This is a genomic window from Aquicella siphonis (assembly GCF_902459485.1).
GTDB lineage: Bacteria > Pseudomonadota > Gammaproteobacteria > DSM-16500 > DSM-16500 > Aquicella > Aquicella siphonis.
The window spans coordinates 1,265,940-1,323,610 of the sequence record NZ_LR699119.1 but is presented as its reverse complement, the minus strand read 5'-3'; the positions used below and the strand labels follow the sequence as shown (position 1 = coordinate 1,323,610).

Here is a 57,671-nt window from a genome sequence, read left to right as displayed (position 1 = left end):
CCCAGAACCATGCAAGAACTTTGGCAAGACACTTATCTTTCCTCCGGAAACGAAGCTTATCTTGAGACTTTATACGAAAATTATCTTGCAGACCCGCAAAGCGTCGCGCCGGAATGGCGAAATTATTTTGAACAATTATTACAGCGCGTCCCTCGTACCTCACCGGATGTTTCTCATGCCGCTATCAGGGAGCAGTTCTTGCAGCTGGCGAGAGAGTCTGCAAAAGTAGCCGCTGTGTCTGGTATAGAAACCTATCATGACCAGCAGCAGGAACGAGTTATAGAGTTAATTGCGGCTTACCGGCGCCTGGGGCATTTGCAGGCCAACATCGATCCGCTTGGAATGTATAAAGGTATATACAGCCCCACGCTAGAACTCGCATATTACGGCTTCACTGATCAAGACCTCAAGAAAACCTTTAATGTGGGATCTTTCACCGGATTGAACAAAAGTTCGGCTACACTGGCGGAAATTTATGATGCGCTGCGCAGGGTGTACTGTAATACGATAGGCATCGAATATATGCATATCAATCGGGTCGAGGAAGTGGAGTGGATACGCGAGCGCATGGAACAGGGTTGGTCTAGTTTTAAGCCCACCAATGCTGAAAAGTTGCATATATTAAACCGCCTGGTGGTGGCTGATGGCTTGGAAAAGTATCTGGGTTTCAAATATGTGGGACAAAAGCGGTTTTCACTGGAAGGCGGCGACAGCTTGATTCCGCTTCTGGATACCGTGGTAAATCGCAGTTCCCAGAACGGTGTCAAGGAAACCATCATAGGGATGGCTCACCGCGGCAGACTGAATGTGCTTGTTAATATTGTGGGCAAGGATTCAAAAGGAATTTTTGCCGCATTTGAAGGCAAGGGCGTTCCCGAAACACATTCCGGAGATGTGAAATACCATCTGGGCTACTCGTCGAATGTCAAGACTAACTATGGGTTGATGCACATCGCTCTTGCTTTTAATCCATCTCATCTTGAAATTGTGTCTCCTGTGGTGCAAGGGTCGGTCAGGGCCAGGCAGCGCCGGCGTCGGGATACGGAACAAAAGCAGGTATTGCCGATTCAAATTCATGGGGACGCCGCTTTCGCTGGGCAGGGCGTGGTCATGGAAACGTTTAACATGTCCCAGATCCGCTGGTTTGCGGTCGGGGGATCTATCCATATCGTCATCAATAACCAGGTTGGATTCACGACTAGCAACACCAAGGATTCCCGTTCAACTACATACTGCACCGATGTGGCGAAAATGGTGGAAGCGCCAGTGCTGCATGTTAATGCAAATGATCCTGAAGCTGTGTATTTCGCAGCCTTGTTCGCAGTCGACTACCGCTATCTGTTCAAAAAAGACATCGTGATTGACCTGGTGTGTTACCGCCGGCATGGTCATAATGAGGCAGACGAACCTTCCGCAACCCAGCCTCTTATGTATAAAACAATTAAAGCCATGCAGGTTCCCTACCTTCTTTATGCCAAAAAGCTGGTCAGCGAAGGCTTGATCAAGGAAGATGAAGAGAAAAAACTCGTCGATGCTTTCCGTCAGGGTTTGGATGACGGAAAAACCATGGTAGAAGTGGCGAATGACAGTGCTTCTTATGAATTTGCCGTCAACTGGGAACCTTTCATTGGCAAGTCCTGGACTGAAAAAGCCACCACAGCTGTTCCGCTCAATCGCATCAAAGAACTGGCGAAAGCAATGGAAAAACTGCCTGATGGATATGTGCTTCAACCCCAGGTCAAAAAGACACTGGAAGCCCAAAGAAAAATGACGGATGGCGAGCTTCCAATTAACTGGGGCTATGCTGAAACCATGGCCTATGCGACTCTTCTGGATCAGGGTTATCCTATCCGGCTTTGCGGTCAGGATGCCGCGCGGGGAACCTTCGCACACCGCCATGCGGTACTTCATGATCAGAATACAGATGAAATTTACATCCCGTTAAGCCATGTTTCACCCAACCAGGCTCAAATCAATGTGGTGGATTCGTTCCTTTCTGAAGAAGCCGTGCTTGCGTTTGAATACGGCTATGCCACTGCTGAACCCAATTTTCTGGTTATCTGGGAAGCGCAGTTCGGAGATTTTGCCAACGGCGCGCAGGTTGTGATTGATCAGTTTATCAGTTCCGGAGAACAAAAGTGGGGACGGTTGTGCGGCTTGGTCATGCTGCTTCCTCATGGATACGAAGGTCAGGGACCGGAGCATTCTTCTGCGCGTCTTGAACGCTATCTGCAGCTCTGCGCGCAAGACAATATCCAGGTTTGCATACCATCAACTCCGGCACAGATCTTCCATTTGCTGCGCCGGCAAATGATAAGGCCTTATCGAAAGCCGCTTATCGTGATGTCGCCTAAAAGCGTGTTGCGTAACCCGCTTGCGGTATCTGAACTGAAAGAGTTATCTGAAGGCGAGTTCCGGTTGGTGATACCCGAAATAGACAAGATTGACGCAAAGAAAACAGAGCGTGTGATTATCACTTCCGGGAAAATTTATTATGAATTGCTTCAGCACAGACGCGACTTGAAATTGAATAACGCCGCCATTATCCGTCTTGAGCAGCTTTATCCATTTCCTGAAGAAGCTTTCCGCGGCGTGATGGCTTCTTACGCACATGTGAAAGATATTATCTGGTGTCAGGAAGAGCCGCAAAACCAGGGTGCCTGGATCACCATTTCACCTTACATCCAAAGCACGCTGGCGAAAGGACAGAAACTGCGTTATGCGGGCCGTCACTCATCGGCTTCTCCAGCGGTGGGTTATCACACGGTACATGAAAAAGAGCAAGAAGAACTGGTTGAGCAAGCCCTAACAAAATAAATAGAACTTATAGCAAGAAGGAAACCAAGATGGCGATAGAAGTTAAAGTACCACTGTTACCAGAATCCATCACTGACGCAACAGTTTCTACATGGCACAAGAAAGCTGGCGATAGAGTCTCTCGCGATGAAAATATCGTCGACTTGGAAACAGATAAGGTCATGCTTGAGGTTCCCTCCCCAACAGATGGTATTTTAAAGGAAATTATTAAGGCGACCGGAAGCACGGTTCAGGCTCAGGAAGTCATTGCTGTGATTGATGCGGCAGTGGCGGAACAGACGCCTGCGCAGCCGGTCAGCGCGCCGGTCCGCAAGGAAGAAAAAGCCGCTCCTGCCGTGACGGATGCTGGCAGCCAGGAAATCCGGCTCGCGGCACCGCAGCCTGTGCCTCCCATGGGTCCCTCTGTGCGCCGGGCCGCGGCAGAACATGATATCGATGTTTCCCAGGTGGTGGGCACTGGCAAAGGCGGGCGTATTACTAAAGAAAACGTGCTCGCGGCAAGCAAGAGCGGTGCAGGCATGCCTGCTGCATCCCTGCCCGCGGGAGCGCGGCCTGAAAAACGCGTGCCAATGACGCGTATTCGTGCTCGGATTGCGGAACGGCTGCTGGATGTCACACAGAATACCGCCATGCTGACCACATTTAATGAAATTAATATGGCGCCGGTGATGGACATTCGCAGCCGCTACCGGGACAAATTCGAGAAAAAATACAATGTGCGTCTTGGCTTCATGTCGTTTTTTGTCAAGGCTTGTGTGGAAGCTTTGAAACGCGCTCCGGTTGTGAATGCTTCCATAGACGGCAATGATATTGTCTATCACGGATTTTTTGACATAGGCGTTGCTGTTTCAACGGATCGCGGTTTGGTCGTCCCGGTGCTGCGTGATGCCGACAAGATGAGCATGGCTGAAATCGAATCGAAAATTGCCGAATCAGCCGAGAAGGCACGCACTGGCAAATTGACGCTGGAAGAAATGCAAGGCGGTACTTTTACGATTACAAATGGCGGGGTGTTCGGATCATTGATGGCGACACCTATCATCAATTCGCCGCAATGCGCCATCTTGGGAATGCATAAAATCCAGGAGCGGCCTGTGGTTGAAAATGGCCAGGTTGTCATACGGCCCATGATGTATGTGGCGCTCTCATACGATCACAGGCTCATTGACGGCAAGGAATCCGTGACTTTTCTCGTGTCAATTAAGGAATTACTTGAAGATCCGACACGCTTAATACTGGAAGTATAATAAACCGCTGGATCGCGGCCTCGCGCACGCAATGGCTTGCGAAGCGAAGATATGCGCAATTGTGATTTATAAATATAAAACAGGTGACAGTAATGAATCTTCATGAGTATCAAGCAAAACAGTTATTATCGGAATTCGGTTTGCCGGTTTCAAAAGGTGAAGTCGCATCCAGTGTGGAGGATGCGCTTTATATCGCTGATAAAATGAAAACCTCGCGCTGGGTTGTAAAAGCGCAAGTTCACGCGGGCGGCAGAGGCAAGGCTGGCGGTGTTAAAGTTGTTTCCACGAAAGACGAAGTCACCGAAGTCACGCGTTCCCTGCTGGGAAAACGCCTTGTCACTTATCAGACTACAGCGGAAGGGCAGCCGGTAAATCAGGTATTGATTGAAGAGCCTTGCGATATAGAAAAAGAATTGTATCTGGGCGCGGTGATTGATCGTTCCACGCGGCGTATTGTATTCATGGCATCAACGGAAGGCGGTGTTGAAATTGAGAAAGTGGCTGAAAAAACGCCCGAAAAAATTCTAACGGTGACATTGGATCCGCTGGTGGGCATGATGCCGTACCAGGGAAGGAAACTGGCTTTCGCCCTGGGTTTAAAAGGAGAGCAAATCAAGCAGTTTGTTCATCTGCTCTCAGGACTCGGCAAAATGTTTACTGAATGCGATCTGAGCCTGCTGGAAATCAATCCGCTTGTGATCACCAAGCAAGGCAATCTGTTGTGTCTGGATGCGAAGATCAATATTGACGACAATGCGCTGTACCGGCAGCCGAAATTGCGCGCCATGCGCGATGCTTCACAGGAAGACGAACGCGAGAATCACGCGCGCGACTGGGAACTGAATTACATCGCGCTTGACGGCGATATCGGTTGCATGGTTAACGGCGCGGGTCTTGCCATGGCTACTATGGATATGATCAAGCTGCAAGGCGGCAACCCGGCCAACTTTCTGGATGTGGGCGGCGGTGCGACCAAGGAACGCGTTTCGGAAGCTTTCAAAATTATCCTGTCGGACAAAAAGGTTAAAGCCATTCTCATCAATATTTTTGGCGGTATCGTGCGCGGAGATTTGATCGCGGAAGGCATTATCGGTGCTGTGGCGGAAATCGGGACATCTCTGCCGGTTGTTGTCCGGCTTGAGGGAAACAATGCGGATCTGGGCGCAAAAATGCTGGCTGAAAGCGGCCTGAATATTATTGCTTCCACCAGTTTCACAGACGCGGCCAAAAAAGTCGTACAAGCCGCAGCCAACGTATAAGGTGTCATATCATGAGTATTCTTGTAAATAAAAGCACAAAAGTCATTTGCCAGGGATTCACTGGCAAGCAGGGAACCCTGCATTCCGAACAGGCGATCGCCTATGGAACAAAAATGGTGGGCGGCGTCACGCCCGAAAAGGGAGGTCAGACCCATCTGGGACTGCCGGTTTTTAACACGGTCAGTGAAGCGTACCTGGAAACGCAGGCTGATGCGTCAGTCATATATGTCCCGGCGCCTTATTGCAAAGATTCGATACTGGAAGCCGTGGACGCGGGAATCAGATTGATAGTCTGCATTACCGAAGGCATTCCCGTTCTGGACATGCTGGAAGTCAAAGCTTGTATCGATCAGCATCCTGAAGTGCGGCTGATCGGTCCGAATTGCCCGGGTATCATCACTCCGGGTGAATGCAAGATCGGCATTATGCCCGGATACATACACAAACCCGGCAAAGTCGGCATCGTGTCACGTTCAGGTACGTTGACTTATGAAGCCGTCAAACAAACTTCTGATCTGGGTCTGGGCCAAAGTACTTGCGTAGGCATAGGCGGCGATCCCATTCCTGGCACCAATTTTATTGATGTACTGGGCATGTTTGAAAAAGACCCGCAGACAGAAATCATTGTGATGGTGGGAGAAATTGGCGGAAGTGCTGAAGAGGAAGCGGCCGCGTTCATTAAACAACATGTGTCAAAGCCTGTGGTTGCCTATATTGCAGGTGTGACAGCACCGGCTGGAAAGCGCATGGGTCATGCCGGCGCCATCATTGCCGGCGGAAAGGGAACAGCTGCGGAAAAATTCAAGGCGCTGGAAGCGGCGGGCGTTCATACTGTTCATTCACCTGCTGAAATGGGCCAGAAAGCAGCAGAAGTACTTGCGAAAGTGACGACCTAGATATGCTGGATCCCAAACTATTAAGAAGTTCCATGGACACTATAGCCGCGCGAATCAGCAAGCGCGGCTTTGTGATTGATACGGCCAGGTTTAATGATCTGGAAGAGCGCCGCAAACTTTTGCAAGTCCGGATGCAGGAATTGCAAAATGAGCGCAACGTGCGCTCGAAAGAAGTCGGCCATGCCAAGGCATCGGGTAAAAATGTTGATGATGTCTTGAAAAGCCTCAAGGATTTGAGCGATGAGCTTAAATCTGTAGAGGAACAGTTTGCATCTACCCAGATTGAGCTGGAAGATTTTCTTGCGCGCATCCCTAATGTACCGCATGAGTCCGTACCGGATGGAAAGAGCGAGGAGGATAACCAGGTAGTGCGTGTCTGGGGCGAGCCCAAAAAATTCACTTTTACACCCAAGGATCATGCGGAATTGGGTGCGGGTCAGGGATGGATAGATTTTGAAACCGCTGCTAAGCTTGCTGGTGCGCGCTTTGTGGTATTGCGCGGTCCGCTGGCAAGATTGCAGCGCGCACTGATTCAATTCATGCTGGATTTGCACACCAGGGAACATGGCTATCAGGAAATTTCCATTCCCTATATCGTCAATGCGGATTGTCTGTTCGGTACGGGGCAATTACCCAAATTCAGGGAAGATTTGTTTTCCGTGTCGGGTGACAGCGAGCGCTATTTGATTTCCACTGCGGAAGTTCCTGTGACTAACACGGTTCGCGAGCAAATCCTTGAGACGGTTCAATTACCGGTGAAATATGTCTGTTACAGCTCTTGTTTTCGCAGTGAGGCGGGTTCCTATGGCAAAGACATCAAGGGCATGCTGCGTCAGCATCAATTTGAAAAAGTGGAGCTGGTGCAGATTGTAAAGCCTAGCGAGTCTTATCATGCGCTCGAAGAATTGACACGACATGCTGAAGCTGTATTGCAGCGTTTGGAGCTTCCTTACCGTGTGGTTGCCTTATGCACGGCGGATATCGGATTTGCTGCTGCAAAAACCTATGATCTGGAAGTTTGGCTGCCAGGCCAGCAGCGATACCGTGAAATTTCATCCTGCAGCAATACGGAAGCCTTTCAGGCGCGACGCATGAAAGCGCGCTGGCGTGATGAAGCCGGAAAAATCGAATTGGTCCATACGTTGAATGGATCGGGATTGGCGGTCGGGCGCACCTTGATTGCCGTTGTTGAGAATTACCAGGATAAATTGGGGCGTATTCATATACCCCGGGCATTGCAACCGTACATGGATGGAATCGAGGTCATAGAATGACAATATGATTGCAGGCGGTTTTTGCACTGCGGCCTGTTCTCAAATACGTGCACCCAGGTTTCAGACGGAAGTGTTCGCCCGGTAGAATTTTAGGAGATAAGAGTGCGTATTTTGAGTTACTTCTTCTTGTTGGTCATTGTATTGTTCGGCACAACATTTGCTGCGCTGAATTACGAGTCGGTCACCATTAATTATTATCTTGGCCAATCCACATTACCTTTGTCATTACTATTGGTGATTGTGTTTGCCCTGGGCTGTCTGATCGGAATGATCGTCGGCTTCTGGATGCTAATCAAATCGAAAATCAGCAATTATCGTTTGCGCCAGCGGTTACAAATGGCCGAGAAGGAAATTGATAATCTGCGCGCGATTCCACTTCAGGATAAAGTCTGATGAAGCTGATAGGATTCTTCCTGGTTCTTGTTTGTATAGCGATCGCCTGGTTTCTGGGCTATCGCGCTCGTCCCAGGGCGGAATCGGCGCGCAAAATCAACGTTCCCCGCGATTATCTGATTGGCTTGAATTTCCTGCTGAACGAAGAAACAGACAAAGCGGTTGATGTCTTCATCAAAATGCTGGAAGTGGATAGCGATACTGTCGAAACCCATCTGGCTGTCGGAAAACTTTTCAGGCGCCGTGGTGAGGTGGATCGCGCTATCCGCATTCATCAAAATCTGATTGCGCGTCCGCAACTGGAAAAAATCTATCGCGAACAATCCCTGTATGAGCTGGGCCAGGATTACCTCAGCGCCGGCGTGCTGGATAGGGCGGAAAGAATATTTCTTGAGCTTGCCAACGCCAAGCCCCACTCGGCGCAAGCCCTAAAAACCTTGATTGACATCTATCAGCAGGAAAAGGATTGGGACAAGGCGGTACATGCTGCGATCAAGTATGAATCTGTGGCGAAGGTAAATATGCAGCCGGTGATAGCACATTATTATTGTGAGCTGGGCGAAACCGCGCTAAACAGAAAACAGTATGACATGGCGTTCGACTATTTTGAAAAAGCTTTACACGCCGACAAGTCTTGTGTACGTGCCAGCCTGCTGCAGGCAAAAGTCCTCATGGAGCAGGATGAACATAAAAAGGCCTTGCCATACCTGAAAAAAATCAAAGATCAAAATCCGCGATATCTTTCGGAATCGATAGAATTACTGGCTTCCTGTTATGAAAAACTAGGCGAGGAAGATAAACTGGTTTATTACCTCAAGCAGCTGCTGGAGGAACATCCACGTGTACCCGTTGTGCTGATTCTGGCCGAGCGTATTCGTAAACGGAAGGGTGACAAGGTCGCAGCCAATTTCGTGGCAGATTACGTGCGACGTTACCCCTCTCTGCGCGGGCTTTATATCTTTGTCAATATCTACATTTCCAATGCTGAAGGGCGAGCCAGGGAAGATTTGCATATCCTGCAAAATCTGATGAAAAACCTGCTGGCAACCAAGCCGGATTATCAATGTTCCTCTTGCGGATTTTCAGGCAAGACGCTGCATTGGCAATGTCCCGGCTGTAAACAATGGAGCACCATGATGCCCGTCCATGGCCTGCAGGAAGAGACAGCCTGAGAATGAATGTGAATACTGCCTGCCAGTTGCCGCGTGTGTTTATTCGCAGGATGATCTGTGTTGAGTCACTGTCATGAATTGTAAGTGTTACGGCTTACATTCATTCCATTATGCGCAAAATCTCTGGGCGCGGAATAGGTAACGTTTCTGCTGGCATATTCCTCTCTCGGGTCATCATAAGTATCTTTCATGAGCAGGCCTTTCTTTTTTCTCTCACTGGCGCTGGCGCCCAGTCTGGCGTGCATGGTGGTATTGTTAAACCCCTCCTGGTCAGGGTCTTCAGTAGGGACAGCCTGATAGGCAATCTCATCACTTGCTCCCGCGTTTCTGCAACAGGAATCCACAATGGCGCCTATGCCTGCACCTACGCCTGCGCCTACCGCCGCGCCTCCCACTACTGCGCCAATGGCAGCAAATAATGGCACACTGGCTCCAAATGTGACCGGCGCGAGGAAAAAGCCAATCAAGGCACCTATTCCGCCGCCAATCAGTGCCCCCATTCCGGCGCCTGCGAATTTGCCCAGATGACGTTTGAAAAATCCGGGGCGTTTGACCGCGTAGCCTGCATCTTCATTGTCGTGATGCTGCGGGGGTCTGGGAGGTTTGGGCTGCTTACCCTGAGATAATAAATCCGGGTCACTGACCTGAGCTTGCAAAAGAGGTGCAGCTTGCGGGACTGGCTGACATTTTCCATAAGATACCTTGCAGAAATATCTGGTAAAGTCAGACAGTTCCACTTCAAATTCAGCTAATTCCGGCTGTTCTGTCACAAAGTTTTCGCTGCGCGCATCAGCGTAACTTCTGTTCTCCCAGTCATAATGCCTGCCAACGCGCCCCCAGGGGTTGCGCAGCTTGACAAATCTTAACTCCCGTCCCTGGACGGTTTTCTTTTCTACCCCTATGATTCCGTAGGCATGCTGGCTGCGCAGGCCGGGGACTTCACCCTCGGGGAAAGAAGCATGAGTCGATGCCGCCAGAGAATACGATGTGCCGGCACCGTGTAATTTATGTTTGATAGTTTTGTATATTCCCAGGGACTTTTCAGTGTAAAAACCGGTTCCAAGCGCGCCGTTCCAGCGAATTTTCCTCGCGTCCGCATCTCTTCCCATATAAGAAGAAAAACATTCCAGCACCTTGGCTGGCAAGGGTGGTTGATAACGCATTAATTTGTTTAATGAAATGGCGACATCTTCCAGCGTTGAAGTGGCGGTATTCAGATTGATACCATGTTCAAAATCATCCCATCGGTCATGCAGGATCAATTCTTTGATATATTTACCCAGTTCTGCAATGACACTGATATCTTTGACCGCCTTATTGATCGCGAGCGGTGATTCAATGATTAATTTGATGTATTCAGCCAGATAATGTGAAAACGCATGCAGTTGTTCAAGCTTTGCTTCGTCATCGATTTCTGAATCAAGCATGCGTGACAACATAGCCAGTAAAACGGATTGTTCATCATATTGAATCTGTTCCTTGAGCAGGGCACCGACGGTACTTCTGATGGTCTGAATGTCGTGATTGGTAATATCAGCGGTCAGGGTTTGAATCTGTTTTACAAACGGCAATAATCCAGATGATTGAGAACATGTGCGCAAGATTGTATCCAGCAGAGGAATCTGGTCCTGATTCATGGATTCAACATAGGCGGCAACACGATTGTACACGGCCATGCTGTATAACAAGCTGTCCTGGTTCCATGGATAATCTGATGGCTCGGGCATCTGTAATTCCTGGGCATCCTGCCCCGTCAGTATGATCAGCGCTGTTTCAGGGCGGCCTCCGTCGCCAAAAATTTCTCTGAAGGAAGGGTAGGTATACACATACGCATGCGCGTCTTTTTCATTTGGGTTTCGTTTCAGCGCATGTGCGGTATAGGCTTTTTCCAGAATGTGCACCCAAGGGGCGAGGTGTTTTACCGTATTGCTTCCGTTCTGATAATAATATGAGTTTTTAATATGATAATAGACAGGCTCACGGGTATTGGGATCAAACAGTCTGACGATAGTATGCTTTCCATCGGCTGATTGTCTCATCATATTTTTAATGAAATCAGATCCACCCGGTGTTTTCAGAATACCTATGATACTGGATAATAAAAAGCAGTCGCCGAAAATGCTTTGTTTGACATCACCGATTAAGTCATCATGGGGAAAGAGGACGTCTGTGACAGGTTCGAAATGTTCCTCAATATCCTCATTGCGCAACAAGTCTTTTTTGAAAGCGTATCCCTTGCTGATAATTTCAATGCTGTCGCCGCTTTCCGGCATGTCGTCACGTCTTTTACCCTTGTGTTTGAATGTCACGACTTCCAGAATACCGTCGTGTCCGGGCATGTTTCTGGCAATTACAACTTGATCAGGAGCGAGTTCCTGATGCACGCCTATCATCGCTTCATCTGAAGGATCCGTGAGTATGGCGGGATAAGGGTCTTTTCCTATGGGTAATCGTTTGTATCGATTTCGGCTGAATCCGCGCAGTGTGCTTCGTAAACGTTTATGCGGCGGTTTTGCAAACAGATAAACGGGCTGCGAGGATTGCTTGACCTTGTAAATTCGGCCGAATTCGTTATCTTCAATCTGCTGGATTTCATCCGCACGGGGCGGCATCAGGGTCCCACGCATCATATCGCAATACTCTCTCGTTTATATGCTTGATAAAAATTCTTTTTATTATTTTAATCTTTTGGATCGCCGGCCAATCACTTGAACCAATCATCCAGCCAATCATATACAACACTGGAGGACAAGGCCAGATTCCCAAGCTGGCAATGGGTATCCGCGCCTTCCTGTATTGTGAATATTTTTTTACTGACAGGTCCTGATACTTTTTTTTCATAGACATATGCCTGTCTCAGGGCTTCATCACCTTCACCTTCGCCAGCCAAGACCAGGCTGGGGCAGATGATATTTTTAAGTGCGTCTCCGATACGGAAGGATTCCAGTTTGCTGATGAATTCGAGGAAAGTGGATGTTCCGAATTTATAACAGCCGGATCGTATTCCCTGTTTGATCATCTTGGGAATGGCGCTGTCCGGAATAGCATCAAGCTCATCCAGCCTGACGTCTTCATTCAGGTCATTCTTGTTAATGCCTATAAAACTCAACATGTAAGCGTGTAAATCAACAATGGGTGAATTGGGAATAACGGCTTTGATTCTGCGGTCATGAGCCGCGCCGCGCGCGACAAAATATCCGCCAAAGCTGATACCGTATACAGCGAGCCGGGTGGCGTCCACATCGTCGCGGCTTAAGACATAATCCAGTGCATAGCTTATAGGGATCTCATAATCGGGGCGAAATTTCAATTCCGGATGCAGTCTCAGCATTCCGGTCTGACCCGGACCCTCAAAAATCAGGACATTGTAGTGACGTTCCAGGGCGCCGGCAGCACATTGAAAATACATTTCTTCTCCGCTGCCGTCAAAGCCGGTGACAATGACCACGGTTTTACGTTTTTGACGGTCATTTGCCGGGCGGATGAAATATCCCGGCATCCAGCGGGTTTCATAAGGTATTTCCAGCACTTCAACCGGCGTGGTAAAAAATTTGGCGGCCTCTATAAAACAGCTGCGGGACAGTAATCCCAGCTCGCGCTGTTCAGGCTTGGCGGGATCACAAAAATATTCTGCCGAGCGGTAATAATTACAGGCTCTCAATAAACTTTCTTTGGCCGTGACCGTGTGTCCTTTAGCAAGTGCTGAATAAGCCTTATCTTTTAACCGTTGCGCCAATGCGGCATATTCTCTTGTCCAGTCATCGGTGTCGCCGTTTTTAATACGGGTTGTTAATGACAGGCACTCCCCAATTGATGCGCCGCCATAAGATGTCATTCCCAGCATGCGTAGCAGTTGAAAGTCCATTTCAGCATTATCAAAGCCTTTCACTCGGGTGGCAGAGCGTTCTATACGTGTCATGGCGGACTCCTGAGCCGGCGTATGATATGAAATTCATTGAATATTAACATTTTTATGCTGGTATTTTCCATTCATCCTGCTCTCGTCATCACTGACGTGATTTGATATAATCCCCGCAAACACAATATTAATTAGTCATTAATCAGTCAGCTGGCAACCCTCGCTGAACTGACATGAGCATTAATCATTAAATCAGAAAAAACATGGCTAACCCGAATACATCTCGCCTGGTATCAGTCGCTCCCATGATGGATTACACCGACCGTCATGACCGCTATTTTTTACGCCTGATTTCACCTGATGTGTTGCTGTACACGGAAATGATTACAGCACTGGCCCTGGAGCATGGCAATGTTGATTATCTGCTCGCGTATGATGCATCAGAACACCCTGTCGCCTTGCAATTAGGAGGAAGCGACCCAAACTTGCTTGCCAAAGGCGCTAAATTAGGAGAGTCATACGGCTATGATGAAATCAATCTGAATGTCGGCTGCCCCAGCCCGCGTGTCAGTGCCGGTCGTTTCGGTGCATGTCTTATGCTGGAGCCTGAATGGGTCGCGGATTGTGTATCAACCATGCAGGCGCAGGTTTCCATTCCTGTCACGGTCAAATGCAGAACCGGGGTGGACGAGCAAGATAGTTATGAACAACTACATCATTTTATCAGTACCCTGGCAAGCGCAGGCTGCAAAACATTTATCATCCATGCCCGCAAGGCTTGGCTGTCAGGTTTGAGCCCCAGACAAAACCGTGAAATCCCGCCGCTGCAGTATGAAACAGTGTATCAAATCAAAAAAGATTTTCCCGGTCTGACGGTGATCATTAATGGGGGCATTCAATCCGTATCCGATATTGACCGCCATCTTCCCCATGTTGATGGGGTCATGATAGGGCGGGCTGCTTACTCCAATCCTTATCTGCTCGCGGAAATTCAATCCAAGTATTTCAAATTTAAGGAAATATCAGATCGCCATGCGGTAATAAAAAAATTCCTTCCCTATATTCACGAACAGGTAAGGAATGGTATAAAATTAAGCGCGATTACGCGCCATATTTTAGGCTTGTTTCAAGGCCAGCGCGGGGCGGCAGCCTGGCGTCGTCACTTGAGCCAGCACGCCCACCAACCTGATGCCGATATTCACGTAATAGAAACAGCACTATCGCTGCTGCAGATCAGCATTTAATCAGATCAGGCCGGCAGCACAACAGACATTACAAATTTGATAACGCGGAGTGTGAGAAAAATGATTTATGATTTACTGGCCAAATCATCGGATGCTGTAGGTATCGCCGGCGTCATCTTGTTGCTCATAGCGTATTTTCAGCTAAGCACCAACAGAATTTCAGCCCAGACCATGAACTATCAGCTATACAATTTCACGGGTGCATTGTTTATTTTGTTTTCCCTGCTATTTCATTTCAATCTTTCATCGTTCCTGATTGAGTTTGCATGGATTATTATCAGCCTGATAGGAATCTACAGAATACAGGCAGCGCGCCGTCAGAATGCCGGCCAGGCAGGTAATCTTTACAAATTGAGTGATGCAAAAAAGAAGCTGTAATGCGAACAGCATTAAACCTATTCATCATGAAGCGTCAATACAAATGAGATATCCATGAACACACGACCAGACCAGGCAGTTATTTGTGATTTTATCCGTCATACCGAGCATGATAGCTCACGCAAGGCGAATACTTTTTTTGCAGTGCTAGAGAATTATCTGAACAGGCCTTTCGATAAGAAAAATGTCGTTTTGGCGCGCATGAGCAGTGAAAGCCGTGCACGGTTTAACATGATCTGGGAAAATCAGGTCGAACAATTGAAAGAGCTGGAAAGTCTGCTGGGCCTGAGGTTTCCTCTGGAGAAGGATTTGTTGATCATGGCCTTAAAGGCGCTGGATGAAAAATTGAAAGAACTGGTCCAGCCCATGATGGCTGATTTAAGGCGCGAGCTGGAACAGGAAAATCATCAGCTTTCTGATAGCCAGCGGTTGCAAATTCCGAACATGTTAAATGAGATTGCGCGCGCCTATTGTTTTCATTTATTGACCGATGTCATTCGAGTGAGGCCGGAGATGACTGCGGCCGAAATATTGCAGTTTAAATCTCATCAGGAATTTCACAGGCTGGTGCGTAACGCCTTGTTCAAGGAAAATGTACTTGAATCATTTATGGGTTATGTTTTTGAAAAATTCCGGGATAAAAATTCCTTAAATGAGACTGATCTCAATAAGTATGAACTGATGCTGGGATCTGTTGCTGTTCACGCATTTCTTGATGGCGTGGAATTCAACCTGACCAAACTTGAACGGCTTGAAATTCCCCTGGTTATTCAGTTATTGAAAAATGTAAAGGCTGACAGACGTGAAATTGAAATATCCGGATTGCTGGGTGCCCTCAGAGACAGGGCTGTTGCTTTATGGCTGGAGTTTTTTACACAACATCATGACAATCAGAGAAAACTCTTTGAACTTTTAAATGTCCAGGATGATGAAAATATTCTTGGGGAAGTCAAGCGTTCTGTGCTGATCCATCTTGCTGAAATCTCGGTGCATGAATCAGCGCGTGATCAAAAGGCGCAGCGCGAGCTCGTGAGCAAAATTCTGGAATATGCCCATGCGTTGGATCAAGGGCTGGGTGCGCATATGAAAGTTGTTTTGCAGCATAACTTACGCAATACTCAGGATCCACAATTGTGCAAGGCATTGGGTCTGGCCGTGCCTGGTGCGGCAGTCAAGGATAAAAAGCCCCGATTCAGGTTGTTAGCGCGAAAGAAAACGAATGTGCATCAAACAGACATCACGCCTGAGCCAGGCCTTGAGACAGCTGCTCCTGAGCTGGCCGGCGCATGTCCGTTGCCGGCATCTGTTACATGGAAACGCGCGGATAAAACTTTCAAGCCATCGACAACGTTACTGTTGCGGCAGTTTGTTCCGGCGCAGTCTGAAACGGCTGCTTCAAGTGTTATTGAACCAGAAAGACAGGAGGCACGGGAGGGGCAGGAGCAAAGACTGGCATCTACTACTCCTGCAGTTTCTCAATCTGTGTGGAAGAAGAGCGCAAGCCGGTCACTGCAGCATTCCTCTTTATCAATAAATACAAACATGACGTTGTTGCAATCTTACCGGTCAAGCAAGCCGTCTGACAGTGGTCAAGTATCCGCCGCTGATCATTTGCCTGCGCCTGATTTCAGGCCCTGATTTGCAGACAGCGATGTTAATAAGGAAATTAAAATGCTAACAGACAGAAAACAAGTCAGAATCATCAATCTGGGTGATGTGATTACACCTGATTTCATGAAGGCTATTCAGGCATTTACTACCCTGATTGCAGGTAAAAAACAGGCAACAATGACTGATGAGACTGGCAAAGCGGTTGCCATGGTGCTTCATCAGAATTTAAACATAATAAATGATTTCAAGCATGGAAAAATGAATGAAGCGGATTTTACGAACCATATGCTTGGCAAGCTGGAACAAGCCACGGGTATCAGGCTAAGCACGGAAGAATTTGATGCATCCTGGAACGCTATGAATCCGAAGTATCAGGATTTTAAGGGTTTATTAAGTCAAGTCAGTGCCTATAACCGCCAGCCGGGCCAGCGCGCCATTTTTATAAGTTTCACCAATCCAAAAGATATCAAACACCTCATTCATGAATTGCATGTCAATCAGGTCGGCCATCGGGTAGTGGATGGTTGTCTGCTCGAAATAGAGGGTATTGAATTACATACCACTTATGCTGTGCGGCAAACCAAGGCCGAGTTAATTGAATCAGTCATCAAAAGTCTGCATTCAAAGCCGTCTGCGCAGAGTTCGCTGGCATCCAGTATGGGTTCTATGCTTGCTGGTACCGGCCAGACAAATACATCAGATCCATTGGACATCAAATATCTGCGTGGCGTGAACAATCTTAAAGATCCAGTTTTGCAGGCAGATCTTGATCTGACAAATCAGGCCGTGGAAGAGAAAGCGGATGGCTTTCGTGTGGACACCATACTTTGGATGAAACAGGAACAATCCTTGTCTGACATAATGCGGCAACATGAATCACCTTCCAGACAGATAAGAGCCATTAACTTGTAAACAGTGTTTATCAGGCTGTGCCATTCATTATGCCAGGGCATGGCTGGGGTAGGCGAAACTTCGTATGATTTTCCACTTTCCGGAAGGGGTTTTTGCCATGATATCCATGCCTTCTTCTTGTATCAGGATTTCATTTTTATTCTTATTGTCTGCTTTTAAAATCCAGGTAATTCTCACGGCAGCCCAATCATTGGTCTGATAGATATTATGAATCTTGTATTCATAGTGATAATTGATGTCTGGGGAGGCAAACAGTTTTTTGAAATTTTGACAGACTTCATCATAATTCTTGGCGGGTTGTCCTTGATATTCCAGGATGAGATTCTGCGCAAACAAATCGCAGGTTGCATTCAGGTCTTTGCGGTTAAATGAAGCTGTCCAGGATGAAAATGCATTATGGATGCTGGCAGTCGCAGATTCTGATTGTGCATACACTGCATGATTTAAAATCAAGCCCGTCAGTAATGTATAAATCGGCAGAGTGAGCTTCCTGGTCATGGTTCAGTCCTGTCAATAGTCGCGGTGGCGTTTTTCCAATTGCGGCTGTTTGTTATCCAACTCCTGCTGTTATGGCGGGAGTTGGTTTCCACGTTATTCATCCCAGCTAAGTGCGCCGCCAGTTTGATATTCAATGACGCGTGTTTCAAAGAAGTTTTTTTCTTTCTTGAGATCCATGATTTCACTCATCCATGGAAACGGGTTGGCTGCGCCTGGAAACTGTTGTGCCAAGCCGATTTGCGCGCAGCGGCGGTTTGCGATAAATTGCAGATATTCCCTGAACATTTCCGCGTTAAGACCTAAAATACCGCGTGGCATGGTGTCAACCGCGTAGGTATATTCCAGTTCCACGCCTTCGCGTATCATGTCAATGGCTTCTTGTTTGAACTCATCAGTCCAAAGATGCGGATTTTCAATTTTGATCTGGTTGATGACATCAATACCAAAATTAAGATGCATGGACTCGTCACGCAATATGTATTGAAACTGTTCCGCGGTCCCCGTCATTTTATTGCGGCGTCCCATGGATAAAACCTGCGTAAAGCCTACATAAAAGAATATGCCTTCGAATATCACATAGAAAGCAATCAAGTCGCGCAGTAATCGCCTGTCGTTTTCAGGCGTACCCGTGTGAAAGTTGGGATCGCCCAGGCTTTGCGTATATTTGAGCGACCACGCGGCTTTGCGGGCAACCGAGGGAACTTCCCGATACATATTAAATACTTCAGCTTCATCCATGCCCAGACTTTCGATGACATATTGATAAGCATGGGTGTGCAACGCCTCCTCGAACGCCTGACGCAGAAGATATTGACGGCATTCAGGATTGGTAATGTGACGGTAAACTGCCAGCACAAGATTGTTAGCAACCAGAGAATCTGCTGTGGAAAAAAAGCCCAGATTACGTTTGATAATCAGGCGTTCATCTTCCGTTAAACCATTCATGTCTTTCCAGAGCGCCACATCGGCCGCCATATTGATCTCATTAGGCATCCAGTGATTAGCGCATGCATCCAGGTATTTTTGCCATGCCCATTTATACTTGAACGGAACTAGCTGATTTAGGTCTGCGCGGCAGTTAATGATTTTTTTGTCGTCCACTTGAACGCGCGCCGCGCCCATTTCCAGTGATTCCAGGCCAGTAATGCCACCCAGGTTTGATGCTGCTGTCATAAATATCTCCCTACAGTTACGTTTGACTTCTGCTCCCGATGCAAACATCTGGCAGAGCAGCTTCAGCGGGAAAAGCGGGAAGTGATCTTGCTGCCCGCTGGATCTTTTTCCGCTGGTCTTCCCTTTGGCCGCAAACATGGCTGCAGGGAAGACAGTGTGTTGGATACGATGAATTATTGACATGCCTCACAAGTCGGGTCGGTGATCAGGCAGGCTTTGGGCGCTGCTGACACGGGATCCACTTGCACGGCGTTCAATGCGCGGTCATCAATGGTTGCCTTTTCAGTATTAGTTGCACCCATGCTGCGCAGATAATAAGTTGTTTTCAGTCCGCGTGTCCAGGCGTGGCGGTAAAGCTGGTCCAGTTTCTTGCCTGATGGCTGTGCCATATACAGGTTAAGGGACTGGGCCTGGTCAATCCATTTTTGGCGGCGTGATCCTGCTTCAACCAGCCACATGGGGTCCACTTCAAATGCTGTCGCATAAATCTGTTTTAATTTTTCCGGTATGCGATTAATTTTCGCGACACTGCCATTATAGTACTTCAAGTCGTTGACCATGACTTCATCCCATAATCCTTCCTGCTTGAGATCAGCAACCAGGTAAGGATTAATCACGGTAAACTCACCGGATAGATTGGACTTCACGAACAGGTTTTGGTAAGTCGGTTCTATTGATTGTGAAACGCCGCAGATATTGGAAATAGTGGCGGTGGGAGCGATAGCCAGCACATTGGAGTTGCGCATGCCCACGGCTTTTACGCGTTCACGCAGTGTTTTCCAGTCCAGGGTCTGTGATTTGTCGATTTCCAGATAGGCGCCGCGGTTTTGCTCAAGAATGGCGAGTGAGTCAATGGGCAGTATGCCTTTGCTCCAGAGTGATCCTTCATAGGAAGAGTATTTGCCGCGTTCTTCCGCAAGATAAGTGGAGGCTTCTATCGCATAATAACTGATTTGCTCCATGGATCGGTCGGCGAATTCTACCGCTTCGCGGGACGCATAAGGAATGCGAAGTTTATAGAGTGCGTCCTGAAAACCCATGAGACCCATGCCGACGGGCCGGTGCTTCATGTTGGAATTCCTGGCTTGCGGAACCGAGTAATAATTGATGTCTATAACGTTATCCAGCATGCGCAGCGCGGTATGGACGGTGCGGCGCAGCTTGGCCTGGTCCAGTCCTTTGTCGGTCATGTGCGCGATCAGGTTGATGCTGCCAAGATTGCAGACCGCGATTTCTTCACGTGATGTATTCAATGTGATTTCCGTGCACAGGTTGGAGCTGTGTACCACGCCTGTGTGTTGCTGCGGCGAGCGCAGGTTGCAAACGTCTTTGAATGTGACCCAGGGATGGCCCGTTTCAAATAACATGGTCAACATCTTGCGCCAGAGTGAAACAGCCGGAATTTTCTTGATGTTTTTAATTTCTCCTCGCGCCGCTTTGGCTTCGTAGGCGGTATAAGCTTCTGCAAATGCCTTGCCGTACAAATCATGCAAATCTGGCACATCATTGGGAGAAAACAGTGTCCAATCCTGGTTTTCCGCCACGCGCTGCATGAATAAATCCGGAATCCAGTTGGCGGTATTCATGTCATGTGTGCGGCGGCGTTCGTCGCCTGTATTTTTACGCAGTTCGAGAAATTCCTCTATGTCTTTATGCCAGGTTTCAAGATAGGCACAGACAGCGCCTTTGCGTTTGCCGCCCTGGTTGACGGCGACAGCGGTGGCATTGGCTACATTCAGGAAAGGTACGACGCCCAGTGATTTGCCATTTGTGCCTTTGATATGCGCGCCCATGGCTCTGACGTTGGTCCAGTCGTTTCCAAGGCCGCCTGCGTATTTGGACAGCAGTGCATTGTCTTTGATCGCGCTGTAGATTCCATCCAGATCATCGGGTACGGTGGTGAGATAACAGCTGGATAATTGCGGACGCAAGGTGCCTGAATTAAACAGCGTAGGGGTTGAGCTCATGAAATCAAAGGTGGAGAGCAGGTTATAGAATTCAATGGCGCGTTTTTCCTTTTCCTTTTCTTCCATGGCGAGGCCCATGGCGACGCGCATAAAGAAAACCTGGGGCAGCTCAAATCGGCGGCCTTCCCAGTGGATAAAATAACGGTCATACAAGGTTTGCAGCCCCAGGTAGGTAAATAACAAATCGCGCTCGGGTCTGATGGCTGCGCCAATCTGGGTCAGATCAAAGGATTTGAGTTTGGGACTCAGCAATTCATGTTTGATGCCCGTGTCAAGATAAGCCTCAAGATAAGCTGGATAAAATGTCTGTTGTTCAATCGCGCTTGCATTATTCTGTATCTTTAGAAAATCCAGCGCTTCGCTGCGCAAATCCACCAGCAGTAGTCTGGCTGCAACGTAAGTATAATTGGGCTCTTTTTCTATCAGTGTGCGTGCGGACATTACCAAGGCTTTGCTGACTTCGTGCGCCGGTACCTTGTCAAACAGGTTACGCTTTGCATCTTCAATAATGTGATCAGGCGACACATCGGTCAAACCCACGCAGGCATTCCGGACCTGCTTTTGCAGGGCGTCCATGTCCAGCGGTTGGATAGTGCCATCCGGGAGGGTGACATGCAAAATGTATGCAGATTTTTTATTGTCGGCCTCTTTTTGCTCTTGTTCGCGGGCGCGGCGACGTTCTTCGCGGTAAAGCACATAAGACTTGGCGACTTTGTATTCACCCGTGCGCATTAGTTCCAGTTCAACCTGGTCTTGTATTTCTTCAATATGAATCGTGCCGCCGCTTTGCAGTCGACGGTCAAACGTATCGGCAATTTTTTTGGTCAATAAGGATACTTTTTCATGAATGCGGCTGGAACCGGCTGCCGTGTCTCCTTCCACAGCCAGAAAGGCCTTGGTCATGGCGACAGCGATTTTGTTCGCGTCAAAAGGTGTGACAGTGCCGTTACGGCGAATGACTTTGATCTGACCGGGAGCGGTTTGCACGACATCGAAATGAGGGGCGTGAGCAACGTGAGAGGATGCTGATTGGATATCCATGTTCTCTTTCTCCACAATAGCTAAATGTTTAATACTTGGAGCAGGCTTGGGGTCGCGCTCGCGCGAAACCACTATATGTAGTTGTTTTGCTGCTTTAGAATAACAAGATAATGTATCCGGCCCGAGATATCAAGCGAATAAGAACGCCCTGGGTAAAATCGCTATCCAGGGCGGGTTTTAAACTGACAGGGTTTAAATAAAGACGCTGTTGGTATGGTCCAGCTCAGCCCGTACGGCATCGCGATCGGGCTCATGGTTCACCTTGTTCATGAACACTTTGAACTTGTCAGCGACACGGTGGCTGACCAGGGTATCACTGACCTTGCCTAAGTGTTTCGCCAAGTCTTTTTCGGACACGTGGACTGCATCAGGATTGGTAGACAGGAATGCCTTGGTCAGGGACGCGTTGGCATTGACCGCTCCGCCTCCGGAAATCGCGTTAAGAATAACAAAAGTTGATCCCAGGGCCGTGTCTTTGGTTAATCCGATGATGTTATCAGGATTGGCGAGCACTCCTGCGGCCACATTCTGCGGCCCGCTGGCGGCAAATCCGTTGGCTCCCAGTACAGCCAGCGCCGCCGGGATTTGTTTGGGATTTTCATACAAGTGACAGGCAAGCTGAGTAAGAGTGGTGCGTATTTTGGTGCCGGAATCCGCGTATAACATGGCAGATGCCAGGCCTGGTATGACGCCTATTAGTCGTTTGAGCCAGATGTTGATGCCGCTCAAATCATTACCGGCAAATTTCGCCAGCGTATTCACACCATCAAAACCTTTTTGCATGAAAGTCAGGTAGGAAGGAACACCCACTAATGTGAGCGCGAAAGTGATATCGAATAACATGCCGGTGTACTTGGTGATATACTCCAGCGTGGTTTTGTCTTTGATCAGGTCGGGGTGCGCATCCGCCAGCCGGGTCAAAACGTCTGTCAGTTCGTCAGCGATCTGTTCATAGTCCGCGTTGGTCAGCGGCGTGTCCGCATCGCGGTGCGCGAACAATCGTTCAATGATTTTGTCAAATTCACTCTGGATTTCTTCAAGATAGTCTTCTTTGATATGTTCCAGCGCTTCTGCGAAATCAGCTTGAGCCTTGGCATCATCATTGAACAGGTGATGGATGCGTTTGAACACATTTTTTACACCTATGTAGCGTGAAGCCAGTGTGACCACGAAGCTGATGACGGCCGGAACCGAGGCGGAAATCGCACCTGCAGGCAGCCAGAGAAATGCGCTATAGGCGATAGCGGCTGCCGCGAGTGCGCCGCCCACACCGAACAAGATGGAGAAGACGTTGTCAAAAAACTCCCTGGGGCTGTCAAACGTATGCGTGATACTGTTTTTGAATTTGTCCCAGGCCGTTGGTAAAAAGAAAGCGTTCATGATTGCATTGATGCCCAGGGAAGACGCAGAGTTGACGATGGAATGCGTCTTGACCAGGGTGGACATGGCAGCCCACCATTCCGGTCCGATTTTCTCAGGGCTTTCACCGCTAGGCATGGCGAGGGAGTTAAGAGCGGGCGGGGCTGCGGTCAGGACGGACAAGCCGACACTGATCGGATGGGTGACAACATAATATGCTCCGCCGCCCAGGGTTTTAGTGAATGAGGCAGCACCGCTGCATGCCCATGCGCACCAGCCTTGTTGCTCTTCTGTGGGTTCATCATCGGTGAGGGGTTCACTATTGATGATTTCATCACTCACGCGTAACAGCGAATCCCTTTCAGTCGGCAAGGCGCTTTCTATATCTCGTTGTGCCGCCGCGCGCTTTCTCTGTTTGGCAAGCCGCTTGCGCTCACGCTTTCTTCGATTTCTCAAGGTCGAGGCGCTTACAGAAGAATCAGCGGGGTGAGGCATGCCAATCTCGTCGGAAACGTTGAGAGACACTTCGTGTCCCTGAGAACCGTCAGATGGCACGAGCCGCAGTTCCGGCTGTAACGGAAGAATGGAAGTGCTGGGAACGGGAATGCTGGATCCCAGAAAGGATGACGTCCCCTTGTTTTCTGGGGTAGTTCCTAATCTGAAGCTGATGTTTCCTGAACGGACCGCAACTTGAACGTGTTCGTCAGCAGGAAGGCTGCCAAAATCAACTTCTGCGCGCTGGCCGGGGGACAGGGAAGCCACATAAGTGGTTTGATCATGGTCGGTGGTGACAGTGATTTCCAGGTCATTGTCCCGGTGGTCACTGCTGCCGGGTATATCCAGGGGGGAACTGTTGGCGCGTGGGCTGGACATGTATCGGTATCTCCTCGCAATTTTTAATAAGTTATTGATACTTTAATGAACAGCATTCTAGGTGTGAATGCTTAAGGAAATATTAAGGCTGGCGGATAAGCGAGCATTGCGGGGCTAAGGCGACATTCTCCTGCCAACGCCATCGATCGAATGAGAATGGAAAATCCTGTCTGTTGCTGCGGCCTATCACCTGCGGGGCGTCCATAGATCACGCAAGTCCCTGAGAATAAATATGATGTGTCATGATTGACACCAGCAGAGTGCGCTCATAAAATGCGCCCATGTCTGAAAAAATCATACCTGAACACATTGATCCGTTTCGCTATGCCGAGCAGAGCCTGGGACTGGATGGCACACTCAAGATTGCTGACATGCAAAGATTAAGCGCAAACGTGCTGAGAAATGATGATACGGTCAAGGTCCATCTCCAGTTTGGCGTGGATGAGCAGCGTATTACCTATTTGACCGGGCACCTTGAGACAACGCTGACATTGCAATGCCAACGTTGTATGGAACCATTCATTTATGAAATAATGTCAGACTTTGTCCTGGGTATCGTCAATACCCTGGATGAAGCCAATGCGTTGCCGGAACGTTATGAACCTGCATTGGCGAGCGAGGGTAATCTGGCACTCCGGGAGTTGATCGAAGATGAGATCATCTTGAATTTGCCGATTATTCCGAGGCATGAGCCTGAAGACTGCAAGGTCAAGCTGCCGCTGGCGGATTCAGGCTGGGAGCAGGGTAAAGGGGAAAATCCTTTCCATGTACTAAAGTCGTTAAAGCACAAACGTGGATGATGACACAGCAAGCATTTTCTGTGTCGTTATCAGTTTATCAGAGTGGAGAGTTAAAGAATGGCCGTTCAAAAAAGTCGAGTTACACGTTCAAGACGCGGCATGCGTCGTTCACACGATGGGTTAACCAAACCCACCTTATCTATTGATGCCGCAACTGGTGAAACCCATCGCCGCCATCATGTCAGCCCGGACGGATACTACAAGGGACGCCAGGTTATCAATAAATCCGCCGCGGTCGAAGACGATAACAACGAAGAGTAATCCGTTGAGCGAGACAACAATAGCGATTGACGCAATGGGAGGCGATCATGGGCCTTCCGTTACAGTTCCTGCCGCACTCGAGATACTGGCGAAATTTCCTAAAATCCGCCTCATCTTGGTGGGTGACTCTGTTGCTTTGGAGCGGCAGCTGTCATCCCGTCAATATGATTCGGCACGCCTAGTATTGTTGCATGCGTCTCAGCAGGTGGAAATGGATGAGCTTCCTTCACAAGCCTTACGCACTAAAAAGGATTCTTCCATGCGTGTCGCTATTAATCAGTTGAAAGAAGGCAAGGCGCAGGCGTGCGTCAGTGCCGGTAACACCGGTGCTTTAATGGCTACGGCGCGTTTTGTGCTCAAGACATTGCCGGGTGTGGACCGGCCTGCGATTATTTCCACTTTTCCCACCATGTCCCCTGACAAGAATGTACGTATGCTTGATTTGGGCGCAAACGTGGATTCAAACGCAGAAAATCTGGTTCAATTTGCGGTCATGGGATCTGTGCTTGCATCGGCGGTAGACAATATCGAAAATCCCAAAGTCTATTTGTTAAACATAGGCGAAGAGGAAATCAAGGGCAATGATCTGGTCAAGCAGACAGCTTATTTATTAACGAATACCAAATGCCTCAACTTTGCCGGCTATATTGAAGGTGACGCGATACATACGGGTGAAGCCGATGTGGTAGTGTGCGATGGTTTTGTCGGCAATGTCGCGCTCAAGACAACGGAAGGTGTGGCTCGGTTTATCGGCCTGCTGATGAAAGAAGCTTTTATGCGCAATATTTTCACCAGACTGATAGGCATTATGGTCAAACCGGTCTTGAAATCATTTATCAGGCGTATCGATCCTGGCCGGTATAATGGCGCTACCTTCATAGGTCTGAACGGAACTGTGGTGAAAAGCCACGGGGGAGCCAATATACAGGCATTTGCCCGGGCAATAGAAGAAGCTGTTATAGGCGTTCAAAAAAATGTGCCCGAACGTATACGGAATCAGGTCGAACAAACATTGAAATCGTCATTATCTTCAGAAGGCCATTGATCAACCCATGACATACTCAAAAATTCTAGGAACAGGAAGTTATCTGCCGAAAAAAATACTCACGAATTTCGACCTCGAAAAAATGGTTGAAACCACCAATGCGTGGATCGTGGAGCGTACTGGCATACATGAACGCCATGTTGCCGCAGATAATGAAAATGCCGTGACGATGGCTGAGCAGGCCGGACGCATTGCGTTAGAGGCGGCTGGCATCAAGCCTGCCGATGTTGGCATGATTATTGTCTCATCCACCACGCCGCATATGGTTTTCCCCAGCACGGCCTGTCTGTTACAGGAAAAATATAAAATTGCGGGTTGTCCCGCATTTGACTTGAATGCTTCCGCCTGCGCAGGCTTTATGTATGCGTTTAGCATCGCAGATCAGTATATCCGAACCGGCGCAATCAAAAACGCCCTGGTCATTGGCAGTGAAGTCATGTCGCGCGTGATTGACTGGGAAGACCGCAGCACCTGCGTATTATTTGGCGATGGCGCGGGCGCGGTCGTATTGGGCGCAAGCGATACACCAGGCATTTTGTCTACACACCTTCACGCTGACGGCACGCATAAAGACGTCTTATACCTTCCCCTGGGTTCGGGCAAATCTCCTAATCTGGAGACGGTAAAAATGATGGGTAATCAGTTGTTCAAACTTGCTGTCAATACACTAGGTGATCTTTTTGATGAAACGCTGGCAGTGAACGGTATGCAAAAGTCTGATATCGACTGGCTGGTACCGCATCAGGCCAATATGCGTATTATTGATGCCATGGCCAAGAAATTAAATCTTCCCATGGAGCGTGTGGCCATTACCTTGGACAAACAGGGCAACACTTCCAGCGCATCCATTCCGCTCGCGCTTGATCAAGCCGTGCGCGATGGCCGTATCCAGCGCGGACAGATATTGATGATGGAAGGATTTGGAGGTGGTCTCGCCTGGGGATCTGCTCTGGTAAAATATTAATCTTCCCGTGCCGCATGTAGCCATGCCAGGGAGAGAATGACTTGAATATCAGGTACATCGGAATAAGAAGAATTTTCATATGGTTTACTCGACAATGGCGTTTGTATTTCCAGGGCAAGGTTCCCAAACAGTCGGTATGCTGGCTGATCTGGCAGGGGAATTTAATGAAGTTCTGGACACTTTTAACGAAGCTTCTTCTGCAGTGGGATATGATTTGTGGCAACTGGTTCAAAACGGTCCGGCTGAAGAACTGGACAAGACCATCCATACCCAGCCTGCTTTGCTCGCCGCCTCCTACGCTGTGTGGCGGATCTTGCAATCTGAAAGTCTTGTCATCCCATCCATGCTGGCGGGACATAGTCTGGGGGAATATACAGCCCTGGTGTGTGCAAATTCACTGGCGTTTTTTGATGCCGTGCAGCTGGTCGCCGCGCGCGGTAAATATATGCAAGAAGCGGTGGCGCCAGGAGTCGGCGCCATGGCCGCGCTGATAGGACTGGATGAGTCCGCTGTAACGGAGATTTGCAAACAGGCTGCTCCATCTCGGGATGAAGTATTGTCACCAGCGAATTTCAACAGTATCGGGCAGATTGTGATTGCAGGGCATAAATCAGCGGTAGAACGAGCGGTCATGCTCGCGAAAGACCAGGGAGCCAAGCTGGCTGTGATGATCCCTGTCAGCGTACCCTCGCATTGCTCCCTGATGCATCCCGCCGCGTTGCGTCTCGCAGAGCTGCTCTCTACTCTTTCTTTGCAGGTTCCCCGCATTCCTGTCATCAATAATGTGGATGTTAAACAATATGAAAGCGTGGATGCCATTCGCGACGGCTTGGTGAGGCAATTGTACAGCCCGGTGAGATGGGTGGAGACGATACAATATTTCCTGCAATCAGGAATAACACAAATCGTCGAGTGCGGCCCTGGCAAGGTGTTGACGGGATTATGTAAACGTATTAATAAAAATCTGACGCTGATTACTGGCGCTGATTCTGCCAATATTCATGCGTTACTCAAACCTGAGAATGAAAGGAGCGCCTGATGAATCGCGAGGGTTCACTCAACGGTAAAATTGCGCTGATCACGGGCGCAAGCCGCGGCATAGGCAGTGGAATCGCCTTGGCGTTGGGGCGGGAAGGCGCTACTGTCATTGGTACGGCCACGACTGCGGAAGGTGCGGACAGAATAACAGGAATGCTGGAAGAACACCGGATAGCAGGTGAAGGAATGACTTTGAATGTGACTGATCCGGCATCGGTCAATACCTTGATGGAATCGGTCAAAAGCCGTTTTGGTGTCGTGTCCATCCTGGTCAATAACGCAGCAATCACCCAGGATAATTTGTTTTTGCGTATGAAAGAGGATGAATGGCTAAATGTTCTGGAAACCGACTTGACTTCGATTTATCGGCTCAGTAAAGCCTGTATACGTGATATGCTCAAGGCCCGCTGGGGCAGAATCATCAATATAGGTTCTGTAGTTGGAGCAACGGGCAATCCGGGACAGACAAATTATTGCGCGGCCAAGGCGGGTGTTATGGGCTTTAGCAAGGCGCTTGCCCTGGAAGTGGGCTCGCGGGATATTACTGTGAATACGGTTGCGCCAGGTTTTGTCGCTACTGATATGACAAATGCCCTGACAGAAGAACAGCGTGATACGATTTTCCAAAAGATTCCCATGCAAAAGCTGGGAACGGTGGAAGACATTGCCGCCGCGGTTGTTTTCCTTGCCTCAGCAGGCGCCGGGTATATCACTGGTCAGACTTTGCATGTGAATGGCGGATTGTACATGAATTGATTCACGGCGGCTGCACGGCGGGCCAGCCGTCATAAATTCGACCTTGCAACTTGGCATTTTTCGAATAAACTAGCACAAACTATTGTATTTACTTATGAGGATAGATCTAACATGACCATGAAAACGAACGAAATTGAATCCCGGGTTAAAAAAATTGTGGTAGAACAATTGGGTGTCAAGGAAGACGAAGTCACCACCGATGCTTCATTTGTTGATGACCTGGGCGCTGACTCACTGGATACGGTTGAATTGGTAATGGCGCTTGAAGAAGAATTCGAAACTGAAATTCCGGATGAAGATGCTGAAAAAATCGTAACCATCAAAGATGCAGTTAACTACATTGTTAACCGTATGGAAAAAGAAACCAAAGCTAGCTGATTTCAGCTCAATCTATCTTGTGACACAGGGTGAATGTCAGAATAACATGGCAGCCTTACAGAGAGGCTTTGTGTTGTTTCCCGGTTCACCTTGTAATCATTCAGTAAAGAGGATTTCTGCTTGAATAAACGGCGTGTGGTAGTCACTGGCCTGGGGATGGTAACTTCCCTGGGACATTCGGTAGAGAGTACTTGGGAAGCGATTCTAGCGGGGCGTAGCGGTGTTTCTGGCATTGATCATTTTGATGCGTCGGATTTGAGCTGTCAGATTTGCAGCCGCGTCAAGAATTTCGATGCGACGGTTTACATGCCGGAAAAAGAAGCCCGCAAAAGAGATTATTTCATCCAGTATGGCATGGCCGCTGCGACGCAGGCGATCCAGGATTCCGGCTTGCAGGTCACAGAAAGCAATGCTCACCGTATCGGCCTCGCCATTGGGTCAGGCATAGGCGGATTGCCTAGCATAGAAAAACATCATGCGGTATTACTGGAATCAGGTCCGCGTCGAATCTCGCCATTCTTTATTCCAGGCGCATTGATCAATATGGTGGCTGGAAATGTCTCTATTCAATACGGCATGAAGGGTCCAAATATCGCCCTGGTGTCCGCTTGTACAACCGGAACGCATAATATAGGCCTTGCCGCGCGTTCTATTATGTATGGCGATGCTGATGTCATGGTGGCAGGCGCTTCTGAAATGGCGACTACCAAATTGGGAATCGCAGGGTTCGCTTCCATGCGCGCGTTGTCAACCCGCAACAATGAACCTGAAAAAGCCAGCCGTCCCTGGGATAAAGACCGTGATGGGTTTGTGCTGGGGGATGGAGCAGGAATGCTGGTTCTGGAAGAGTATGAAATGGCCAGGGCTCGCGGTGCCAAAATCTATGCCGAGCTGATAGGTTTTGGCATGAGTGCTGATGCGCATCACATGACATCACCTGATCCGGAAGGTAAAGGCGGTGCGGCTTCCATGAACGCAGCCTTGAACGATGCCGGTATCCAGCCGGAAGAAGTGGCTTATATCAATGCGCACGGCACATCTACACCTGCCGGTGATGAACTGGAAGTCATGGGTATCAAACGCAGTTTTGGCAGTCATGCCTACCGTCTTGCTGTGAGTTCAACCAAGTCCATGACCGGCCATCTGCTAGGCGCGGCTGGTGCGGTTGAAGCCATTTTTTCAATATTGGCTATTCGCGACCAGATTGCTCCACCCACTATCAATCTGGATAATCCCAGTGAAGGGTGTGACCTCAATTTTGTTCCACATCAAGCGCAAAAAATGCCTATTCAAGTTACCCTGTCCAATTCTTTTGGTTTTGGCGGCACTAATGGGACGTTGATATTCAGGAAAATATAATTCTTCTTAAATGGGTCACTTCCTGCTCCCGGGTTTAAAGAGGCTGTGACCCTTTATTTCATCACCTCAATGTCTGTCTATGCCAGCACGCGAAGATTATTTTGTTTGCATAATATCTTGTAATGAATAAAATACCGTCAAAACACGATGTCTAGCTACATTACAGATAACAATATAAATAACAAGCCTGCGACGATCTAAAAATGACCATAACTATAAACGTGATGAATATCAAGCGGCAAGTCAATGTATTATATGTAATATTGCTTGTTCCTCTTTTTATTTTCCTGACCGCTTGCGCAGCCCGGCAACCTGTTATCGATATTCCACAAACGCCGCCCCCGGTAAAAAAAATCAACCGTCCGCCACGCGTTGCGCTTGTACTGGGCTCGGGCGGTGTGCGTGGATACGCACACCTGGGTGTGCTGCAGGCATTGGAAGAAGCTCATATTCCTGTCGATGTTATAGTGGGTTGCAGCGCTGGCAGTATCGTGGCGTCTCTTTATGCGGATAACCAGAGTTTTCGTAAAACCTATGACATCATGATGCCCGCAGGCTTCTGGGATTATGCGGATATTTCCAACCTGACATCGGGGGGCGGCATCGTTGCCGGTTATCAGCTGGAGACTTTTTTACTGCAGCATATGAAAGCACGCAGTTTTGGTGAGTTAAATACAAAAGTCATTATCGCGACAACGGATGTGCACAGCGGCAAGCTTTATCCTATCGAAAGCGGCCCCATTGCTCCGGCGGTGCTTGCTTCATCAGCAATCCCGGGGGCGATCAAGCCTGTACAAATTTATGGGCGTGCGCTGATTGACGGCGGAGTCATCAGCCCGGTTCCTGTGGAACTGGCCAGTAAATTACATCCCCGGCTGATTATTGCGGTTAATCTGTCTACAAAATCGTCTCAGCCCGCCCTGAATTCAGCGTTGGATGTGCTGGATTCTGCCATGTATATCATGGGCAAGCGGATCACGGATGACAGTCTGAAGGCAGCGGATGTCGTCATCAGCCCTAAAGTAGGTGATGTCAATATCTTTGATATTCGCAGAAAAAAGGAATTGTATCTTGCTGGATTGTCTGCCGCGCGCAAACAAATTCCCGCGATACGCCGCCTGCTGGCACAGACAGACAAAGCCAGGCATTAAACGACCGCGGGAGCGCATGCGCACGGAGTTATTTGCTTTACACTTGCCCCTGCGGATACAATCGGCTTTTGAGCATTTTCAGTTAATTCCATGAAAAAAACACACTTATACACCGTTGCCGTTCTCGCTGTTGCCTTATGCTGTCTTATCAGTCTGTGGCTTTATGTGTTATTTTCCCCCGTTGTCACTTCAGCTGGCGGAAGCATTTATTATTTGCGGCCCGGGATATCGAAGCGGTCTGTCATATCAGAACTGTCTCAGCAGGGCATTATAAAGCATCCCTTCATGTTTTCTCTCTATGCTTATCCGCACAAAAGCGCCTCCCTGAAAGTTGGTGAATATTTTTTCCCTGAGGGCGCAACGCCTTATTCCATCTGGAAGCAATTAACCACAGGCACTGGATTATATTACCGTCATTTTACTATCATACCGGGATGGACGTTCAGGCAATTGCGCGCCGGCTTATCCAAAGCCCAGGGATTGAAACACCTTATTTCCACCCTGAATGACCAGCAAATCATGCAACGCTTGGGCCGCCCTGAACTTTCTCCTGAGGGTGAATTCTTTCCGGATACGTATAATTACACTCGCGGTGATATTGACCTGGCCATACTCAAGCGCGCGTTTGACCTGATGCAGAATAAGCTGAATGAAGACTGGCAGCGCCGCGCTGCGGGCCTGCCTTATCGCAACCCGTATGACGCGCTTATTGCTGCTTCCATGATTGAAAAAGAAGGTTATTTGGATGCGGAAAGGCCTCTTATTTCCAGTGTCTTGATCAACCGGCTGAAAAAAGACATGCTGTTGCAGATTGATGCAACGGTCATTTACGGCTTGGCTGACCGCTATGATGGAAAAATCCATAAGACTGATTTGCTTGAAGACACACCTTACAATACTTACATTCACAAAGGCTTGCCGCCCACACCTATTGCCATGCCGGGATCCGCTTCCATTGAAGCGGCGCTGCATCCCCAGCCCAGTGATTATTATTATTACGTCGCGAAGGGGGATGGCGGTCATCAGTTTTCCACCAGTTTGCAGGCGCATAATGCGGCTGTGCAGGCTACCATGAGCAAGCCGGGAGACAATTTTAATGAATCAGTGGTGCGCCGGCATATGGCGCCCATGCTGGGGCTGCCTGTTTTACCCGGCCTGAATAACTAGATGCCAGGGAGAGAAGAAAAATGATGCAAGGTAAATTTATCAGTATCGAAGGAACGGAAGGCGCGGGCAAGAGCACAGCTTTGCAGTTTATCAAGCAATATCTGACAAAGAACAATATTGATGTGGTCTGGACACGGGAACCGGGCGGCACCGAGCTGGCGGAAGAAATACGCCGTCTGGTGCTGCATCCCATGAGTTTTGAAGAAATTGAACCTGAAACGGAACTATTGCTGATGTTCGCTGCGCGCGCGCAGCACATGAAAAAATATATTTTGCCCGCGCTTAACTCGGGTAAATGGGTTGCGACAGACCGGTTTATCGACGCCAGTTATGCCTACCAGGGCGGCGGCCGTGGCATAGCCATGGATTACATTACTATGCTGGACAAATGGATCGTGGGTTCAACTTATCCCCAATTGACCCTGCTGCTGGATATCGCCCCGCACCAGGGATTTGAACGCGCTGAAAAGCGCGGCACGGACAAGGACCGCATTGAACAGGAAAAAATGGATTTTTTTGTGCGTGTGCGCGATGTATATCTTGAAAGAGCCAAACAGGATCCTGAGCGCATTAAAGTTATCGATGCCAGCGTTCCGTTATTCGCCGTGGAAAATCAGATACGGGATGTGCTGGATGAATTCATAAAGAGACGATAAATGCATTACCCCTGGCAATCCAGACAATGGCAGCAAATTATGCGTGCCCAACAGGAAAACCGCTTGCCGCATGCTTTGCTGCTGACCGGCCTCGCAGGCACAGGCAAGGCGCATTTTGCAGACTGTCTGGTCCGCGCGCAGTTGTGCCAGCACAAACACAATTACGACGGCCTGCCGAAGCAAGGCGGGGATGGTGCGTGTGAATGTCATGCCTGCCGCTTGATTACCGGCCGGACTCATCCCAGCCTGTTATGGGTTGAGCCCGAAAAGGCGGGGGGTGCAATCAAGGTGGAGCAAGTCCGCGAGGTCAGCGAATTTATCAGTCAGACTTCATTGCAAGGGGAATCCCGTTTCGTCGTGATCAATCCAGCCAGTGCCATGAACGTAAATGCCGCGAACGCTTTGCTCAAAACACTGGAAGAACCTTCGCCCGGCGCTCTTCTGATTCTTGTCAGCCACCAGTTATCACGCCTGCCCGCGACCGTTCTCAGCCGCTGCCAGCATATTGTTTTTCCGCGGCCTGCCACTGAAGCAGCATTAGCCTGGCTTGCGCCGCAACTGGCGCAGCTCACGGTGAGCCCTGAACTGGTATTGCGGCTGGCTAACGGCGCTCCCCTCGCGGCTCTGCGGATGGCACAGGGTGAGATATTGGCTGCGCGCCGGAACCTGCTGCAAATAATGAGTCAGCTGAAAAATAAACAGGCAGACCCTCTGCAGTCAGCGGCAGCTTTACAAGAACTGGATGGCATGTTGTTTCTCGATTTCATTCTCTCCTGGATATTCGATTTGATGCGGATGCAATTGGGATGCGAAGCTGGCGCTGTCCTGAACCAGGATTTTGCCGCGGAACTGACCGGTTTGCTGCACACGGTCCGCCTTGGCCAGGCAGAGCGTTTTCTAGATTATTTACAGCAAATGCGTGCGCAAATCGGTGCAGGCATAAATCTGAACAAACAACTCATGATGGAAAATATCTTTATTCGCTGGATGGAGTGTGCCTGATGTTTCTTGTGGATTCGCATTGTCATCTTGATTTGCTGGATCTTGCGCCCGACCAGGGTGATTTAAACCAGGTGATCGCTCGCGCCCGGAATTTTGGCGTGCATTACTTCCTGAATGTCTGTGTGAAGCTGGCTGATTTTCCCGTTGTTCTGAAAACCGCGGAACAATTCCCCTTTGTCAGCGCATCAGTCGGGCTGCATCCCAATGAAACCGGCGAAGACATTGATCCGGACAAGCTGGTTAGTCTCGCTCAGCATGAAAAAGTGGTCGCTGTGGGTGAAACCGGGCTGGATTATTTTCGTTCCGAGGGCGACCTTGAATGGCAGCGTGAGCGTTTTCGCACACACATCCGTGCCGCGAATACCGTGCTAAAGCCGCTAATTGTGCATACTCGGGATGCAAAACAGGATACAATCCGCATCATGGGGGAAGAAGGAGCTGACCGCGCCGGGGGAGTCATGCATTGCTTTACTGAGGACTGGCAAGTCGCGAAACAAGCCCTGGATATGAATTTTTATATTTCATTCTCAGGAATCATCACGTTTAAAAACGCGACAGTGATTCAGGAAGTTGCGAAGCAGGTTCCGCTGGATAGAATTCTGCTGGAAACGGATTCTCCCTATCTGGCGCCCGTTCCCAAGCGCGGAACGCCCAATGAGCCTGCTTATGTGCGTTACACCGCTGAATACCTGGCGGAACTGCGGAAGATGTCAGTGGACGATCTGGCCGAGCGGACGACGCAGAACTTTTTTAAATTGTTCAGAGGAGCTGTAAGACCCCATGTTTAGACCAGCGGCTCTATTTATTGGCTTACGGTACACGCGCGCCAAACGCCGTAATCATTTCATTTCGTTTATCTCGCTTGTCTCGATGATAGGCATTGCGTTGGGCATCACGGTATTGATCACGGTGTTGTCGGTGATGAACGGGTTTGACAGGGAAATCAAGACACGTGTTTTCAGTATGGTGCCGCCTGTCACCCTGACCAGTAATACCGGCTCTGTCGCTGATTGGCAAGGATTGCAGAAGCTGTTGCTGCAATATCCATATGTCACTAGCAGCGCACCGTTTGTCACTGGTGAGGTTTTGCTGAATTTTGCCGGATCCACACAGCCCGCGATTTTGTCAGGCATCTTGCCGGCGGAAGAAAAAAAAGTATCTAAAGTCGCGGACAAAATGGTTGCAGGAGCGTTATCGGATTTACAACCGGGTGAATTTGGCATTGTGCTGGGAGAAAACCTTGCTGGTGCGTTGAACGCCAACCTGGGTGACAAGATTACCGTTGTGACACCGCAGGTTTCTCTGTCTCCTGCGGGTGTCATACCGCGTTTCAAGCGTTTTATCGTGGTTGGCGTGTTTCGTGCCGGCAGCGGATTTGGCTTTGACCGAAGCCTGGGGTTTGTTCAGCTCAGTGATGCACAAAAATTATTTGGGTTTGGTGATAATGTGACTGGCCTTCATCTCAGCATAAAAGATGTGTTTGCCGCGCCGCGTATTGCCGCTGATTTGCGCAAGCAATTAACTTCCAGCGCCAGCATCACCACTTGGGCAGATCAGTTTGGCGAATTTTTTCACGCGGTACAGCTTGAAAAAACCATGATGTTTTTTATCCTGCTGTTGATTATCGCGGTGGCTGCGTTCAATCTTGTTTCTACTCTGATGATGGTGGTAAATGAAAAGGAAGCTGATATTGCGATTTTACGCACTTTTGGCGCCACACCCAGAGTGATCATGGCTATATTTATTGTGCAAGGCGGGATTATCGGCATATTTGGCACGCTATTGGGAGTTGCGGGCGGGTTGGCTCTGGCAGCGAATGTGACAGCGATCGTCAACTGGATTCAAGATGTGTTTCACATTCAGTTTTTATCTTCAAATGTGTATTTTGTGAATTATCTGCCGTCCGAAATTGAATTATCTGATGTTGTCCAGATATGCTGCGCATCGCTGGTTTTGAGCTTGCTTGCTACTATCTATCCAGCCTGGCGCGCCTCAAAAATGGATCCTGTGGAGTCGTTACGTTATGAATAATCCTGTTCTGGCTTGTTATAGTCTGGCGAAATCTTATCTGGATGGCGTTTCTAAAATCGAAGTACTAAAGCAGGTGGACCTGGAGGTGAATGCCGCCGAAATGGTGGCGATAGTGGGAGCTTCGGGATCAGGTAAAAGCACACTGCTGCATTTACTGGGCGGTCTGGATAAGCCCAGCGAAGGACGTGTGCTGTTGAACGGCAAAAACCTTCAACAGGTTTCCGAAAGAGAAAAATGCCGGCTGCGTAATCATCATCTGGGATTCGTCTATCAATTCCATCACTTGTTGCCTGAGTTCTCGGCTTTGGAAAACGTCGGTATGCCCTTATTGATAAAAGGTGATAGTCCCCGTTGCATTCGCGACAAGGCTGCGCATTTACTCGAACAAGTGGGGCTTGAAAACAGAATGAAACATCGTTTGGGGCAATTGTCAGGGGGCGAACGCCAGCGTGTGGCGATTGCCCGTGCTTTGATAGCTGATCCATTATGCGTGCTGGCAGATGAACCTACCGGAAATCTGGATCCTGCCAATGCCGAGCGCGTACTCAAATTATTTTTTGATTTGCAGAAAGCCCGCAGCACCAGTGTCGTTATGGTGACGCATGACCCCGCTATCGCCAGAAACGCGCAGCGTATCATGCGGATAGAAGAAGGAAAGCTTGTTGAAATACAATAGCTTATTATTGAATGCTCCTGCGCCGCCTGTTTCCTGCCAGGAGGTCTGCGTTCTTCAGATAAAGATGGATTGAATTGCATCAGCTTATTGTTAATATTGGATTATTTCCGCATGCTCCGATCCGGCGGCTTTATGCTTGTACTATAATGGTATTGAGCTGTAAAAATGAGCCCATCAAAAGGAGTCTGTCATGAAAACCATAAAAATGATTCTATTGCTATCAGCTCTCACATCATTTTCAATGGCGGGATTCGCGGAAGCGGCGGAAAAAACAGGAGCCAGCGGGACAGGCGCGCAAGTTCCGGACATTACCGGTACATATCAGTGCAAGGGTTATGATCCAGGCAGCAAATCCAACTATACTAATCCCATAACCGTGACCAAGAACGGGGATACTTATGCCTTTCAGTGGCTAAACTCCAAAGGATATCCATTCAATCTGGGAACGGGAATCATACACAGCGGGTTGAAAAATGTGGTTTCAGTGGTTTTCTGGGACCCCAAAAAGAGTGATTTCTTTGGTACCATGGTATATGAAGTCAAATCTGACGGCTCGTTGACAGGCGAGTGGGTAGTGCAGGCAACGAAAGACATAGGCACAGAAAATTGCACTAAAAGCAAATAATTATTACCCTGCAAACACATGCAAGATCATGGGTAATAAAGCCGGAGCGTGAGGTTTATGTGACGGCGGGTGACTGCCTGCAGCCTGTTCATGAATCAAGGAGCGTCAATCCTCTCCTCATTTTAGTCTATTTGTTATAAAATCGCGCCACAAAGATACCAGATGCGCCGTTATGAATGGTTGCCCTGGTCATGCTCATTCTTCTTTTCGCTTTGCGCCGGAAAGTATAAATGAATAAAAAAGCGGTTTTGTTAATTAACCTGGGTACACCCGATCATGTGGACACCCGTTCTGTCAGGCGTTATTTGCGTGACTTTTTGAACGACCCGCGTGTTATCGATTTGCCGGCATTTGTACGCTGGCCGTTGGTCAATTTATTGATCGTGCCGTTTCGTTATAAAAAAACCACTGCCGCCTACCAGCAAATCTGGGATGGCCAGGGTTCACCACTGTTGACGATCAGCCGCCGGCTGCAATCCGGATTATCCAAAGCCTTAGGGTCCGGCTACCAGGTTGAACTGGGCATGCGTTACGGCAGTCCCTCCATTCAACTGGCAATGAACCAATTGAAAACCTGTGACTCATTGACGGTGATACCCTTGTTTCCGCAATATTCATCCGCTGCGACAGGATCGGCCATAGAGAGTTTGTTTAATTCGGCAGCCGGGCAGTGGAACATTCCGGAAATTAAAATCATAAGCGATTTTTTTTCTCAGCCTGATTTTATTTCAGCTGTCGCTGACGGCATAAGCCGCACATTGAACGGCAAAACAATCGATAGGATTCTCTTCAGTTATCATGGCCTGCCTGAGCGGCATGTCATCAAAAGTGGATGCGCATCCAGCTGCGACAGGCTCAATGCCTGTCCGCCGGTTGATTCTGATAACCGCTATTGCTATCGAGCCCAGTGTTATGCCACCACAGAAGCGGTCGCGCACCAGCTGCGGCTTCCACGGCAGCAGTATTCAGTAGCTTTTCAGTCGCGTTTGGGAAAAACGCCATGGATCAAACCTTATACTGATAAAGTGTTTCCAGAGTTGATAGAGAAAGGCATCAGAAATCTGGCTGTTGTTAGTCCTTCATTTGTGGCTGATTGTCTCGAGACACTGGAAGAAATCAATATCCGCGGCAGGGCGCAGTGGCTCGCGCTGGGAGGAAAGGAATTTACTTTTATCCCGTGCATCAATGATTCTCAGATATGGATAAATGCCTTGAAAAAGATGATCTTGTCCGCATAATGTATTAAACAAAGATTTCTCTGGCTGGAACGCCCATTGAACTCTGTTAGTCGTTGCCCCTGACCGGGCATAATGAATAAATCTCTCTATTCCGCTGTCATCCATTCTTGCCATTTGTTTCCATTTTCTCTCCGTCTGGCGCCAGGTGTGCCTGTCTCTTGACTTCGCAACCATTTCATCAACCAGGATCCAGCATGATTATTTTTACTCTGATGTTTCTTCTGGGCGTGCTCTACCTGCAAACACTTTCCCGGCTTCCGGACGCTAATATAATGTATGTATTGCTCGCGTCGGGATTATGCTTCTGGATGGTTTCCCGAAAATGGCTTCCGTTCGCAGGGATACTGTTTGCATTTGCTGCCGGATTCACATGGGCTGCGTGGTATGCCTGCGGGATTTTGTCCTGGTCACTGTCCCGCGAATGGGAAGGAAAGCCATTGCAGGCGACGGGATATATTCAATCTCTCCCAGTGCCGACACCGTTTGGCGAGCGGTTCGAGTTTTATCTGGAAGAACTGAAAGACGCGCGTCGCGTTGTACATCCGCACACATCAATACGACTGATCCAGCCTGTTACCGGCCGTGACCAAACCGCCAGGCTGAAGCCGGGGGACAAGTGGCGTTTGCTGGTGCGGCTCAAGCGCATACATGGGACAGAAAACCTGGGCGCGTTTGATTTTGAAGCCTGGGCATTGCAAAAAGGCCTGAGGGCAATCGGAACAGTCATACGCAGCGATGCGAATCGGCTGGCTGATCATCGATGGCATCATTATCCTGTCCAGCAGATTCGCCATCATTTGCAGGAAAAAATGCTTTATTACCTGCCGCCCGACCCGGCTTCGCAATGGTTAATGGCGCTGGTGACGGGCGAACGCCAAAACATGGCACAAAATGACTGGCAAGTGCTGCGGAATACCGGTACCAATCATTTGATGGCTATTGGCGGGCTGCATATAGGCATCATGTCGGGTTTTTCTTATTTTGTGATCATGTGGCTATGGAGAAGATGTCCCTGGCTGGTGTTGCGGGTTCCGGCAAAACATGCGGGATTGGCAGGCGCGTTTTTAATCGCTTCCATCTATGGAGCGCTATCGGGCTTTTTAATACCGGCGCAGCGCGCTTGCGTGATGTTTGCGGCGAGTATATTTGCGATGCTGTTCAACAAGACTCTTTCTGCCTGGCGTGCCTGGTCAATCGCGTTATTATGTGTCCTGCTGATCAATCCTCTTAGTGTATTGACCGAAAGTTTCTGGCTCTCGTTTGGAACGATTGCATTGATCATTTATGGCATGAGCTGCCGTGTTTCCCCATCGGGATGGTGGTGGAAATGGGGCAGGGTGCAATGGGTGATTGGAGTTGGCTTGATGCCCATGACGCTGATGTTGTTTCAACAGTGTTCGCTGGTATCATTCATCGCGAATTCCATCGCTATCCCTTGGCTGGCGTTTTGCATTCTGCCTATATGTTTTCTGGGTGTGATCTTTTTGTATGTCTCGCCATTAATCGGGGTTGTTTTGCTGACACTCGCAGCTAAAAGCCTGTCGTTATTATGGCTGACATTGAGCTGGATAAGTCGGCTGCCGGTCGCTGTCTGGCATCTCAACATTCCCAATCATTTCATTTTCATACTGACAACCCTAGGATTCATGATTCTATTATTGCCAGCCGGATGGCCAGGAAGATGGCTGGGTGTATTTTGGATGCTTCCGGTATTGTTTTGGCATGCACCCAAACCGGATAAGGGCCACTTCTGGATGACACTGCTGGATGTGGGGCAAGGCTTGGCTGTTGTTATTCAAACCCGGCATCATGTGCTTGTTTATGACGCCGGCCCGAATATTGCCAATCAGTCAGACGCGGGAGAAAGAATAGTGGTTCCTTACCTGCGTACACTGGCGATCAGAAAACTCGATAAACTGGTCATCAGTCATGGCGATAATGATCATCTTGGCGGCGCCCAGGCTGTCATCAATGCCGTTACCGTACAAGCGATTGAAACCAGTGTTCCGGAAAAAATCAAAACGGCTTACACACGCTATTGCCAGAGAGGACGGACGTGGCAATGGGATGGCGTGAATTTTAGTTACCTGTATCCGGGGGATGGGGATTTTCACTTGGGAAATGACAGTTCATGTGTCTTGCGTATTGACAACGGCATGCATCAAATCCTGCTGCCGGGAGACATAGAAAAGTTCGCCGAAAAACAGCTGATAGCGCATTACCCAGGCGAGCTGAAGTCGGATATTCTGATTGCACCGCACCACGGCAGCAAGACATCCGGGCTGGTTGCATTTATACAGTCGGTACATCCTCGTTATGTGATATATTCCACCGGTTATCGAAACCGTTATCATTTTCCGCACACGCATGTTGCCGCAGCATATCAGCGGCTGCAGGCTGTCGCGTATAATACAGCTGATACTGGCATGCTTCAGTTCAAAATTACCAAAAACAAGCAGATAGAGGACCCGTATTCATACCGCCAAGCTCGAGCGAGATACTGGCAGGATCGTGAAGAGTGATTTTTGGCAGGGATTTAATGATTGATTCGTTCCTTTTTTCCATGCAGTAGCAAGTCTATCGCCATCAGCAATGCCGTATTATCGATAGGTTTTTCAAAGGAAACAGATGCTCCCAGTGTTTCCGATAAATCAAGGTAACCCGTTGGATCCATGCGGCCGCCGCCGGAAATGGCGATGATTTCCAGATTGGGGTGACGGTTTTTGACTTCGGATATCAGGGTGATGCCGCTTTTTTTTGGCATGATAATGTCTGTCACCATGATGTCGGGCTCATCTTTTTGCAAATATTCGGTTGCTTCTTCTCCGTTGGCGGCGCAAGTGACTTGATGGGAAGCGCGCTGCAACACTTGTGTCAACATGTCTCTGACCAGATCATCATCTTCAACGAGTAGAATTTTTGCCATGACTGCTCCTTCATGCCGTGTGTTCCGGCAGTAAAATCATAAACGTTGTGCCATGCCCCAGTTGGCTGGTCACGGTGATTTCGCCCTGGTGCTCCTTGATGATGGAATGAACGATTGACAAGCCAAGACCCGAACCCTTGCCCACTTCCTTGGTTGTGAAAAACGGCTCAAATATGCGTTCCATGGTTGGCTGGTCCATTCCATGTCCAGTGTCCGATATTTCTATTTTACAATAGTTTTGCGGGCGAGTATCAGGAAATTGTCTCAAAAAGGGATGGCCTGACTGAATGCGGCTCATATGTATATTAATCGTTCCTTCCCCTTCCATTGCATCCACCGCGTTATTGATGATATTGACGAGTACCTGGTGGATTTGTGTCTGATTTCCCAGGATCACCATATCAGCCGGCTGGAAATGGATAATGACGCTGGCAGGAATGGTGGGTTTGAGCAGAGAGAGGGCTGCCTCAACGGTGCTGCGCAAATTGATGGGGTCGAAGTGATGATGTTGCCTGCGGCTGAAGGCGAGAATGCGCGCGACCAAGTCTTGTCCGCGGTGGGCTGCGTCGATTACCTTGCCCAGATTTTTATATACCAGGCTGTCTTTTTGCACGTCTTCCCTGGCCATTTCAGTGTATCCGATAATGGCGTAGAGGATGTTATTGAAATCATGGGCGATTCCTCCGGCCAACGTACCCATGGCCTGCAGTTTTTGCCCTTGCAGCAAGGCAACTTCCAGTTTCTGCTTGGTTTCTTCCGCACTCATGCGGTCGCTGATTTCATTTTTCAGGTCCTCATTGATTTGACGGAGAATGAATGAGCGGGCACTGGCCAGTTGCGCCATGCGTATCAACGCGGAGATAAGAAAAGTAATGCTTAAACCAAACATCAAGGCCATCCAGGGCAGATATCTTTGTACAGCCTTGAGTAAATCGAGATAGGCTTGTAAATTATTCTTGAAAACCACCCATAATATGACCGAGCACAACAAGCCGATCACGGCAACGATGTAGGGGAGCCAGATCCTTTGGGACAGATGGGAAGCCATAAAATCCATGTAAAATCTTCTACGTCCATTTAGCTTAATCCATTTATAGTGTGGAATCTATGGCGCAGGAACTGGCATAATATGGGTCATTCTTTTAGGGACGTGAAACATGCAACTTTCAAAGATTAAAATGTCGGGCTTCAAGTCATTTGTCGACCCTACCACCATCAATCTGCCCAGCCATCTGATGGCCGTGGTGGGTCCGAATGGCTGCGGCAAATCGAATATTATTGACGCGGTGACCTGGGTAATGGGGGAGAGTTCTCCCAAGTATTTGCGTGGTGAGGCACTGACAGACGTCATTTTTAACGGTTCTTCGGCGCGTAAACCGGTGGGTCAGGCGTCTGTAGAACTGATCTTTGATAATTCGGACGGCACCATAGGCGGGGAATACGCAAAATTTTCCGAAATTTCCGTTAAACGCTCTATCAACAGGGAATCGGATTCAACTTACTACCTGAATGGGGTGCGCTGCCGCAAGCGTGACGTGGTTGATATTTTTTTGGGCACCGGATTGGGTCCTCGCAGTTACTCGATAATTGGACAAAATATGATCAGTCGTGTTATCGAAGCCAAGCCGGATGATTTACGTACCTACCTGGAAGAAGCTGCAGGCATTTCAAAGTACAAGGAACGCCGCCACGAAACCGAGCTGCGTATCGGTCATGCCAAGGAAAATCTGGCCAGGGTCAACGATCTGCGGGCAGAGCTCGAAAAACAGCTCAGCCATCTCAAACAGCAGGCGAATACGGCCGAAAAGTATAAATCACTCAAACAGCAGGAGCGCATTCTCAGGGCTGAATTATTTGCTATCCAGTGGCGCCAGCTGGACAGCCGCATGGTTGATCATACGCTTAAAATCCAGCATGAAGAAACCGCCCTGGAAGCCCGTAACAGTGAATTAAGCAAAATTGCCCGTGATATTGAGCAGATGCGCCAGGACCAGCGGCTTGCGCATGATTCCTTTCAGGAAGTCCAGCGCCGCTATTATGCAGTCGGCAATGAGATTACCCGGATAGAGCAGGATATTCTGCATCATCAAGAACGCAAGCAGCAATGGGATAACGATCTCAGGCAGACTGAAAACGACTGTCAGACGATCGTGAATCAGATAACTGAAGCTGAAGACAATCTCGAGGAACTGGAACAAGACATCCAGACTCTTGAGCCGCAAGTCGCTTCCGTTTCTCAGGAAGCGCAGGCTTTGGCGCTCGAGCTCGAGGAAGCGGAGGAAGCCACACAGGCATGGCAGTCACGATGGGATGATTTCAATCAATCTTCTTCAAAAACGGCTCAAACCGCGCAAGTTGAAAAAACGCATATCCAGCACCTGGAACAACGGATCGCATCACTGCAAAAAACGCGAAGCCAGTTACAGCAAGACCAAAACCAGCTTAATTTTTCTGAATTGACAAAAGAAATTGAAGGTTATTCCCGGCAATCTTGCGAGGCTGCCGATAAACTGGAATTCCAGAGCCAGCAGCTGGCGGAAACACGAGATGAAATCATGCAGGTACAATCCAGACTGCAGGCGTCCGCCACACAGCTGGATCACGTACGCAGTGAATTGCAGCGTCTGCGCGGGCAGCAGGCATCACTGGAAGCCTTGCAGCAAACAGCATTGGGACAGCGCGACAATCCTGCTGCGCCGTGGCTGAATCAGCATCATTTCGATACCAGGCCCAGGCTGGCACAGCATATTGAAGTGGAAGCCGGCTGGGAGCTGGCTGTTGAAAAAGCGCTGGGTTTCAGCCTGCAGGCGATATGCGTGGACCAGGTTAGTGAAGTGGTTCCGCACTTAAAGGATTTCACATCCGGAAACCTGTGTGTGTTTACTTCCGCGCAAGACGCCAAACCCGCCAGTCAAACCGGGAGGGGCGTGTGTTTGAGCGATAAAGTCAAATCACCCTGGCCGCTTGATTCCCTTATTTCCGGAATTTACGTTGCGGGCACGCTGGATGATGCGTTGTCCATGGTTGATACGCTGGATGTTCATGAATCTGTCATGACCAGAGACGGTACCTGGCTAAGCCGTTCCTGGCTGAAAATCTTGCGTGAAGATGATCCGGCCGCGGGTGTTTTTCAGCGCGAGCAGGAATTGAAAGCATTGGCTGCGCGTGTAGAAGCGCTCCAGGACCAACAGCAAAATCTGGAAGTGGAAATTGCCGCATGCAGGGAAGAGCAGCTGCAACTGGAACAGCAACGCGATCAATTGCAGCAATCCTTTAACCAGCAGCAGGCGCAATCGGCTCAACTCAATGCCCAGCACAAAATGAAAGTGGAGCGCCTGGCTGAATTAAACATGCAGTCAAATCGTCTCAAGACCGATCTGGCTGACTGTTCTGCGCAGATGGAGCAGGCGCTGGCGGAGTTGCAGCATGCGCGGTCATTATGGGAAGGCGCGTTAGACGAGCTTGAAAAACAAACAAAAATCCGTCATGACCTGATTAGTGAGCGTGACAAGGCCCGGCAATATCTGCAGATGACGCGAGAATCCGCGAATAACAGGCGCAGCCAGTTGCATGAGTTGGAACTGCGCTTGCAAACTTCATACTCGCAAAAATCCTCTCTGCAGCAAGCCGTCACGAGACTGCAGTCGCAATTTTCTGCTTTGAATGAGCGTAAGATTACTCTCCAGGGTGAAATCAGCGCCATGCAGCCTGTGGATGTCATCAAACAGTCGCTGTCCCAGGCGCTGGACAGGCATGTCAGCGTTGAAACGGAATTGAATGCGGCACGCGCTACTATGGAAGCCATGGATCAGGAGTTTTATCAACTCGAAGAAAAGCGTCAATTTATTGAACGTGACATAAACAAGCTGCGGGGCGTGCTGGAAGCCTTGCGTGTAGACTGGCAAGGATGGAAAGTCAAGGCGGACACCCTTTGTGAACAGATAAAGGAAACGGAATACAGCCTGGAAGATGTGTTAAAGGACTTGCCGCAAGGAATTTCCGCGGAAGAATGGCAGGCTAAACTTGATCAGACGGTTACTCGTATTAACCGGCTCGGCCCTATCAATCTGGTCGCCATAGAAGAATACACGACTTGTCTGGAACGCAAACAATATCTGGATTCCCAGCTTGAAGACTTGCAGTCAGGCTTGAATACGCTGGAAGACGCGATCAATAAAATCGATCGCGAAACCCGCGCGCGATTCAAGGAAACGTTTGACAAGGTTAACGGGCGTTTCCAGGAACTGTTTCCCACCATTTTTGGCGGAGGCAAGGCTTACCTGGAGTTGACCAGTGACGACTTGCTTGAAGCCGGTGTCACCATGATGGCGTGCCCTCCGGGCAAACGTAACAGTTCGATTTACCTGTTGTCTGGCGGTGAAAAATCATTGACTGCCATCGCTCTCATTTTTTCCATTTTTTACCTGAATCCGGCGCCATTCTGTTTGTTGGATGAAGTCGACGCCGCGCTGGACGATGCAAACGTATTGCGGTTTACAAGACTGGTCAAGGTCATGGCAGAAAAAACCCAGTTTATCTTTATCAGTCATAATAAAATTACTATCGAAATGGGAGAACACCTGATTGGTGTCACCATGAATGAACCAGGCGTGTCACGTCTGGTCAGTGTTGATATTGAAAAAGCAATCAGCATGGCGGAGTCTTGATTTCAGGATGAATAAACATTCAGCTTTGACACGTAACAGAAGTGCGGCAGAAGAACAAATCAAAAAGTTGCGTGAACAAATTAACGAGCATAATTACCGTTATTATGTGCTTGATGATCCGCTTGTTTCTGATGCTGAATACGATAATCTGTTTCAGAAGTTGAAGTCGCTGGAGTCGGAATTTCCGAACCTGGTGACGCCAGATTCTCCCACTCAGCGCGTGGGTGCGGCGCCGTTAAAAACGTTTGCTGAAGTAAAACATGCCATCCCCATGCTGTCCCTGGATAATGCGTTTGCAGACCAGGACATACTGGATTTTAACAAGCGCATACAAGATAAGCTGGGGACAGACAAGCCTATTGAATTTTGCTGTGAACCCAAACTGGACGGGCTTGCCATCAGTCTGCGTTATGAGCACGGCCTCCTGGCGCAGGCGTCAACGCGTGGCGATGGTACAACCGGTGAAGATGTCACGGCGAACATTAAAACCATTCCCATGATTCCATTACGTTTGCGCGGCCAGAAAATTCCGCGGATCATAGAAGTGCGCGGTGAAGTTTTCATGTCGAAAAAGGGATTTGCCAGATTGAATGAGCAAGCTCTCGCGGCGGGTGAAAAGACATTTGCGAATCCGCGCAACGCAGCGGCTGGCAGCGTAAGACAATTGGATTCACAGATCACAGCATCACGCCCGCTAGAAATATATGTATACGGGGTGGGGTTGGTCGAAGGTTGCCGTTTACCTGATTCTCACAGTGAGATTCTTGATTATTTGACCGGCCTGGGCTTTCGTGTGAGCTCACTGGTAAAGGTAGTCAGCGGCGCTGAGGGGTGTCTTGCATATTATAAAAAAATGCTGCAGAAACGTGAAGAATTGTTATTTGAGATTGATGGAGTCGTGTACAAGGTCAACAGTACCAGAGAACAGGAAAAACTGGGTTTTGTGTCCCGCGCGCCGCGTTGGGCTATCGCGCATAAGTTTCCTGCAGAGGAAGTGAATACTATCATTGAGGCTGTTGAATTTCAGGTCGGACGTACCGGTGCGCTGACACCGGTTGCGAGATTGAAACCAGTGCATGTGCACGGCGTGACGGTCAGTAACGCCACTTTGCATAATATGGATGAAATCAGGCGTAAAGATATTCATATCGGAGACACAGTCATCGTGCGCCGCGCTGGTGATGTCATTCCCGAAGTGGTAGGCGTGATCAAGCAGCGGCGGCCGCGTGACGCCAAACCCATTTCTCTTCCCAGGCATTGTCCCGTGTGCCATTCCAGTATTGAACACATTGAGGGTGAGGCGGTCGCACGCTGTACGGGAGGATTATTTTGCTCGGCCCAGCGCAAGGAAACCATCAAACATTTCGCTTCCCGCCGGGCGATGGATATCGAAGGCCTGGGTGATAAACTCGTCGAGCAATTGGTGGATACCGGACTTATCGCTTCAGCGGCTGATGTGTATGATCTGACTCAGGCACAGTTGGAAGGCCTGGAAAGAATGGGTAAAAAATCAGCGCAAAATTTGCTGGAGCAGGTCGAGAAGAGCAAGTCTGTCACCTTTGCGCGGTTTCTATATGCGCTGGGCATACGCGAGGTGGGGGAGGCAACAGCAAAATCCCTGGCTATGCATTTCAAGTCACTTCAGGCATTAAAGGCTGCGGGTGAGGAAGAGCTGCAGGCTATTCCTGACATAGGACCAGTGGTCGCGGCCCATATCGCACATTTTTTTCATGAACCGCACAACCGCGACATCATCAGCAAGTTGATCAAGGCAGGGATACACTGGGAAGAAACCAGGGAAAGCCGTCATCAGCCGCTTGCAGGCAAAACATTTGTCATTACGGGAACCCTCTCAACCATGACCAGGGATGAAGCAAAAGATGCATTGGAACAGCGCGGCGCCAGAGTGTCTAGCAGTGTGTCCGCGAAAACATCGTATGTAGTGGTGGGTGCGGACCCGGGGTCCAAATACGACAAGGCAAAGGAACTGGGTGTCACTATCCTGGATGATGAAGCGTTCCGGAAATTTTTACAAAAGCTATAGCTGGATCCAGACGGGGTCTGGTCAGGCTTATACCAGTACTTCTTCCTGAAGTTTCTTGAACAGATTAATTATCTTCTGAGCGGTCACGGGATGACTGAGAAAATATCCCTGAACGATATCACAATTTTCATTCAGTAAAAACTGGATTTGCTCGGCTGTTTCAACGCCCTCAGCCACCACTTCCAATCCAAGATTGTGCGCTAACGCGATCACCGCACTGGTGATGGCTATATCATTGGGTTTGTTTGGTATGCCTTTTATGAAACTTTTGTCCAATTTGATGGAATTAATCGGGAACTGTTTCAGATAGCTGATGGAAGTGTAACCTGTTCCAAAATGATCTATGGATAATTGCACGCCGGTGGCTTTGATCTTGTCTAGAATACTGGCGGCAAGCTCGACATTTTCCATCACTGTCTGTTCAGTAATTTCGAATTCAATATATTGCGGGTCGATACCGACGCTGCCGATGATTTTCTTGATCATTTTGACGAGGTCGGGGTGCCTGAATTGCTTGGGAGAAAGCTTCAGGGCGATTGAGATATGTTCATATCCGTCTCTTTGCCAGTATTTGATTCTTTCACAGGCTTCGCGCAACGCCCATTCACCGATTTGCATGCTGAGTCCTGATTCCTCCGCGAGTTGTATGAACTTGACAGGGCTGATTATGCCCATGGCGGGATGCTCCCAGCGCAGCAAGGCTTCCACGCCGGATATGTTTCCGGTTTTGATACGATATTTTGGCTGATAGTATAGCGCCAGTTCATTGTTATGAATGGCTTTTCGGAGCGCGGATTCAAGTTGGATATATTCCAGTGCTTCCACATGCATTTCTTCGGTGTTAAATTGATAGACGTTGCCGCCCGCCTGTTTGGCCTTGAACAAGGCCCTGTCAGCGTTTTCAATCAATTCTTCAAGTGACTCGCCATCGTAGGGAAACACACTGATACCTATACTGGCGGTCAGGGTGAATTCATGCGAGCCGACTTTCAATAATTGCGTACAGATGTTTAACAGTTTTTCAGCGACCATGCTGGCGAATTTGGGTTTGTTCACATCATTTAATAAGACAATGAATTCATCGCCGTCAAGCTTGGCCAGCAGGTCTTCCTTGCGAAGCACATTAGAAAACCGTTTGCCAATTTCTTTTAAAACCAGGTCGCTGTTATCACTGCCTAATGTTTCGATAACCAGATTGAACATATCAATATCAATCAGCAAGACAGCGAGAATCTGATTCCGGCGTCGCGAATGATTGATGGCCTTGTTGAGTACTTCGTTAAAAAAAATGCCGTTGGGAAGCGAGGTGAGAGTGTCGCTGTGCCCAAGCTGCATCAGATATTCTCTGTCAATCATTATTTTTTCAGTGCGTGATTTGGCGGATAATTCCTGTTGCAGGTGCAGCTTCTGGTCTTTCAATTCCTTCGTGATTTTTTCCATGCGCTGCTCGTATGACTGATGCTTGACTTTAGCATTTTCGAGTACGGCGTTGATTTTTTTTGCAATAAGTTCAATTTCATCGCTGTTTTCCGCTTCCAGCCGCAGGGTTAATCCATTTTTTTCCAGAACGCGCGACATATCAACATTCAACTTTTCAATGCGTTTGATCATCAGCATGCGTATGCCAAAATAGACAGCAATGAGGGCTATAACGGAAAGTCCAATGATATAAATTGAATTATGATTAACAAGAAAGAGAGAGGCTGTCAAAAATACAAGGGTTGTCAGTCCCATTAAAGCCAGCGCTTTATTTGTCAGCTTCATTTCGTCTCCTGGTTCAAAAGAGACCACAGCAGCGGATTGCGTGTTATTAATTTTATTCTGAGACCTGTGGCTTGCAAAAGCAAGGAATTCAACATAAGTCTTTATTTGTTCAGATGTTTTATTTTATATGGCTTTTACAACGCGAGGTATTCAAGTAACATAATATATGTATATGTAATATTATATGTAATTTTTTAAGCGGTGGAACCATAACTCACTCTACATGATGGGCTGACATCTATGTGGAAAAAAAGTTTTCCATTTCGCCACGCAAGCAACGAAGAATATCGAATCGACGATTATAAGGCTTTATTACGCTACGTAAATCAACTTGCCGCGCATAAGCTGGGATATCCGGTTTCGCTTCTTACCTATCTGGGCATTGTCAATAATCAGATACTGGGTATTAAACCCGGCACGCTGGCAAATGTGTTATTGAATAATGTCGGAGATCCTTTCAAAGATTCGGAAACATCACTGCTGGAAGTCAAAAAACACGAGAGAGAAATCATTTCCATATTTGAAAGGTTTTACGGGCTTCCTCTCAACGAGGCAAGAGGATATGTCACGACAGGCGGGACCGAAGGCAATTTCGCGAGTCTTTGGTGGTCTAAGCGCTACCTTATCAACAATACACTGGATATGCTGATCGAAAAGGATAATCTGATCAAATTGCAGCACAAGCAGGAACAAGAGCTGGAGGCGGCGCTTGCCAAAATTCCCATTAATGATTATCGGTCTCGAGTGGAGCATTTACAAAAAATTATTGATATCAAGGATGCCATCGCTTCCACCAAAAATATCGTGCAGCAACTTCTCACGCCCACCGTGTTTTATTGCAAGGGGCATACGCATTACTCCATTCCGAAAGTATCGGAAATCCTGCGTCTTAATATTCGTCCCATACAACCCAATGATGACGGTTCCATCAGTCTCACCGACTTGAAAAAGGAATTGCTCCTGCATGCCGGTGCCAATCCGCACAGCGGCGTTATCGTGATCGCTAACATAGGCACTACCATAACGGGAGCCATTGATGATGTGCCAAATATCAAAAAATTGCTGCTAGAAACACTCCCCATCCAGAATTATACCATTCACATGGATGGCGCATTGACGGGATTTGTGCTTCCTATCATCAAGCCCTTCGGCAATGTTGAAAATTATTTCACTGCGATCGGCGTCAATACACTCGCGGTCTCAGCGCACAAATATCCCGGATTGTCCCAGCCTTGCGGCATTATCCTTGCGCAAAAGGATTTTTTTAATAAAGCGTTTGAAAAGAGCGAGCGCAGTATCGAGTATGTAGGCAACATCGTTGATGTTACGATTACCGGGTCACGCTCAGGTCTGAATGTGCTCATGTTCCATAATGCCCTCAGATCGCTGGGACTTGATAAAGGGACTGAAAAACTGACACTCATGGTCAGGGAAAATCTTGATAACGCAAAATATCTCTACCAAGAACTGGTCAAAATGTATGGACAGGATAAGGTTTATTATCCGCATCAGTTCAATGTGATCTTTCCGCGGCCTTCCCAGGAATTGGCGAAAAAATATCAATTAATGTTGACAGGAGATAACGCCACGATTTGTGTGTTAACGAATGCGACCAGAAAATTGATCAATGAGTTTCTTAAAGACTTGAATCATGAAAAGGAGAGCGCGATGAACAAGACTATCACTAAAACCGAATATACGATTCATACTCTGCAGGAAGAACATGTCAAATCCACCGTCGAACTTTTCACCAAATCATTTTGTGATAGCGAGCCTATCACGAGACACTTGAATGTCCGGTATCAAGATTATGAACCTTTCGCCAGGGAGGTTGTGCAGAAAGCGATCAAGGAAGGACTGAGCAAAGTCGCCATTAACAGGCAAAATCGTGTCATCGCGTGCACGATTGCAGAAGACATGGCGGATCCGTTTATTCCTCACGCGGCGCATTACCCCAAGCTGAAACCGGTTTTTGCACTTCTGGATGAGCTATCCAAACCGTTTACGGCGGGTAAAAAATTTGTCCCCGGCAAAATTGTGCATGTCTGGATCGCGGCAGTGGATCAGGCTTACCGGGGTTTGGGTTTGTCTACTGAAATTGACATAGCCTGCGTAGAAGGTGCCGCGCGCAAAGGATATGATTTCGCCTATGCGGAATTTACCAATCCCCTCAGTGAAAAAGTAACCTCTCAATTTAAAATATTACAATTATACAATAAAATTCAGTATGATGACTTTGTGTGGGAAAACAGCTCCATGCCGTTCAAGGGGCTGGAAGGTGCGGCGGCGAGTTATGTGGCAACGATACGACCAGGTGTGAAACTGGACTCACTGCCCAATTGCTATGCTTCCAGGGAACATGTCAAAACTGACTGAGAATACGGTAAATATGGACATTATTGCCGATCAGAAGCAGATCACTGATGAAGAAAAGCTGCTTATTAACCAGCAGGTCAAGGCGGAGCTGGTGGAGCATCTGTATCAGGGCTGTTTGCCTGGCACCATTAGCGGCATAGTGGCGAGCGCCGCGATTTATCTGGATTACCTGGGCTATACTCCGCATCAATTGCTCAATCTCTGGGTGATTACTTTCAATCTGATGATGGTGGCACTTTCCGCGCTGTTTTTCTTCTATAAAAAATACAAGGACAAACTGGCTCTATCCACCTGGGAGAGGTCTTACTCACTGATGATGACGGGCTGTGCCTTGTCATGGGTGCCCATCATTTACCTTCTTCCCACTGATATTACGCGGCAATATCTCGCGCTTGTTGCGCTGTTTCTGGCGACCACCGGTTATGCTACCGGGACAATAGGGCAGTTTTTATTATGCGTTGTCACCTTGAATATCATGCTTCTTCCGTTGATAGCGTGGTGTTTGTACCAGGGAGGCATTTTTTACAATATTATCGCGGCGTATTCGATCATTTACATGAGTTTCATGTTCGGGATCAATCATCGAAGTACCCGCTGGTTCAAGGATTCTCTCAAATTGAAACTCGAAAATAATCTAGTCAGTTATCAGGCTAATCATGATTTGCTGACAGATTTGCCCAATCAGCGTTTGCTGCCCCAATATATTCAGTCTGCTATTCATGCTGTGGCAGGTACCCCCCGGACATTCGCTCTGGTATGTTTTTCACTCAACCGCATGGAAATGATCAACGACAGCCTCGGACATGGTGCGGGAGACGCCATCATACAATCTGTTGCAAACCGTCTGAATGCGTTGGCCATGCATGCCGCGAAAGTGAAAAATGAAACGCAGTATATTATTACCATTTCACGCAAGGACACGTTTAATATTTTAATGATCCCGCTTGCCATAGATGGAGCGGAAAACAAGCTTACTCATTTATTCTCCATACTGGACGAACCATTTTATCTGGAAGAACGGGGGGTAAAACTGACCGCCAGCCTGGGCGTGAGTTTTTATCCCAAGGACGGTGAAACATCGGAAAGTCTGCGCGCGAACGCTGACGCGGCAATGTTAAAGGCAAAACAATTTGGCGGTAACCGTTTTGAATTTTACAAGGCTGAAATTAATGCTCAATTGCCCAAACAAATCGCTCTGGAAAAAGATCTGCATGACGCAATCGATCAAAACCAGCTGCAAGTCTACTATCAGCCGCTGATCGACTTGAAAACCGGGCGCATAGCTGGCTCAGAAGCCTTGATACGCTGGCCGCATCCGGTGCATGGTTTTATTTCTCCAATGAATTTTATTCCGCTTGCGGAGGAAATCGGATTAATCGTTCCGATCGGATCATGGATACTCAAGGAAGCTTGCAGACAAACACGCGTGTGGCAGCAAATGGGTTTCACCGGCCTCAAGGTGGCGGTCAATGTGTCCGGAAAGCAGTTAACGCATGGGAATTTTATCGAAACTATCAAGGGCGCCCTGGCGGTGACAGAATTTGATCCGCGCTATCTGGAGCTTGAAATTACCGAAACGGCTATCCTGGATGAAAATATTACTTCTATCATTAAGGAATTTACCAAAATGGGGCTAGGCCTGGCCGTTGATGACTTTGGAACGGGTTATTCCGGTTTGAGTTATCTGAAGCGCTTTTCGATAGACAAGCTCAAGATTGACCAGTCCTTCGTGCGCGACATTCCTGCAAGCAATGACAGTATTACCATTGTTTCGGCCATCCTCGCCATGGCGAGAGAATTAAATGTCAAAAGCCTGGCTGAGGGCGTGGAAACCGAAGAGCAACTCAGGTTTTTGCAGTCAAAAGGCTGTGACTATATCCAGGGTTATTATTTCAGCAAACCTCTGGAGGCTAGTTATTTTACTCAACTCTTGTTAAATTATCGTAATATGCAGGTTTTTTCGAATGTAGAAGTTGCACAACCCTAACCAAGGAAGGTTATATGAACACGTTTCGAATTGCACGGTTAAGCGCCCTGGGGTTACTGGCTGTATTTGCCTCCCAGGCTTTCGCCTCAGGTTATAAAATGGAATTCCAGAGTGCTTCGGTACTGGCTGATGCTGGCGAAGCTGCGGTAGTGGAAGACGCGGGCACAAACTGGTACAACTCGGCTGGCCTGGTTTACCTTCCCCTGCAGATTGTCATGTCGGCGATCGATGTGTACGCGCCGACCACTTTCCATGGTACGGTGAATGCCCCTTCAACCCTGAATCAGCTAGGGGCGCCTTTTGATATGTTCGCGAGCAACTATTCCGCGAGCGGAACAGCGAGTTCCCACCCCAATTCCGCCTTGCCGGCTTTCCATCTGTCAGCGCCCATGAGCGATACGGTCGCGCTGGGGTTAAGCGTGGTGCCGGCTTGGGGCTTCACGGAAGATTACGGCGAAAGTTCCATGCTGCGTTATAACCTGACCCGGGTCTACACCAAAACACTGGATATCGCCCCAAGCATCGCCTGGAAGCTGAATTCCCAATGGTCTTTGGGAATCGGACCGGATATTCATTATTTTTCCGTGCAGAGTAAAACACATGTGAGAACAGAAAGTATCAATCCTGCCGTGGTTCCTACGCTGGGGGACTCGATTTCACGCTTTAGCGCGAATGACTGGAACTACGGGGGTCATATTGGATTACTGTTCAAGTACAGTGATACGACGCGCATAGGTCTCAATTATCGGTCCAAACTCGTGATGCATCTGAATGGATATAGTGCTTTTGGCCTGGACCAGGGCGGTTTTAATGAAACCAACTTGTTCCAGCTCCCGCTGCCGCTCCCAGCCACGACGTCGCTTAGCATTTATCATGATTTCACGCCATGCTGGGCGTTGATGGGAACAGTTGCATATGACCAATGGAGTTCCATTCAGAATTACCATGCGAAGAACTATATCCAGCCGCCTACGCCGGATAATCCATCCGGCATTTTGCCAGATGTGACGCAACCACAAAAAATGCACAATACTTTCGATCTCAGTATAGGTACGCATTATAAACTGACAGAGAATTTCATGCTGCGCGGATCATTCAAATATGAGCCCACACCTACCAGTGATTCTTATCGATATGTGAACTTTCCTGATGGAGTCAAATACGGTTTTCAGATCGGATCACGCTATCAAGCCAGCAAGAAAATCGCGATTGATCTGATATACGGGCATGTGTTTGTGAAATCTGCGCATATCAATGATGTGAATCCTGTTACCGGCGCAGTCGCTTCCGGTCATTCAAATACCTCTATTAACTTGCTGGGCGGACAATTGGTCTGGAACCTGTAACAGCCTATGAGCCTATTCTGCGCAGTCGTTCTGACTGTGCAGAATGGGGTTGGGCGGGAGCAAAAACAGACTACCGGCTTTCCTTCATTTTTTGTAAATCCCCCAATAATTCCCGCATCTTGGCTTTTATCATGTCTATGGCAATGCGGTTACCGCCGCCGCGTGGAACAATCAGATCGGCGTATCGCTTGGAAGGATCGATAAATTGAAGATACATGGGGCGAACGGTTTCTTCGTATTGTTTTAATACGGAATCCAGGGATCTGCCGCGCTCCTTGATATCCCGTTTCAGACGGCGGATCAGACAGATATCCAGGGAAGTTTCCATATAGATGCGGATATCCATTATTTCGCGTAATTTCTGTTCGACAAACAACAAGATGCCTTCCAGGACGATAATGGCATGCTGTCCAACCGGACGCGTTTCCTTGTCGCGTATATGCTGTGAATGGTTGTAAATGGGGATTTCTATGCTTTGGCCATTCTGAAGCTGCATCAGGTGCGTATACAATAATTCATGGTCAAAGGCATCCGGATGGTCGTAATTGATCTTTGCCCGCTCTTCGAAAGGGATATCGCTATGGTCTTTGTAATAGGAATCTTCCGAGATGATGACTACCTGATCCGATCCCAGTTCGTTTACAATGGTATTGGCCAGGAGGCTTTTACCAGACGCCGACGCCCCTGAAATCCCAATTATGATGATATTCTTTTTATTCAAATCAGGTCTCCTCTGTGCTGCGTTTCAAAAGAACATAGATGGCTCCGCGGCTGCCGTGTGAGGGGGCGGCGGAGCAAAAAGCCAAAACAATATTGATTTCTCTAAGCCAGTGATTGAGTTTGTTTTTTAATACCGGCATTTCGCCATGGCGTCCTTTACCATGAATGATAAGCACAACACGTATCCCTTCATGCAAACACTGCTTCAAAAAGCCTTCGACGGCCTCTATGGCTTCCTCAATAGACATGCCATGCAAATCCAGAATGGCGTCGACATTATATTGGCCTTTGCGTAATTTGCGAAGGATTTTATTCGAAACACCGGTCTGTTTGTAAGCAATGAATTCTTCCCCCTGTACCGGATCCAGCGCGAGTGTCTCGCTCAATTGAATAGAGTCTGCATCGTAATAATCAAGCCGGCGTTTGATTTGTCGCTTTTTGCTGGCGGAGGGAGCCAGGCGTACCTTGTCAGATTTTAAGGGTTGGGTTCCTTTTACGGCTTCCCGAAATGCGTTTAAATCCTTTTCGCTGATTTTTCCTTTCTTTGGCATAGGCTTGACTGAGCCTGTCTGGGTTGAGTCCAGTCATTTTACAACAAGTGAGCAGCCGGGTCATGTATCGCCTTGCACTGCTTGCGCATGGCGGATGTATAGGTTAAATAGGAGGTTTGGCAGTGGCATTGAAAAGATCAAATATTGCGCATAATCGCGTTATTGTTATA

Annotated in this window: 45 protein-coding genes (1 of these 45 only partly in view); 34 read left to right on the top strand and 11 right to left on the bottom strand. The window is 48.5% G+C overall.

What is annotated here, in order from left to right; translation table 11 throughout:
- From AQULUS_RS06145 to lapB, 7 genes are all read left to right on the top strand, one after another.
- Positions 1-2,817: the 3' portion of a 2-oxoglutarate dehydrogenase E1 component gene (locus tag AQULUS_RS06145; protein ID WP_148339206.1), read on the top strand. 12 nt of this gene lie to the left of the window's left edge; 2,817 of the gene's 2,829 nt are visible here — the last part of the coding sequence; its start codon lies beyond the left edge, outside the window; the stop codon is at positions 2,815-2,817.
- 29 nt (positions 2,818-2,846) lie between these two features.
- Complete coding sequence (gene odhB / locus AQULUS_RS06140; RefSeq protein ID WP_148339205.1) at positions 2,847-4,064, top strand: 2-oxoglutarate dehydrogenase complex dihydrolipoyllysine-residue succinyltransferase; 1,218 nt, start codon at positions 2,847-2,849, stop codon at positions 4,062-4,064.
- A 92-nt stretch (positions 4,065-4,156) separates the two neighbouring features.
- Positions 4,157-5,323 carry an ADP-forming succinate--CoA ligase subunit beta gene (gene sucC / locus AQULUS_RS06135; protein ID WP_148339204.1) on the top strand — a complete coding sequence of 389 codons (1,167 nt, stop codon included), beginning with the start codon at positions 4,157-4,159 and terminating at the stop codon, positions 5,321-5,323.
- Between the two features lie 11 nt (positions 5,324-5,334).
- A complete protein-coding gene (gene sucD / locus AQULUS_RS06130; protein ID WP_148339203.1) occupies positions 5,335-6,219 on the top strand; it encodes a succinate--CoA ligase subunit alpha in 885 nt (294 codons plus the stop codon).
- A gap of 2 nt (positions 6,220-6,221) precedes the next feature.
- Positions 6,222-7,493, top strand: a complete 1,272-nt coding sequence (gene serS, locus AQULUS_RS06125) for a serine--tRNA ligase (RefSeq protein ID WP_148339202.1) — start codon at positions 6,222-6,224, stop codon at positions 7,491-7,493.
- A 102-nt stretch (positions 7,494-7,595) separates the two neighbouring features.
- Positions 7,596-7,886, top strand: coding sequence for a LapA family protein (locus AQULUS_RS06120; RefSeq protein ID WP_172622758.1), 291 nt, complete (start codon positions 7,596-7,598; stop codon positions 7,884-7,886).
- Entirely contained in the window at positions 7,886-9,058 is a 1,173-nt protein-coding gene (lapB, locus tag AQULUS_RS06115) for a lipopolysaccharide assembly protein LapB (protein ID WP_148339200.1), read from the top strand. The genes AQULUS_RS06120 and lapB overlap by 1 nt, the downstream gene beginning before the upstream one ends.
- Before the next feature lie 71 nt (positions 9,059-9,129).
- Here lapB and AQULUS_RS06110 read toward each other — a convergent pair whose 3' ends face one another.
- Both AQULUS_RS06110 and AQULUS_RS06105 read right to left on the bottom strand, forming a co-directional pair.
- A complete protein-coding gene (locus tag AQULUS_RS06110) occupies positions 9,130-11,688 on the bottom strand; it encodes a C2 family cysteine protease (protein WP_148339199.1) in 2,559 nt (852 codons plus the stop codon).
- Between the two features lie 74 nt (positions 11,689-11,762).
- Entirely contained in the window at positions 11,763-12,977 is a 1,215-nt protein-coding gene (locus AQULUS_RS06105) for an alpha/beta hydrolase family protein (protein ID WP_148339198.1), read from the bottom strand.
- 203 nt (positions 12,978-13,180) lie between these two features.
- Here AQULUS_RS06105 and dusA point away from each other — a divergent pair, with 203 nt between their 5' ends.
- From dusA to AQULUS_RS06085, 4 genes are read left to right on the top strand one after another with little or no spacing between them, the layout of a single operon-like run.
- Positions 13,181-14,161 carry a tRNA dihydrouridine(20/20a) synthase DusA gene (gene dusA, locus AQULUS_RS06100; protein ID WP_148339197.1) on the top strand — a complete coding sequence of 327 codons (981 nt, stop codon included), beginning with the start codon at positions 13,181-13,183 and terminating at the stop codon, positions 14,159-14,161.
- Positions 14,162-14,221: 60 nt separating this feature from the next.
- The gene (locus AQULUS_RS06095; protein ID WP_148339196.1) at positions 14,222-14,539 is read left to right on the top strand and encodes a CBU_0592 family membrane protein; all 318 of its coding nucleotides are present in this window, start codon (positions 14,222-14,224) and stop codon (positions 14,537-14,539) included.
- Between the two features lie 54 nt (positions 14,540-14,593).
- Positions 14,594-16,177 (top strand): flagellar protein FliT, encoded by a 1,584-nt coding sequence (locus AQULUS_RS06090; RefSeq protein WP_148339195.1) that lies wholly within the window; start codon positions 14,594-14,596, stop codon positions 16,175-16,177.
- A 33-nt stretch (positions 16,178-16,210) separates the two neighbouring features.
- A complete protein-coding gene (locus AQULUS_RS06085) occupies positions 16,211-17,062 on the top strand; it encodes a hypothetical protein (RefSeq protein ID WP_148339194.1) in 852 nt (283 codons plus the stop codon).
- Positions 17,063-17,089: 27 nt separating this feature from the next.
- Here the strand turns inward: AQULUS_RS06085 and AQULUS_RS06080 are convergent, their stop codons facing one another.
- The 4 genes from AQULUS_RS06080 to AQULUS_RS06065 all read right to left on the bottom strand — a co-directional run bounded on the left by AQULUS_RS06080 (position 17,090) and on the right by AQULUS_RS06065 (position 23,973).
- Positions 17,090-17,560 (bottom strand): YybH family protein, encoded by a 471-nt coding sequence (locus tag AQULUS_RS06080; RefSeq protein ID WP_148339193.1) that lies wholly within the window; start codon positions 17,558-17,560, stop codon positions 17,090-17,092.
- A gap of 93 nt (positions 17,561-17,653) precedes the next feature.
- Positions 17,654-18,733 carry a ribonucleotide-diphosphate reductase subunit beta gene (locus AQULUS_RS06075; RefSeq protein ID WP_172622757.1) on the bottom strand — a complete coding sequence of 360 codons (1,080 nt, stop codon included), beginning with the start codon at positions 18,731-18,733 and terminating at the stop codon, positions 17,654-17,656.
- Positions 18,734-18,906: 173 nt separating this feature from the next.
- Positions 18,907-21,741: a ribonucleoside-diphosphate reductase subunit alpha gene (locus AQULUS_RS06070; RefSeq protein ID WP_148339192.1), complete on the bottom strand. Its 2,835-nt coding sequence runs from the start codon at positions 21,739-21,741 to the stop codon at positions 18,907-18,909.
- Positions 21,742-21,933: 192 nt separating this feature from the next.
- Complete coding sequence (locus AQULUS_RS06065; protein ID WP_148339191.1) at positions 21,934-23,973, bottom strand: hypothetical protein; 2,040 nt, start codon at positions 23,971-23,973, stop codon at positions 21,934-21,936.
- Between the two features lie 281 nt (positions 23,974-24,254).
- Here AQULUS_RS06065 and AQULUS_RS06060 point away from each other — a divergent pair, with 281 nt between their 5' ends.
- From AQULUS_RS06060 to AQULUS_RS05975, 18 genes are all read left to right on the top strand, one after another.
- Entirely contained in the window at positions 24,255-24,773 is a 519-nt protein-coding gene (locus AQULUS_RS06060) for a YceD family protein (protein WP_148339190.1), read from the top strand.
- Between the two features lie 57 nt (positions 24,774-24,830).
- Positions 24,831-25,034 (top strand): 50S ribosomal protein L32, encoded by a 204-nt coding sequence (gene rpmF / locus AQULUS_RS06055; RefSeq protein ID WP_148339189.1) that lies wholly within the window; start codon positions 24,831-24,833, stop codon positions 25,032-25,034.
- Between the two features lie 4 nt (positions 25,035-25,038).
- Positions 25,039-26,079, top strand: a complete 1,041-nt coding sequence (plsX, locus tag AQULUS_RS06050; protein WP_269472868.1) for a phosphate acyltransferase PlsX — start codon at positions 25,039-25,041, stop codon at positions 26,077-26,079.
- Between the two features lie 7 nt (positions 26,080-26,086).
- On the top strand, positions 26,087-27,043 hold the full coding sequence (locus tag AQULUS_RS06045; protein WP_148339187.1) for a beta-ketoacyl-ACP synthase III: 957 nt from the start codon (positions 26,087-26,089) through the stop codon (positions 27,041-27,043).
- 79 nt (positions 27,044-27,122) lie between these two features.
- On the top strand, positions 27,123-28,082 hold the full coding sequence (gene fabD, locus AQULUS_RS06040; protein ID WP_148339186.1) for an ACP S-malonyltransferase: 960 nt from the start codon (positions 27,123-27,125) through the stop codon (positions 28,080-28,082).
- A complete protein-coding gene (fabG, locus tag AQULUS_RS06035) occupies positions 28,082-28,837 on the top strand; it encodes a 3-oxoacyl-ACP reductase FabG (RefSeq protein ID WP_148339185.1) in 756 nt (251 codons plus the stop codon). Before fabD ends, fabG begins: the two co-directional genes overlap by 1 nt.
- A gap of 117 nt (positions 28,838-28,954) precedes the next feature.
- Positions 28,955-29,215, top strand: a complete 261-nt coding sequence (gene acpP / locus AQULUS_RS06030) for an acyl carrier protein (RefSeq protein ID WP_148340293.1) — start codon at positions 28,955-28,957, stop codon at positions 29,213-29,215.
- Positions 29,216-29,335: 120 nt separating this feature from the next.
- A complete protein-coding gene (gene fabF, locus AQULUS_RS06025; RefSeq protein ID WP_148339184.1) occupies positions 29,336-30,574 on the top strand; it encodes a beta-ketoacyl-ACP synthase II in 1,239 nt (412 codons plus the stop codon).
- 203 nt (positions 30,575-30,777) lie between these two features.
- On the top strand, positions 30,778-31,725 hold the full coding sequence (locus tag AQULUS_RS06020; protein ID WP_148339183.1) for a patatin-like phospholipase family protein: 948 nt from the start codon (positions 30,778-30,780) through the stop codon (positions 31,723-31,725).
- Between the two features lie 90 nt (positions 31,726-31,815).
- Complete coding sequence (gene mltG, locus AQULUS_RS06015) at positions 31,816-32,892, top strand: endolytic transglycosylase MltG (RefSeq protein WP_148339182.1); 1,077 nt, start codon at positions 31,816-31,818, stop codon at positions 32,890-32,892.
- A 20-nt stretch (positions 32,893-32,912) separates the two neighbouring features.
- On the top strand, positions 32,913-33,548 hold the full coding sequence (gene tmk / locus AQULUS_RS06010) for a dTMP kinase (RefSeq protein WP_148339181.1): 636 nt from the start codon (positions 32,913-32,915) through the stop codon (positions 33,546-33,548).
- A complete protein-coding gene (locus tag AQULUS_RS06005; protein ID WP_148339180.1) occupies positions 33,549-34,550 on the top strand; it encodes a DNA polymerase III subunit delta' in 1,002 nt (333 codons plus the stop codon). It abuts the gene before it with no gap.
- Positions 34,550-35,338: a TatD family hydrolase gene (locus tag AQULUS_RS06000; RefSeq protein ID WP_148339179.1), complete on the top strand. Its 789-nt coding sequence runs from the start codon at positions 34,550-34,552 to the stop codon at positions 35,336-35,338. The genes AQULUS_RS06005 and AQULUS_RS06000 overlap by 1 nt, the downstream gene beginning before the upstream one ends.
- Positions 35,331-36,581 (top strand): lipoprotein-releasing ABC transporter permease subunit, encoded by a 1,251-nt coding sequence (locus tag AQULUS_RS05995; protein ID WP_148339178.1) that lies wholly within the window; start codon positions 35,331-35,333, stop codon positions 36,579-36,581. The genes AQULUS_RS06000 and AQULUS_RS05995 overlap by 8 nt, the downstream gene beginning before the upstream one ends.
- A complete protein-coding gene (lolD, locus tag AQULUS_RS05990) occupies positions 36,574-37,257 on the top strand; it encodes a lipoprotein-releasing ABC transporter ATP-binding protein LolD (protein ID WP_148339177.1) in 684 nt (227 codons plus the stop codon). Before AQULUS_RS05995 ends, lolD begins: the two co-directional genes overlap by 8 nt.
- Positions 37,258-37,447: 190 nt before the next feature.
- Positions 37,448-37,882: a DUF4148 domain-containing protein gene (locus tag AQULUS_RS05985; RefSeq protein ID WP_148339176.1), complete on the top strand. Its 435-nt coding sequence runs from the start codon at positions 37,448-37,450 to the stop codon at positions 37,880-37,882.
- Positions 37,883-38,112: 230 nt separating this feature from the next.
- Positions 38,113-39,120: a ferrochelatase gene (gene hemH / locus AQULUS_RS05980; protein WP_148339175.1), complete on the top strand. Its 1,008-nt coding sequence runs from the start codon at positions 38,113-38,115 to the stop codon at positions 39,118-39,120.
- 194 nt (positions 39,121-39,314) lie between these two features.
- Positions 39,315-41,642, top strand: coding sequence for a DNA internalization-related competence protein ComEC/Rec2 (locus tag AQULUS_RS05975; RefSeq protein WP_148339174.1), 2,328 nt, complete (start codon positions 39,315-39,317; stop codon positions 41,640-41,642).
- A gap of 14 nt (positions 41,643-41,656) precedes the next feature.
- On the opposite strand, the gene AQULUS_RS05970 is transcribed toward AQULUS_RS05975, so the two are convergent.
- Positions 41,657-42,046 carry a response regulator gene (locus AQULUS_RS05970; RefSeq protein ID WP_148339173.1) on the bottom strand — a complete coding sequence of 130 codons (390 nt, stop codon included), beginning with the start codon at positions 42,044-42,046 and terminating at the stop codon, positions 41,657-41,659.
- A 10-nt stretch (positions 42,047-42,056) separates the two neighbouring features.
- Positions 42,057-43,094: a sensor histidine kinase gene (locus tag AQULUS_RS05965; RefSeq protein WP_172622756.1), complete on the bottom strand. Its 1,038-nt coding sequence runs from the start codon at positions 43,092-43,094 to the stop codon at positions 42,057-42,059.
- A gap of 109 nt (positions 43,095-43,203) precedes the next feature.
- Here AQULUS_RS05965 and smc point away from each other — a divergent pair, with 109 nt between their 5' ends.
- Positions 43,204-46,713 carry a chromosome segregation protein SMC gene (gene smc / locus AQULUS_RS05960; protein ID WP_148339171.1) on the top strand — a complete coding sequence of 1,170 codons (3,510 nt, stop codon included), beginning with the start codon at positions 43,204-43,206 and terminating at the stop codon, positions 46,711-46,713.
- Positions 46,714-46,720: 7 nt separating this feature from the next.
- Positions 46,721-48,757, top strand: coding sequence for an NAD-dependent DNA ligase LigA (gene ligA, locus AQULUS_RS05955; protein WP_148339170.1), 2,037 nt, complete (start codon positions 46,721-46,723; stop codon positions 48,755-48,757).
- A gap of 27 nt (positions 48,758-48,784) precedes the next feature.
- On the opposite strand, the gene AQULUS_RS05950 is transcribed toward ligA, so the two are convergent.
- On the bottom strand, positions 48,785-50,521 hold the full coding sequence (locus AQULUS_RS05950; RefSeq protein WP_148339169.1) for a putative bifunctional diguanylate cyclase/phosphodiesterase: 1,737 nt from the start codon (positions 50,519-50,521) through the stop codon (positions 48,785-48,787).
- A 240-nt stretch (positions 50,522-50,761) separates the two neighbouring features.
- Between AQULUS_RS05950 and AQULUS_RS05945 the strand changes: the two genes are divergently transcribed.
- Genes AQULUS_RS05945 through AQULUS_RS05935 form a run of 3 tightly spaced genes read left to right on the top strand, consistent with a single transcriptional unit; the run spans position 50,762 to position 56,230 of the window.
- A complete protein-coding gene (locus AQULUS_RS05945) occupies positions 50,762-52,897 on the top strand; it encodes a pyridoxal-dependent decarboxylase (RefSeq protein ID WP_148339168.1) in 2,136 nt (711 codons plus the stop codon).
- Positions 52,881-54,884 carry a putative bifunctional diguanylate cyclase/phosphodiesterase gene (locus AQULUS_RS05940; protein WP_172622755.1) on the top strand — a complete coding sequence of 668 codons (2,004 nt, stop codon included), beginning with the start codon at positions 52,881-52,883 and terminating at the stop codon, positions 54,882-54,884. Before AQULUS_RS05945 ends, AQULUS_RS05940 begins: the two co-directional genes overlap by 17 nt.
- A 14-nt stretch (positions 54,885-54,898) precedes the next feature.
- Entirely contained in the window at positions 54,899-56,230 is a 1,332-nt protein-coding gene (locus AQULUS_RS05935; RefSeq protein WP_148339166.1) for an OmpP1/FadL family transporter, read from the top strand.
- 70 nt (positions 56,231-56,300) lie between these two features.
- On the opposite strand, the gene udk is transcribed toward AQULUS_RS05935, so the two are convergent.
- Positions 56,301-56,951 (bottom strand): uridine kinase, encoded by a 651-nt coding sequence (udk, locus tag AQULUS_RS05930; RefSeq protein ID WP_148339165.1) that lies wholly within the window; start codon positions 56,949-56,951, stop codon positions 56,301-56,303.
- 1 nt (position 56,952) lies between these two features.
- Positions 56,953-57,501 carry a Smr/MutS family protein gene (locus AQULUS_RS05925; protein ID WP_148339164.1) on the bottom strand — a complete coding sequence of 183 codons (549 nt, stop codon included), beginning with the start codon at positions 57,499-57,501 and terminating at the stop codon, positions 56,953-56,955.
- Between the last annotated feature and the right edge of the window lie 170 nt (positions 57,502-57,671).

Excerpts from the sequence above, each read along its gene's own strand:
- AQULUS_RS06020 (WP_148339183.1), top strand. The coding sequence starts at position 30,778 with ATGACCATAACTATAAACGTGATGAATATCAAGCGGCAAGTCAATGTA.
- ligA (WP_148339170.1), top strand. The coding sequence starts at position 46,721 with ATGAATAAACATTCAGCTTTGACACGTAACAGAAGTGCGGCAGAAGAA.
- AQULUS_RS06045 (WP_148339187.1), top strand. The coding sequence starts at position 26,087 with ATGACATACTCAAAAATTCTAGGAACAGGAAGTTATCTGCCGAAAAAA.
- AQULUS_RS06085 (WP_148339194.1), top strand. The coding sequence starts at position 16,211 with ATGCTAACAGACAGAAAACAAGTCAGAATCATCAATCTGGGTGATGTG.
- AQULUS_RS06095 (WP_148339196.1), top strand. The coding sequence starts at position 14,222 with ATGATTTATGATTTACTGGCCAAATCATCGGATGCTGTAGGTATCGCC.
- tmk (WP_148339181.1), top strand. The coding sequence starts at position 32,913 with ATGATGCAAGGTAAATTTATCAGTATCGAAGGAACGGAAGGCGCGGGC.
- AQULUS_RS05925 (WP_148339164.1), bottom strand. The coding sequence starts at position 57,501 with ATGCCAAAGAAAGGAAAAATCAGCGAAAAGGATTTAAACGCATTTCGG.
- AQULUS_RS06090 (WP_148339195.1), top strand. The coding sequence starts at position 14,594 with ATGAACACACGACCAGACCAGGCAGTTATTTGTGATTTTATCCGTCAT.
- serS (WP_148339202.1), top strand. The coding sequence starts at position 6,222 with ATGCTGGATCCCAAACTATTAAGAAGTTCCATGGACACTATAGCCGCG.
- AQULUS_RS05975 (WP_148339174.1), top strand. The coding sequence starts at position 39,315 with ATGATTATTTTTACTCTGATGTTTCTTCTGGGCGTGCTCTACCTGCAA.
- AQULUS_RS05945 (WP_148339168.1), top strand. The coding sequence starts at position 50,762 with ATGTGGAAAAAAAGTTTTCCATTTCGCCACGCAAGCAACGAAGAATAT.
- sucC (WP_148339204.1), top strand. The coding sequence starts at position 4,157 with ATGAATCTTCATGAGTATCAAGCAAAACAGTTATTATCGGAATTCGGT.
- AQULUS_RS06065 (WP_148339191.1), bottom strand. The coding sequence starts at position 23,973 with ATGTCCAGCCCACGCGCCAACAGTTCCCCCCTGGATATACCCGGCAGC.
- AQULUS_RS05950 (WP_148339169.1), bottom strand. The coding sequence starts at position 50,521 with ATGAAGCTGACAAATAAAGCGCTGGCTTTAATGGGACTGACAACCCTT.
- lapB (WP_148339200.1), top strand. The coding sequence starts at position 7,886 with ATGAAGCTGATAGGATTCTTCCTGGTTCTTGTTTGTATAGCGATCGCC.
- AQULUS_RS05935 (WP_148339166.1), top strand. The coding sequence starts at position 54,899 with ATGAACACGTTTCGAATTGCACGGTTAAGCGCCCTGGGGTTACTGGCT.
- AQULUS_RS06080 (WP_148339193.1), bottom strand. The coding sequence starts at position 17,560 with ATGACCAGGAAGCTCACTCTGCCGATTTATACATTACTGACGGGCTTG.
- fabD (WP_148339186.1), top strand. The coding sequence starts at position 27,123 with ATGGTTTACTCGACAATGGCGTTTGTATTTCCAGGGCAAGGTTCCCAA.
- fabG (WP_148339185.1), top strand. The coding sequence starts at position 28,082 with ATGAATCGCGAGGGTTCACTCAACGGTAAAATTGCGCTGATCACGGGC.
- AQULUS_RS05970 (WP_148339173.1), bottom strand. The coding sequence starts at position 42,046 with ATGGCAAAAATTCTACTCGTTGAAGATGATGATCTGGTCAGAGACATG.
- acpP (WP_148340293.1), top strand. The coding sequence starts at position 28,955 with ATGAAAACGAACGAAATTGAATCCCGGGTTAAAAAAATTGTGGTAGAA.
- AQULUS_RS06110 (WP_148339199.1), bottom strand. The coding sequence starts at position 11,688 with ATGATGCGTGGGACCCTGATGCCGCCCCGTGCGGATGAAATCCAGCAG.
- hemH (WP_148339175.1), top strand. The coding sequence starts at position 38,113 with ATGAATAAAAAAGCGGTTTTGTTAATTAACCTGGGTACACCCGATCAT.
- AQULUS_RS06075 (WP_172622757.1), bottom strand. The coding sequence starts at position 18,733 with ATGACAGCAGCATCAAACCTGGGTGGCATTACTGGCCTGGAATCACTG.
- AQULUS_RS06000 (WP_148339179.1), top strand. The coding sequence starts at position 34,550 with ATGTTTCTTGTGGATTCGCATTGTCATCTTGATTTGCTGGATCTTGCG.
- lolD (WP_148339177.1), top strand. The coding sequence starts at position 36,574 with ATGAATAATCCTGTTCTGGCTTGTTATAGTCTGGCGAAATCTTATCTG.
- AQULUS_RS05985 (WP_148339176.1), top strand. The coding sequence starts at position 37,448 with ATGAAAACCATAAAAATGATTCTATTGCTATCAGCTCTCACATCATTT.
- AQULUS_RS05940 (WP_172622755.1), top strand. The coding sequence starts at position 52,881 with ATGTCAAAACTGACTGAGAATACGGTAAATATGGACATTATTGCCGAT.
- AQULUS_RS06070 (WP_148339192.1), bottom strand. The coding sequence starts at position 21,741 with ATGGATATCCAATCAGCATCCTCTCACGTTGCTCACGCCCCTCATTTC.
- AQULUS_RS05995 (WP_148339178.1), top strand. The coding sequence starts at position 35,331 with ATGTTTAGACCAGCGGCTCTATTTATTGGCTTACGGTACACGCGCGCC.
- dusA (WP_148339197.1), top strand. The coding sequence starts at position 13,181 with ATGGCTAACCCGAATACATCTCGCCTGGTATCAGTCGCTCCCATGATG.
- AQULUS_RS06105 (WP_148339198.1), bottom strand. The coding sequence starts at position 12,977 with ATGACACGTATAGAACGCTCTGCCACCCGAGTGAAAGGCTTTGATAAT.
- smc (WP_148339171.1), top strand. The coding sequence starts at position 43,204 with ATGCAACTTTCAAAGATTAAAATGTCGGGCTTCAAGTCATTTGTCGAC.
- AQULUS_RS05965 (WP_172622756.1), bottom strand. The coding sequence starts at position 43,094 with ATGGCTTCCCATCTGTCCCAAAGGATCTGGCTCCCCTACATCGTTGCC.
- mltG (WP_148339182.1), top strand. The coding sequence starts at position 31,816 with ATGAAAAAAACACACTTATACACCGTTGCCGTTCTCGCTGTTGCCTTA.
- rpmF (WP_148339189.1), top strand. The coding sequence starts at position 24,831 with ATGGCCGTTCAAAAAAGTCGAGTTACACGTTCAAGACGCGGCATGCGT.
- sucD (WP_148339203.1), top strand. The coding sequence starts at position 5,335 with ATGAGTATTCTTGTAAATAAAAGCACAAAAGTCATTTGCCAGGGATTC.
- AQULUS_RS06005 (WP_148339180.1), top strand. The coding sequence starts at position 33,549 with ATGCATTACCCCTGGCAATCCAGACAATGGCAGCAAATTATGCGTGCC.
- AQULUS_RS06060 (WP_148339190.1), top strand. The coding sequence starts at position 24,255 with ATGTCTGAAAAAATCATACCTGAACACATTGATCCGTTTCGCTATGCC.
- odhB (WP_148339205.1), top strand. The coding sequence starts at position 2,847 with ATGGCGATAGAAGTTAAAGTACCACTGTTACCAGAATCCATCACTGAC.